A 54,499-nucleotide genomic window follows, 5' to 3' on the forward strand; every position below is an offset into this window, starting at 1 on the left:
GAGGGGGAACAGCGGCGCAGCTACGCCGGCCGGCTGCGCGGCCGCAGCGACCAGCAGATCGCCGAGGACTTCGTCGCCCACGTCCGGGCCGGGCGTGGCCCCGACGCGCGGGAACGCGCCGTCCTGCGCGGCGCGTTCGACAGCGTCCGCGTCACCGACGCCGAGAACGAGAAGGACCCGATCCGTTGAGGCTGCACCGGCTCACCCTCACCGCCTTCGGCCCGTTCGCCGGTACCCACGTCGTCGACTTCGACGCCCTCTCCGGAGCCGGCCTGTTCCTCCTGCACGGAGCCACGGGAGCGGGCAAGACCTCGGTCCTGGACGCCGTCTGCTACGCCCTGTACGGCGGCGTCCCCGGGGCCCGTCAGAGCCAGGGGCACACCGGCCTGCGCAGCAGCCACGCCCCCGAGGCCGTCCCCACCGAGGTCTCCCTGGACTTCACCGTGGGGGAGCGGCGGCTGCGGCTGGCCCGCCGCCCCGAACACCGCCGGCCCAAGCAGCGCGGCCACGGCCATACGACGGACAAGGCCCGCTCCCTGCTGCACGAGTACGATCCCGCAACCGGCGAGTGGCGGCCCCTCAGCCGCTCCCACCAGGAGATCGGCCGGGAGGTCGGCGAGCTGATCGGCATGAGCCGCGAGCAGTTCTGCCAGGTCGTGCTCCTGCCCCAGGGCGACTTCGCGCACTTCCTGCGCGCCCGCTCCGACGAACGCGCCGCCCTGCTCGGCCGGCTGTTCGACACCGGTCGGTTCCGTGCCGTCGAAGCGCACCTCGCCGAGCGGCGGACGGCCGCCCAGCAGCGGCTGCGCGAGGCGGACGAGGCGCTGCTCGCCCTCGCCCACCGCATGCAGCAGGCCGTGGAGGAGAGCGGCACCGACGCCGCCCTGCCCGAGCTCTCCCCCGGGGACGCCGGGCTGAGCGACACGGTCCTCGCCTTCGCCGCCCTGGCCCGGACCACCGCACGCGAACGCGTCACCAGCACCGTGCTGGCTGTCCGGGCCGCCGAGGAACACCACACGGCCGCGCTGGAGCGGCTGGCGGCCGCCGAGGAGCTGGCCCGGCTCCAGCACCGGCACCGCCAGGCGTCCCAGCGGGCCGGGGACCTCGCGGCCCGGGCCCCCGAGCGCACCGCCCTGCGCCGGCGCCTGGAGCGCGCCCGGGCCGCCGATACCGTCGTCCCCGCGCTCACCGCCCGCCGCTCGGCGGAGGCCGAGCACCGCGAGGCCGCCGACGCCGAGGCGCAGGCGCGGGCCACCCTGCCCGGCCACCTCGCCCAGGCCCCCGTCGAGCGGCTCACCGAGGCGGAGCGGCAGACCTCCCAGGAACTGGGGGCCCTGGACGCGGCCCGCCGAGCGGAAGCCCGCGCCGAGGCCCTGGGCCGCGAACTGACCGCCCTGGAGCACGACGCCGCGGACGACGAGGCCGTGCTGCGCGAGGCGGACGAGTGGCTGAGCGGCTGGCCCGCCGAACAGGCCGCCCACCGGGGCCGTGTCGACGCGGCGCAGGCCGCGGCCACCCGGGCCGAACAGCTCGCGGGCCGCCTCGACCCCGCCCGCCGCCGGCTCGCCGCCGCCCAGGACCGGGACCGGCTCGTCGTCCGGCTGGCCGACGCCAGCGAGGCGGCACGCCGGGCCGCCGACCGCTCGGCGGCCGCCCGCGAGGCCTGGCTCGACCTCAGGGAGCGGCGGCTCGCCGGGATCGCCGCCGAGCTCGCGTCCGGGCTGCGTCCGGGGGCGCCCTGCGCCGTCTGCGGCTCCGAGCGGCACCCGGCCCCCGCGCGGCCGATCGAGGGCCAGGCGGACGCCGCCGCCGAGGACGCGGCGCTGACGGCCTATCAGGAGGCCGACACCCGCCGGGAGGCGGCCGAGCGTGCCCGGGAGGCGGTGCGGGAGGCGCGGGAGGCCGCGCGGACGGAGGCCGGTCGGGACACCGTGGCGGACTGCGCGCGGCTCGTGTCCGGCCTGGAGTCCGAGCTCGCCGCGGCCCGGAGGGAGGCCGCCGGCGCGCACGCGCACCGCGAGCGGCTCGCCCAGGCCGAGCGGGAGCACGAACGCCGCCTGGTCGAACGCCACGAGGCGGGGCGGCGCACCGCGGCCCGCACCTCGCGCCGGGAGGCGCTCCAGAGCGAACTGGCGGTCCAGTGGGCGGAGCTGACCCAGGCGCGGGGGGAGGACGCGGACGTCGCCGTCCGCGCCGGGCGCCTGCGCCGTCTCGCGGGGGAGCTGGCGGCGGCGGCCGAGGCCGCCCGCCGCGCGGAGGCCGCCGCCCGGCACCTCAAGCAGGCCGACGCGGCGGAGGCCGACGCCGTCTGGCGGGCCGCTTTCGACACCCCGCGGGACGCGGCCGACGCCGTGCTGGACCCGGCGCGCGCGCGGGAGCTGCAGTGCCGGCTGGACGACTGGCAGACGGAGGAGGCGGCCCTGGCCGCCGAGCTGGCCGACGCCGGGATCAGCGCGGCGGCCGAACGGCCGCCCGCGGACGTGGAGGCCGCGCGGTGGCAGGCGGGGAAGGCCGCCGAGCTCCGCCGGGCCGCCGACGCGGCGGCAGCGGCGGCCCACTCCCGGCTCGCCGCGCTGGACCGGCTCTCGGCGCAGGCCGCCGAGGCCGTGCGGGCCGTCGGGCCGCGGCGGGCCGAACACGACCGCGTCACCCGTCTCGCCCACCTGGCGGCCGGCACCTCGGCGGAGAACGAGCGCAAGATGCGGCTGGAGACGTATGTGCTGGCGGCCCGGCTGGAACAGGTCGCCGCGGCCGCCAGCACCCGGCTGCAGCGGATGTCCGGTGGGCGGTACACCCTGCTGCACTCCGACGACCGGGCGGGCCGCGGGGCCAGGTCCGGCCTGGGCCTGCACGTGATCGACGCGTGGACGGGGCGGGAGCGCGACACGGCGAGCCTCTCCGGCGGCGAGACGTTCTTCGCCTCGCTCGCCCTGGCCCTGGGCCTCGCCGACGTGGTGGGCGACGAGGCGGGCGGCACCCGGCTGGACACGCTCTTCATCGACGAGGGCTTCGGCAGCCTGGACGAACAGACGCTGGACGAGGTGCTGGAGGTCCTGGACTCGCTGCGCGAACGGGACCGCTGCGTGGGCATCGTCAGCCACGTCTCCGATCTGCGCCTGCGCGTCCCGGCCCAGCTGGAGGTCGTCAAGCGCCGGACCGGCTCGGCCGTCCGGCACCACGTGGAGGGCGTCGGCGGCCCGGGCTGAGGCCGGGGCCGCCGGTGGTCCGGGTCCCGGCCTCATGGCGGACCGGGCCCCGGCGTCGGGTCACAGCGCGGCCAGCTCCACCGCCAGGTCGTCCAGCCCCAGCGAGCCCTGCGAGAGTGCCGCCATGTGCCAGCGCTTGGCGTCGAAGGCCGCGCCGTGCCGTGCGCGGGCCGCCTCCCGGCCCCGCAGCCACACCCGTTCGCCCAGCTTGTAGCCGATGGCCTGCCCGGGCATGCCGAGGTAGCGCACGATCTCGCTCTCCACGGTCCCGGCCTCCACCCCGGAGTGCCGGCCGAAGAACTCCTGCGCCAGCCGAGGGGTCCACCGCTCACCGGGGTGGAAGGGGGCGTCGTCCGGAATCCGCAGGCCCAGGTGCATCCCGATGTCGATGATCACCCGGATCGACCGCATCATCTGGGCGTCCAGATACCCGATCCGGCGCTCGGGATCGGAGAGGAAACCCAGTTCGTCCATCAGGCGCTCGGCGTACAGCGCCCAGCCCTCAGCGTTGGCACTGACCATGCCGACCGTCGTCTGGTACCGGGAGAGGCTGTCCGCCTTGTACACCCATTGAGCGAGCTGCAGATGGTGCCCGGGTACACCCTCGTGGTACCAGGTGCTGACCAGGTCGTACACGGGGAAGCGCTCGTTGCCCATGGTGGGCAGCCAGGTACGGCCCGGGCGGGAGAAGTCGAGCGACGGTGTCGTGTAGTACGGGGCCGCGGCGCCGCCCGGGGGAGCGATCATGGACTCGACCCGGCGGACGGGCTCGGCCAGTTCGAAGTGGGTGCCGTCCAGGGCCGCGATGGCCTCGTCCATGAGCCCCTGAAGCCATGCCCGGGTCGTCTCCACCCCCTCGACGACCTGCCCGTGGTCACGCAGGTGGCGCAACACCGCCCACGGGTCGGAGGCGCCGGGAAGGATGCGCGCGGCCTCGTGCCGCATCTCCGCGGCCAGGCGGTGGAACTCGGACCAGCCGTAGGCGTAGGCCTCCTCCAGATCCGGCTCGGCGCCGTTCCAGTACCGCACCCACCGGGCGTACCGCTCCCGGCCGACCGGGTCCGGGGACCCGGCGACCCCGGGCGCGTAGACGTCCCCGAGCCACGCCCGCAGCTCGTCCACCCCGGTGGCGGCCGCGACGGCCGCCGCGTCCAGCTCCCCGCGCAGCGACGGCGGGGCCGCCGCCGTGAAGTCCCTGAACCAGCCGCCGGAACCGGGCTTTCCGGCCCACTGGACGAGCTGGCCGATGACGGTCTCGGCCTGCCGGGGCCCGCCGTGCAGCCCCTTGTCCAGCCCGGCCGCCAGCGTCTGCCGGTAGCCCGCCACCGCGTCCGGGACGGCCCGCAGCCGCCGCGCCACGGTCGCCCAGTCCTCGGCGGTCTCGGTGGGCATCATGGTGAACGCCATGCGCATCTCGTGCACGGGCGAGGAGAGGTTGTTGACGGCCCGCAGGTGCTCGCCCGCGTCGTGGACGGCGAGGTGCGCCTCCAGCCGCTCGCGGAGCAGACGGGCACAGCGCTGTTCCCGGGGATCGGCGGCCTCGGGCCGGGCGGCGGAAAAGGCGAGATCCGCGAGCGTCGAGCGGTGGAGGTCGGCCAGGGCCTGAGAGCCGTCGGGCGAGAGGTCGGGCAGCAGCGCGTCGGCCCCGGGGACGCCCAGCTCGGTGCCGAGCACGGGGTCGAGACGGACGAGGGAGTCGACGTAGCCGTCGGCGAGCTGTCGGGGGAGCGGAGGTACCTGCGTGGTCTCGGACATGGGGGCCATCCTCATACGGAAGATCGCACACGTCACGGGAGTTGCGCTCAGGCCTTCGGCCCGGGCGGCTGCTGCCCGGCGCCGCCGCCCGGCTTCTCCGGCGGCAGCAGGGGCCCGCACGACCAGTGCTGGAAGATCAGGCGCGTCTCCACGCGGGCCACCTCCTTGCGGGCGGTGAACTCGTCCAGCACGAGCCGCTGGAGGTCGGCGGTTCCGGTGACGGCCACGTGCACGAGGTAGTCGTCCGGGCCGGTCAGATGGAACAGGGACCGGGACTCGGGCAGCGCCCGGACCCGTTCGACGAACGGCCCGATCAGCTCCCGGCGGTGCGGTCTCACCTGCACGAGCAGCAGGGCCTCCAGCGAGCGGCCGAGCTTGGCCGGGTCCAGCCGGAGCTCGTGTCCGAGGATGACCCCGCTGCGGCGCAGCCTCGTCACCCGGTCCAGACAGGTCGAGGGAGCCAGCCCCACGGCTGCGGCGAGGTCGCGGTAGGTCGTCCGGGCATCGTTCTGAAGGAGCCGTAGGATCTCCAGATCGACCGGATCAAGACGGACGGAATCGGCCATCGGCCGAACGTAGCACGGTCATCACCCACTACGGGCCGGTAGGTGTTCAGCATGCACGCATGGACACGACACCTCTGACGGGTACGCCCGGCAGCCCGGAACCATCTCCCTTCCCGGGTGCGCTGGCCACCCACGCCGTACACGCCGGGCGTGAGGACCTCGCCGCCCTCGGCCTGCACGCCGCTCCGCTGGACCTGTCCACCACCTACCCGAGCTCCGACAGCCGGGGCGAAGGTCTGCGCCTGGACGAGTTCGCGGCGACGGGCGCCCAGCTCCAGGGGCCGCCCGTCTACGCGCGGCTGGACAACCCCACCGTCGCGCGCTTCGAGCGGGCGCTGGCCAGGCTCGAGGGCACGGAGTCCGCCGTCGCGTTCGCCAGCGGCATGGCCGCGCTGACCGCCGTCCTGCTGGCCCGGTCGGCGGCCGGGCTGCGGCACGTCGTGGCCGTGCGGCCGCTGTACGGCTGCAGTGACCACCTGCTGACCAGCGGCTTGCTGGGCACGGAGGTCACCTGGACGGACCCGGACGGGATCGCCGACGCCGTCCGCGCCGACACCGCCCTGGTCATGGTGGAGACGCCCGCCAACCCGACCCTGGCCGAGGTGGACCTCGCGGGCGTCGCCCGGGCCTGCGGCGAGGTGCCGCTGCTCGTGGACAACACCTTCGCCACCCCCGTCCTCCAGCGCCCCCGGGAGTACGGCGCCCGGTTCGTCCTGCACAGCGCGACGAAGTACCTCGGCGGCCACGGGGACGTGCTGGGCGGCGTGGTGGCCTGCGACGAGGCCTTCGCCCGCGATCTGCGCCGCATCCGGTTCGCCACCGGCGGTGTGCTGCACCCGCTGGCGGGGTATCTCCTGCTGCGCGGCCTCTCCACGCTGCCGGTCCGGATGAGGGCGCAGTCGGCCACCGCGGCCGAGCTGGCCCGCCGGCTCGCCGCCGACCCCAGGATCACGGACGTGCACTACCCGCGGCTGGGCGGCGCCATGGTGGCCTTCGAGGTCGCCGACGACCCGCACGAGGTGATCGCCGGGGTGCGGCTGATCACGCCGGCGGTCAGCCTCGGCAGCGTGGATACCCTCATCCAGCACCCGGGGTCGATCAGCCACCGGATCGTGGACGAGAACGACCGCACGGCCGGAGGCATCAGCGAGAAGCTGCTGCGCATGTCCGTGGGGCTGGAGGACGTCGAGGACCTGTGGCAGGACCTGGACGCGGCCCTCAGCGGCCTTCGGCAGCCGGAGCGGCGGCGACCGGAGCCAGCGGCGCGCTGAGCACCATGGTGCCCTCCTCGATCTGGTAGTCCAGTGGCAGCCCGAGGCCGCGCATGGTGGCGATCATGCCGGTGTTGGCGGCGCGGGTGACGGCGTAGACGTTCTCGAAGCCGGCCTCCACCGCCATGTCCACCAGGCGGCCGAGCAGCTCGCTGCCGATGCCGCGGTGCTGCCAGTCGTCCTCCACGAGGAGGGCCACCTCGGCCTCGTCCCCGTCCCACAGCAGGTGGCCGAGGGCGACGAGCCGGCCCGAGGCCGTCTCCACCGCCAGCGTGCGGCCGAACCGCGGCGACAGCAGGTGCGCCAGATAGCGGTCGGCGTCGTGCACGGGGCCGTGGTAACGCTGCGTCAGCGTGGCTTCGGAGCAGCGGTCGTGCATGGCCCGGGCGTCTTCCAGGTCGTCCGGGTCCGCACGGCGGACCGTGATCGCGTTGCCCTCCGGCAGGGTCAGCAGATCCCGGCTGCGCGGCACACGCTGCCCCAGCCGGGTGTCCAGCTGCACCAGCGCGCGGGCCCTGGCGAACTCGGCCGGGGTGAACGGAAGCTGGGGACGCTCCACCACGATCGTGCCGCCCGAGGCGTCCGGCAGGCGCAGCACCGTCTCCTCCAGCACCCCTTCCAGGGGCACCGGGTCGCCCATGGGCCGGCCCGTCAGTGAGACGGCGGGGATCGAGCGGATCGTGCAGCGCCCCAGCAAGGACCTTAGCGCCAGAGGCAGTTCAGCGGTGTCCAACGCCGTCCGGGTCGCGATGGACAGCACCCGCGTCGGGACGTCGACGAGCTCGTGTGCGTCCGCCCGCTCCAGCCAGGTGTCCCGGCCTCCGCCGGCCGACGCCATCGCCACCAGCCGGTCCTTCGCCAGCCCGGCGGGGGCGCGGAGCATGAACTCGTCCACGGTCGTCGACTCGCCCAGGGGGTGGGTCTGCAGCGTGAGGATGTCCACGGCGCCGTCCGCCAGCGCCGCGCACAGCGCGGCGAGGGCCCCGGGGCGCTCGTCCACCGTCGTCCGCATCCGCCACAGCCCGGTGGCCGCTTGGGCACGCGAGCCCGCGGCGGCTTCGGCCGCGACGCCCGCCCCGGTATCGGGTGGCGGTGCCTCGTGCCTGCCACGGCGTGGCCACCACACCATGCGCCGGCGGTTCCCGCGGCCCGTCGCGGCGGGCGTGGCGGAGGCGGTGGGGACGTTCGACGGTTCAGCCATGCGTACATCCTTGGGCACGGGTGTTGCCTGGTCACGAACGGTCTGTGACCGACGGGTTAAGGATGGTTCTGTCGGTTTGGAAGCCATTTCCGCCATATCAAGCCGTTCCGAGATGGACGTTCGGGTGGCCGGTCGTGCCGCCCGACGCGGGTCGGCGCGGGCTGCCGCGACTCCGCCCTCCCAACGTCCCGCGCGGCCCGGATGTTCCGCCGGCCGCCGGGCCGGGCGGCCGTGGCGGAACGCGCGGCGGTGGCGCGGCGCGAGCGGTGACGTCGGGTACCGGCGTCCGACCCGTTTCCGGATCGTAATGCTCCGCCAGCCGGTGCGGAACAGGGCCCTCGGCCAAGCCCGTGGCCGAGCCGCCGGAGCCGCTCGGCGGAACGCCGGGCCGATCATCCCTCCTTCGGATGAATCTCGGGCCCGGCGCAGGCCCGCAACCGGGTCCCGGCACCGGAACCACCGATCCTCGGCAGTGGTTCACCGGCCCGCTTACCCCGCCGTCACCGGCCACCGCGGGACCCCGGCAGAGCCAGCCAGCCAAGCCACAGAAGAAGGAGACCCCACCATGCGACGCATGGCGAAGACCGCGGCGATGCTCGCGGCAGCCACCGCCGTCATCCTCACCGGCGCGGGCACCGCCTCGGCCGACGCGGAGGCCGAGGGCGCGGCCGTCGGCTCCCCGGGCGTGCTCTCGGGCAACGTCGTCCAGATCCCCATCCACACGCAGTTCAACATCTGCGGGAACAGCGCGAACCTCATCGGGGCGGTCAACCCCGCGATCGGCAACCTCTGCGTCAACGACTGACAGTGAGGATTGGCCATGGCACCGCTCGGGGGTCTGACTCTTCGACTGACTGGCGCTTCGGCTGTCCTTCTGCGGAATCGTCGGCCTGCCGGGCGGTGCCACCTGGCGTGTGGCCGGTCGGGCTTCTGTGACTTCATAGGAGCCCGGCCAAAGGTCCCATCACTGTCTTGTCCGTCTGCCCGACCGGCCCGCGCCCTCCCATCGGCGCGCGTTGGAAGGGCAGCACACAACAGCATGGCAGCACAGGACATAGCGGTGGTCGGCGGGATCGACACCCACACCGACCTCCACCAGGCCGCGGTCATCGACAGCATCGGCCGGCACCTGGCCACCGAGCAGTTCGAGACCACCCCAACCGGCTACCGCAGGCTGCTGGACTGGCTGCGCTCGCACGGCGAGGTCCTGGCCGTCGGGATCGAGGGGACAGGCGCCTACGGTGCCGAGATCGCCCGGTTCCTCACCGCGAACGAGATCACCGTGGTCGAGGTGGACCGGCCCGACCGCAAGGCCAGGCGTGACAACGGCAAGTCCGACGCCATCGACGCCTACGCGGCCGCGACCGCGGTCCTGTCGGGGCGGGCCGCGGGCACGCCCAAGGCCCGTAACGGGATCGTAGAGGCGATCCGGGCCCTACGGGTGGTCCGCAAGAGCGCCGTCAAGGCCCGCACCCAGACCATCAACCAGGTCCGCACCCTCATCGTCACCGCGCCCTCCAGCGTCCGGGACAAGCTGCGCGGGCTGTCCCCGAAGGAGCTGATCGATACCCTGGCCCGCTCCCGCCCCACGGGCGAACTCGCCGACCCGGCCTGCGCGGTGAAGACCGCACTACGCAGGCTCGCCCGCCGCTACCAGGCACTCGACGAGGAGATCAAGGAGGCCGACCGGGAGATCGGTCCGCTGGTCACCCAGGCCGCTCCCAGGCTCATCGCCCTGCCCGGCGTCGGCCCGGAAACCGCTGGCCAGCTGCTGGCCAGCGCGGGCGATAACCCCGACCGACTTCGCTCCGAAGCCGCTTTCGCCCACCTCTGCGGGGCCGCTCCGGTCCCGGCCTCCTCCGGCCGCACCAACCGCCACCGCCTCAACCGCGGCGGCGACCGCGCGGCCAACAACGCGCTGCACACCATCGTCCTGGTCCGCATGAAGTACGACCAGCGCACCCAGGAGTACGTCGCCCGCCGCACCGCCGAAGGCATGACCAAGAAGGACATCGTCCGCTGCTTGAAACGGTTCGTCGCCCGCGAGGTCTACCGCCATCTACCCCACACGGCCCGAAACCGCGAACAGCTCCCGCAGACCGCTTGACGATCTATAGGAGCTTCCGTCGAGGACGTCGGGGCACCGGCCCGCCGCGCACCGTCCCGGCGCCGTGCCCCGACCCACCGCGAGGCCGGGCCGCCGACACCCTCGGGGCCCGGCCTCGGCGGCCGTCACAGGCCTCCGGCCACCCGCAGGATCGCGCCCGTGGTGTAGGAGGCCTCGGGAGACAGCAGCCACGCCACGGCACCCGCGACCTCCTCCGGCTGGCCCGGCCGGCGCATCGGGACCCGCTCCGGCCGCCGCCACGGCCGCTCCGGGTCGCCCATCGCGGCGTGGATGTCGGTGACGATCATCCCCGGCTGCACGGCGTTCACCCGGACCCCGTCCTCGGCCTGCTCCTTGGCCAGCCCGACCGTCAGCGCGTCGAGCGCCGCCTTGCTCGCGGCGTAGTGGACGTACTCGCCCGGCCCGCCCAACGTGGCCGCGCCGGAGGAGATGTTGACGATCGCGCCGCCCGGACCGCCGTACCGCCGCGACATCACCGACACCGCTCGCCGCGCGCAGTACAGCGCGCCCAGCACGTTGACCTCGACGACCCGGCGCATCGCCTCGGTGGACGTCTCGGTCACCCGGCCGAGGGGGCCGGTGACGCCGGCGTTGTTCACCAGCCCCGTGACGGGCCCGAGCCGTTCGGCCACCGTGTCGAACAGGGTGTCCACCTCGGCCTCCACCGTGGTGTCCACCCGCACCGCGACGGCCCGCCCGCCCGCCTCCCGCACGGCCGCGACCGTCTGTTCGGCCGCCTCCCGCGCGTGGACGAACCCGACCCCCACGTGGTGCCCGGAGGAGGCCAGCCGCCGGGCGACGGCCGCCCCGATCCCCCGGCTGCCGCCGGTGACCACGGTGACCTGCTGTGTCATGCCGCTCCCCTCACCCGTCGGCGCCCCCGCGCCGCCCGGCCACGACGCTATCCCACCGGCCCCGGAGCACCGGGCGGCGCACCACCCGGGGGGATTGGTCTTGACCAACAGGGTGCCGCGTCCTAGTGTCACCAGGCATACGAAACAAGCTTTAAAAAAGAACCGGATGAAAAACCGGCGGAGACGCGGCGATTGGGGAGGCCAGGGTGGGGACCACACAGGTGGAAGCGGTGCCGGAACCGAAGTACTGGCACCTGAAGACGGTGCTGTCCGAGGCGCTCGACTCCGAGTTCGCCGTGGGGCAGGTCCTTCCCAACGAGCGCGAACTGGCAGCCCGTTACGGAGTCGCCAGGGCCACGCTCCGCCAGGCCCTGGAGCAACTGGAGCTGGAGGGGCGCCTGCAGCGGCGGCGCGGTGTGGGCACCACGGTGGCACCGCCCCGCATGGGAGTGGACATCGCGCCGGACGCCGACACCTGGGCGGGCCGGTCCGGCGACGCGTGGCGGACGGAGGGCTGCACGTTCACCGCGCCCCCCGCAGCCGTCACCGCGCTGCTCGGCGAGCACGGGGCCGGCCCCTGCCACACCCTGCGCCGGGTGCGCACCGAGCACGGCCAGCCCGTGGCGACGGAGATCCTGTACGTCACGCCCGCCCTCACCGGTGAGCTTCCCGAGGAGGGCGCGGAGCGGGGTGCCGCCGTCCTGGCAGCCCTCCACGGCCGGCAGGTGGAGCGGTCCGAGCGTTCGGTGGAGCTGGGCTCGGCCCGGGCGGACGACGCCCGCCGCCTCGACCGGCTCCCCGGCGCCCCCGTCCTCGTCGTCACCACCCGCTACCTCGTGCGGGGCACGACCGTCGCGGTCGCCGTGGCCATCTACCGGGCCGACACCTGCCGCCTGGTCTTCGGCGAGCTCCCCGGCGGCGATCTCCTGGCGGGCTGAGGGCCGGCCCCCGCCCCGCGGGCCGGGCGCCTAGGCGGGACCGGCCTGCACCGAGAACAGCTGCTCCTCGACGTGGTCGAGCGCCAGCCGCAGCGCCCCGACGGGGACGGCACCCTCACCCAGCACCGACAACTCGACCCTCGGCGGCCGCAGGCAGTAGCGGTCCAGCTCCGCCCGCAGCGGCGCGAGGACGCCGTCGAGCCCGGCCGCCCAGCCGCCGATCACCACCAGCTCCGGATCCAGCGCCAGCACCAGGGCCGCCACGTCGTGCACCAACCGCCGGACGAACCGGTCGACGGCCAGCCGCGCCTGCTCGTCGCCGCCGCCGGCCCGCCGGAACACCCGGGCAACCGCCGCATCGTCCAGCGGGTGCAGCGGTTCCTCGCCCGTGGACAGCAGCCGCTCCGGAGCCGCCTCCCGGCCCAGCAGGTGCAGGGCACCGATCTCGCCAGCCGCACCCCCGTACCCCCGGTGCAGCCGCCCGCCGATGAGTGACCCGGCCCCGGGGCTGAGGCCGGCCAGTACCATCACGACGTCCTCGCAGCCCTCGGCGACCCCTTGCCAGCGCTCGGCGAGCACGGCCGCGTTGGCGTCGTTCTCCACCAGCACCGGGCACCGGAACGACCGCCGCAGCCGCTCGGCCAGCGGCAGACCCGTCCAGCCCGGCAGCGCGGTGCACAGCCGCACACTGCCGTCGGCCCGGACGATCCCGGGCGTGCCCACCCCCACCGCGCGCAGCGTCGAGCGGGCCACCTCGCTGCGGCGCAGCAGCTCCGACACGACGGAGCGGACCCGTTCCAGCCGCTCGTCGGCGTCGGAGGTCTCGTGCACCGGCCGCTCCGCGCGGCCCACGATCTTGCCGGTGAGGTCGGACAGCACCGCGGACACCCGGTGCGGGCCGATCTCCACGCCCAGCAGATGCCCCGCTTCGGCCCGGAAACGGTAACGGCGGGCCGGCCGGCCCTGCCGCCGCGCGGTCGCGACGTCCGCGGCCTCGGCTACGAGGCCGGCGGTCACCAGGCCGTCGACGACGCCCTCGACCGTGGGCCGCGACAGCCCCGTCTCGCCGACCAGCTCGGTCAGCGTCGGAGGGCCCTCAGCGCCGCGCAGCGCGCGCAGCACGACGGCGGAGTTGATCCTGCGCAGCAGCGACGGGTCTCCGCCGGTCAGCCTGGCCACAGTCGCCTCCCCGCACCGAGCGTGTGGCCCGGATGGTATCCGTTGCCGCACGTCACGACGAAGCCGCCGCGGTGCGGCGACGGACGCGGGCCGAGCTCAGAGGATGTCCCCCGGGGCGTAGGCGGCGGCCTCCGGGTGCTTGCGCGTGATGTCCTCGATCTGCGCGACGACGGCCGCGACCTGGTCCTCCGCGGCGCCGGTGAACGCCAGCCGGTCGGCCATCAGCTCCTCCAGCCCCGGCCGCCCGAGCGGGATGCGCGGGTCGGCCGCGAGCCGGTCCAGGAGCTCGTTGCGCTCCCCGCCGGCCCGCAGGGCCAGGGCGGAGGCGACGGCGTGCTCCTTGATGGCCTCGTGCGCCGTCTCGCGGCCCACACCGGCCCGGACGGCGGCCATGAGCACCTTGGTCGTCGCGAGGAACGGCAGGTAGCGGTCCAGCTCCCGGGCCACGACGGCCGGGAAGGCGCCGAACTCGTCCAGGACCGTCAGGAACGTCTCCAGCATGCCGTCGAAGGCGAAGAACGCGTCCGGCAGCGCGACCCGGCGCACCACCGAGCAGGAGACGTCACCCTCGTTCCACTGGTCGCCGGCCAGCTCCCCGGCCATCGAGGCGTAGCCGCGCAGGATCACGGCCAGCCCGTTCACCCGCTCGCACGAGCGCGTGTTCATCTTGTGCGGCATCGCCGAGGACCCGACCTGGCCCTCCTTGAAGCCCTCCGTCACCAGCTCCTGCCCGGCCATGAGCCGGATCGTCCTGGCGAGGGAGGACGGCGCCGCGGCGAGCTGCACCAGCGCGCTGACGACGTCGTAGTCCAGCGAGCGCGGGTAGACCTGCCCCACCGAGGTGAAGTTTTGTCCGAAGCCCAGGTGGACGGCGATCCGCCGCTCCAGCTCCGCCAGCTTGGCGGTGTCCCCGCCCAGCAGGTCCAGCATGTCCTGGGAGGTGCCGACCGGGCCCTTCACGCCGCGCAGCGGGTAACGGCCGAGGAGGTCCTCCAGCCGCGCGTGGGCCACCAGCAGCTCGTCGGCCGCCGTCGCGAACCGCTTGCCGAGCGTCGTGGCCTGCGCGGCCACGTTGTGCGAACGGCCCGCCATCACCAGGGCGGCGTGCTCACCGGCAAGCTTGCCGAGCCGGGCCAGCAGGGCCACCGTGCGGTCGCGCACCAGCTCCAGCGAGAGCCGGATCTGGAGCTGCTCGACGTTCTCCGTCAGGTCGCGGGACGTCATGCCCTTGTGGACCTGCTCGTGCCCGGCCAGCGCGTTGAACTCCTCGATGCGCGCCTTCACGTCGTGCCGGGTGACCTGCTCCCGGCGGGCGATCGAGGCGAGGTCGACGTCCTCCAGGACGCGTTCGTAGTCGGCCAGCGCCGCGTCCGGCACCTCGACGCCCAGGTCCCGCTGGGCCCGCAGCACGGCCAGCCACAGCCGGCGCTCCAGGGTCACCTTGTACTCCGGAGACCACAGGAGCGCCAACCCCGCGGACGCGTAGCGGTTGGCGAGAACGTTCGGGATGCGCGGCTTGTCAGTCACGCTCCCGCATTCTACGGGGTGTCCTCGCAGGCCAGCGGCGTGAGGTCGGGACGCTTGGGCAGCAGCCCGTCGCCGGAGGAGCGGCCGGTCAGCCGCCGTCCGATCCAGGGCACCAAATGCTCCCGGGCGAACCGCAGGTCGGCGCGGCGGCGCAGGTGCCAGGCCAGCGGCGCCGGGGGAGGCAGCGGCTCGTCCCAATCGGACTCGGCCGGGTGACCCAGCCGCTGCCAGACGGCCTCCGCCACCCGGCGGTGGCCCTCTGCCGTCAGATGCAGCCGGTCGTCGGCCCACAGCCGGGGATCGCCGAGCGAGCGGGCGGCGTAGAGGTCCACCACCAGCGCGCCGTGTCGCTCGGCCAGGTCGTCGATGAAGGCGAACAGTGCCTCCATCCGTGTCCGGTAGCGCTCCAGCACCGGCCCCTGCCGCCCGGGGCTGCGCATCAGCACCAGCCGCCCGCACGCCGGGGCGAGCCGTTCCACCGACTGCTCCAGCAGCCCGCACACCCGTTCCATGTCGCACGAGGGCCGCAGGACGTCGTTCAGGCCGCCGACGAGCGTGACGAGGTCGGCCTCCATCGCGGCCGCCCGGGTCACCTGGTCCTCGGCGATCTGGCCGATGAGCTTGCCCCGCACGGCCAGGTTGGCGTACCGGAAGCCGTCGGTGCGCGCGGCCAACCGGTCCGCGAGCCGGTCCGCCCACCCCCGGTACGCCCCGCCGGAGCCGTGGTCGGACATGCCCTCGGTGAACGAGTCCCCCAGGGCGACGAAGCTGCTGATCTGCGGTGCGGTCTCCATGGCCGCGTCATCGTATCCGGCCCTCCCGAAGCGCCCCGGACCCGCCTCCGCCGCCCCCGGACCCGCCTCCGCCGCCCCCGGACTTGCCTCCGCCGTGACGGACCCGGCTCACCGGGCCGGGTGGCGGCCCATCAGCTCCCGCAGCACGCCCCCGAGGGTGACCAGCCCGGCGGTGCGCCCGTCGCCGTCGACGACCACCGCCAGGTGGGTGCCCCGGCCGCGCAGGGCGGCGAGCACGTCGTCCAGCGGCGTCCCCGCTCCCACGCGGGCGATGGGCCGCAGGGCCGAGCGGGGGAAGGGCGCGTCCGGAGCCGGCGCGTCCAGCGCGTCCTTCACGTGCAGATAGCCCAGCGTGCGCCCCGCGGCGTCGAGGACCGGGAACCGCGAGTAGCCGGAGGTCGCGCTGAGCCGCTCCAGCTCCTCGGCGGTGACGCCCATCGGGGCTGACACCACCCGCGCGCCCGGTCGCACCACCTCCGACACCGGACGCCGGCCCAGCTCGAGAGCGTCCCGCAGCCGGGCCGTGGCCCGGTCGTCCAGCAGCCCGGCCGCCCCGGAGTCCGTCACGATGCGTGCCAGGTCGTCGTCCGAGAACGTCGACTCCACCTCGCTGCGCGGCTCCACGCGCAGCCGCCGCAGCAACGCGTTGGCCAGGGCGTTGATGCCGAAGATCACCGGACGCAGCGCCCGGGTCAGGGCCACCAGCGGCGGGCCCAGCAGCAGCGCCGTGCGCTCCGGCTCGGCGAGCGCGATGTTCTTCGGCACCATCTCCCCGAACAGCATGTGCAGATAGGTGGCCGCGGTCAGCGCGACCACGAAGGAGATCGTGCGGCTCGCCCCCTCCGGAACCCCGGCGGCGTGGAAGACCGGGGCGAGCAGATGCTCGATGGCCGGTTCGGCCACGATGCCCAGCACCAGGGTCGTCAGCGTGATGCCGAGCTGGGCCGTGGCCATCAGCTGGGCCACGTGCTCAAGCCCCCACAGCACGCGCCGGGCCCGGCGGTCGCCCGCGTGCGCACGCGGTTCGATCTGGCTGCGGCGCACCGAGATGAGCGAGAACTCGCCGCCGACGAAGAAGGCGTTCGCCGTGATCATCAGCAGCCCGACGCACAGTTGCAGGAACGTCATCCGCCGGCCTCCCCGTCGCCGTTCCCGGGCAGGTCCGGGCGGCGGCGGAGCGCGCCCGAGGGGGCCCGCAGGCGCACCCGGTCCGCCCGGCGGCCGGCCGCGTCCACCACCTCGACGCGCCAGCCCGCCACCTCGATCGCGTCACCGACGGACGGAATGTGCCCGAGCTCCGTGGCGATCAGTCCCGCCAGGGTCTCGAACGGCCCTTCGGGCAGCAGCAGCCCGATCTCCTCGAGTTCGTCGGCCCGCGTCGAGCCGCCGGCCTCGTAGAGCGCGCGTCCGGCGGCGTCACGGCCGGCGGGCGCGAGCTCGGGCGCGGCCTGCGGATCGTGCTCGTCCCGCACCTCGCCCACGACCTCCTCCAGGATGTCCTCCACCGTGAGGACGCCAGCCGTGCCCCCGTACTCGTCGATGACGACGGCGAGGCTGCGCCGCTCGGAGAGCCGGTCGAGCACCCGGTCGGCGGGCAGCGACTCCGGCACCAGCAGCGGCTCGCGGGCGAGCCCCGCCACCGTCCGCCCGGGCCGCTCGGCGGCGGGCACGGCCAGGACGTCCTTGACGTGGACGACCCCCACCACGGTGTCCAGGCTCTCCCGGTAGACCGGGAAGCGGGACAGCCCGGTGGCCCGGGTGGCGGTGGCCACGTCCAGTGCGGTGGCCCGCTCCTCCAGGGCGTGCACCCGTACCCGGGGGGTCATCACGTTCTCCGCCGTGAGCTCGGCCAGCCGCAGACTGCGGACGAACAGCTCGGCGGTGTCGGCCTCCAGCACGCCCTCCTCGGCCGAGTGCCGGGCCAGCGCCACCAACTCCTGCGGGGAACGCGCGGAGGCCAGCTCCTCGGTCGGCCGCAGGCCCATGGCGTGCAGCGTGCGGTTCGCGGTGTTGTTCAGGTGCCGGATGAACGGCCGGAACGCCGCGGAGAACGCGCGTTGCGGCGGGCCGACCCGCCGGGCCATCGCCAGCGGACGCGAGATCGCCCAGTTCTTCGGCACCAGCTCGCCGACCACCATCAGAACGACGGTCGAGACGGCCGTGCCCAGGGCCAGGGCCGTGGAGGACGCGGCCCGCGCGGGCAGCCCGGCGGCTTCGACGGGGCCGCGCAGCAGGGTGGCGACCGAGGGCTCCGCGAGCATGCCGATGAGCAGGCTCGTCAGGGTGATGCCGAGCTGCGCGCCGGAGAGCTGGAAGGTCAGCGACCGGACGGCGGCCAGTGCCCCGGCCGCGCCGGGCTCGCGCTCCGCCGCGGCCCGCTCCAGCAGCCCGCGCTCCACCGTCGTCAGGGAGAACTCGGCGGCCACGAAGACGCCGCAGGCGAGCGTCAACAGCAGCGCCACCCCGAGCAGCAGGACCTCGGTCATCGCCTCGGCCCCGGCGGGTTGACCCGGCCGGCCGCACGGCGGGCTCGGCACCGCGGACCCGGAGGTTCGTCCATGACGGGACGCCGCCCCCCTTCCTCACGGTCGTGGGCAGGTGGTCCCAGCGTACGAGCGAAAGGGTGAGCGCACCTCCTCAACGGCGCCCGGCCCGGCGAGCGCGCGCCCCGCTCCCCCTTCCCCCACTAGTGCGAAAGCGCTAGCGTGGCGGTATGGCCAAGACACAGCTCAACGTCCGGGTGGACGAGGCGACGGCCGAGACGGCGCGCCGCCAGGCCCTGCAACGCGGGGTGAGCGTCAACCGCTACATCGAGGAGCTCGTCCAGCGGGACGCCGGGGAGGTGGGCCACACCTTCGTCGACGCCGCGGCCGACTTCATGAAGCAGTACGAGACCGTCTTCGCCGACGAGTTCCCCGAACCGGCGGACCCGCGCCGGGAGCGGGGGAGCCGGCCGCGTACGTGAGCCTGCACATCGAACTCTCGTGGCTGCTCATCGTCGCCGAGGAACAGACGCCGGGGGACCCGCGGATCACCGACTACGGCGCCCTGGTCGCCGCCGTCAGCCGGCACGGCGCCAGCATCTTCGGCCGCCCCGTCTACGCCGACGCCGCCGACCGGGCGGCGGCCCTCCTGCAGCTCCTGCTGCACGTACCGGCGCTGGAGCGGTACAACGCCATGTACGCCAGCGCGGTCGCGTACGCCTACCTCGTCGCCAGCGGGCTGAAGGTCACGACGTCCCCCGAACAGATACGGGACCTCGCCCGCCTGGTGAAGGACGGCACGGCCGACGTCGCCGAGATCGCCGAGGAGCTGCGCGGCTGGACCCGCTGAGCCCGCTGCCCCGCCCGGCGCCTCCCCGGCTGCCTCAGCCGTCCCCGTGCGGAAGGCTGAACCCGCCCCCGCCGAGCTCCGGCGCCAGCCAGCCGGGCGCTGCGGCCCGGAACCCGGGGCCCGTCAGCGCGCCCGCTCCCTGCGGCACCAGACCCAGCAGCGGCGCCCCGGCCGATACGGGCAGGTCCGCCAGGTTGCAGTACGCCGCCAGGTCCGGCGCCGCCGGCCAGGAGCCGACGACCACGCCCGGGCAGGCCAGCCCCCGGGCCCGCAGCGCCTCGGCCGTGAGGGCCGTCGCGTTCAGCGTGCCCAGCCCCGCCGCCGCCACCAGCAGCACCGGAGCCTTGAGGAGCCGCGCGGCGTCGGCCAGCGTCGCTCCCGCCGCGTCGAACCGGACGAGCAGTCCGCCGGCGCCCTCCACCAGCACCAGGTCGTGTTCGGCCGCCAGCTTCCCGGCCGCCTCGGCGATCTCGGGCGGGGAGAGGTACGGCAGCCCGGCCCGCCGGGCCGCCGTCTCGGGGGCCAGCGGTTCGGGATAGCGGGCGAGCTCGACGCCCCTGACCGTGTCCCCGGCCAGCCGCCGGACGTCGGCCACGTCCCCGGGCTCCCCGGGGGCCACACCCGTCTGCGCGGGCTTGAGCACGGCGACGCTGCGGCCCGCGCCCACCGCGCAGGCCGCCAGCGCCGCCACGGTCACCGTCTTGCCGATCTCCGTCCCGGTGCCGGACACGAACCAGACCGTCATCGGCCACTCCCCGCGGCGGCGGCGGCGCACACGGCCGCGCAGATCCGGGAGACGTCCTCGTCCCCGGTCACGTACGGCGGCATCGTGTAGACCATGTCCCTGAAGGGCCGCAGCCACACGCCGTGGTCCACCGCGGCCCGGGTCGCCGCCGCCACGTCCGCCTCCCGGTCGAGCTGGACGACGCCGATCGCCCCCAGCACGCGGACCTCCCGCACACCCGGGGTCCCCGCGGCGTGCGCCAGCCCCTCGCGCAGGCCCGACTCGACGCGCGCCACCTCACCGGCCCAGTCCTGGGCCAGCAGCAGCTCCACGGAGGCGTCCGCCACGGCGGCGGCCAGCGGGTTGGCCATGAACGTCGGACCGTGTGCCAGCACCGGAACCTCGCCCTCGGAGATCCCGCGGGCCACCTCACTCGTGCACAGCGTCGCCGCCATCGTCAGATAGCCGCCGGTCAGCGCCTTGCCCACGCACAGCACGTCCGGGCTGATCCCGGCGTGGTCCGCCGCGAAGAAGGCACCGGTCCGGCCGAAGCCGGTGGCGATCTCGTCCAGGATGAGCAGCACCCCGTGCTCGTCGCAGGCCTCACGCAGCACCCGCAGGTACGCCGGGGAGTGGAAGCGCATGCCTCCCGCGCCCTGCACCACCGGCTCGACGATCACGGCGGCCAGCTCGTCCGCGTGCTCGGCGATCATCGTGCGCAGCCGCCGGACGTACCCCTCGTCCGGCTCGGCCTCGAAGCCCGGCGGCGGCGCCGGAGCGAAGACCTGCCGCGGCAGGATCCCCGACCACAGGTGGTGCATTCCGCCGTCCGGGTCGCACACGGACATCGGTGTCCAGGTGTCGCCGTGGTATCCGCCACGCCAGGTCAGCAGCCGCTGCTTGCGCGGCCGGCCGAGCGAACGCCAGTACTGCAAGCACATCTTGACGGCCACCTCGACCGACACGGAGCCCGAGTCGGCGAGGAAGACGTGCTCCAGGCCCTCCGGCGACACGTCGACGAGCCGCTTGGCCAGCCGGACCCCGGGCTCGTGGGTGAGCCCGCCGAACATCACGTGGCTCACGCGGTCCAGCTGGGCCCGCGCCGCCTCGTTGAGCACCGGGTGGTTGTAGCCGTGGACCGCCGACCACCACGAGGACATGCCGTCCACGAGCTCGCGGTGTCCGGCGACGGGCTCCATCAGCCGAAGGCGCACCCCGGCCGCCGACTCGACGGCCAGGGGCGCCTCGCGCCCGGGCATGGGCCCGTACGGGTGCCACACGTGCTGCCGGTCCAGGGCCAGCAGCCGGTCCTGGGGGAGCGGATCAGGCATTGGGCGGCAGGTCGGTACCGGCTCCCCGACGCCGCACGGCGACCAGGTCCGTGCGCGCGCCCCCGGCCTCGGCCGCGGCCTCCTCGCCCGCCGCGGCACCCGCGGGGACGGTCTCGGTGTCCACGGCCTCCGGCCCGGCCCCGGCGTCGCCGCAGGGGGCGCAGCCGCCACCGCCACCGCCGCCCGAACCGCAGCCGCCGGCCGCGAGCGCGTCGGCCCGGTGCTCGGGCAGGGTCGTGGTGTCGGAGCCCTCCACCTCGAAGCCGGCGTCCTCGATCATCTCCAGGTCCGCCTTGCCGGCCTGGCCCTCACTGGTCAGGTAGTCGCCGAGGAAGATCGAGTTCGCCAGGTGCAGCGCGAGCGGCTGCATCGACCGCAGGTGCACCTCGCGGCCCGCGGCCAGCCGCACCTCGACGTCCGGGCAGACGAAGCGGACCATGGCGAGGATGCGCAGCACCCGCTGCGGCGTCAGGTGCCACTCCTTGGCCAGCGGCGTGCCCTCGAACGGGATCAGGAAGTTGACCGGCACGGAGTCCGGGTCGAGCTCGCGCAGGGAGAAGACCACGTCCACCAGGTCGGCGTCCGTCTCACCCATCCCGGCGATCAGCCCCGAGCACGCGGACATGCCCGCGGCCTGGGCCTGCTGGACGGTCTCCACGCGGTCGGCGTAGGTGTGGGTCGTCGTGATGTCGGCGTAGGTGGCCTCGGAGGTGTTGAGGTTGTGGTTGTAGGCGTCCGCGCCGGCCTCGCGCAGCCGGTCCGCCTGGCCGTCCGAGAGCAGCCCCAGGCAGGCGCACACCTCGACGCCCTCGTGCTGCTCCTTGATGGCCGCGATCGTCTCCGACACCCGGTCCACGTCGCGGTCGGTCGGCCCGCGGCCACTGGCCACCAGACAGACCCGCTTGGCGCCACCGGCCAGCCCCGCCTGGGCCGCCTCGGCGGCCTGATCGGGCTTGAGCCAGGTGTACTTGAGGATCTCGGCCTTCGAGCCCAGCCGTTGCGAGCAGTACGAGCAGTCCTCCGGGCACAGGCCCGACTTGAGGTTCACCAGGTAGTTGAGCTTCACCCGCCGCCCGAACCAGTGGCGGCGTACCTTGCCCGCCGCGGCCACCACATCGAGCAGTTCGTCATCTGAGGTCGCCAGCACCGCGAGCGCTTCCTCGCGCGTCGGCAGCTCGCGCCGCAGCCCCTTGTCCACCAGCGTGTTCAGCAGGTCCATGGCGCGCATCCTCGCTCACGGACAAGCCCCGGGCCAAGGAGAGGTGACACAAGACGGGCCGATCGGGGTGTGTGGATTACCACACGACGTACCCGCGGCCCTCCCGTTAGGTTCGGGGGAACCGACGAGCGAGGAGCATCCGGCGCATGTCCGACGACCCCTTCGCGTGGCTCGAAGCGGCCCGCGAGCAGCGCAGGAGTGCCGGGCTGGTCCGCATCCTGCGGCCCCGCCCCGCGGAAGGCCCGCTCCTGGACCTGGCCGGAAACGACTATCTGGGCTTCGCCCGCGACCCCCGGGTGACCACCGCCGCGGGCGAGGCGGCACGCGTCTGGGGCGCGGGCGCCACCGGGTCCCGGCTCGTCAGCGGCTCGACCGAGCTGCACGCCGAGCTGGAGGCCGAACTCGCCGCCTTCTGCGGCTTCGAGGCCGCGCTCGTGTTCTCCTCCGGCTACGCCGCCAACCTCGCGGCCGTCACCGCCCTCGCGCCGCCCGGGGGCCTGCTCGTCTCGGACGCAGCCAACCACGCTTCCCTCATCGACGGCTGCCGGCTGGCCCGCGCCGAGACCGTCGTCGTCCCGCACGCGGACCCGCAGGCCGTCGCCAAGGTGCTCGCCGGCCGCACCGGGCCGGGCCTCGCCGTCACCGACGCCGTGTTCTCGGTCGACGGGGACGCCGCTCCCCTCGCCGGGCTGCACCGCGTGTGCCGCGAGGCCGGCGCCGGGCTCCTCGTCGACGACGCGCACGGGCTCGGCGTCCTGGGCGAGGGAGGCCGCGGCACGCTCGACGCCGCCGGGCTGTCCGGGGCGCCGGGGACCGTCGCGACGCTCACCCTCTCCAAGTCCCTGGGCAGCCAGGGCGGCGCCGTCCTGGGCCCGGCCGCGGTGATCGAGCATCTGACGAACGCGGCGCGCACGTTCATCTTCGACACCGGACTCGCACCGGCTGCGGCCGGGGCGGCGCTGGCGGCGCTGCGCCTCCTGCGCGCCGAACCGGGGCGGGCGCGGCGCGTGCGCGAGGTCGCCCTCGCGCTGTACGAGGGGTTCACCGCGGCGGGTCTGACCGCCAGGCGGCCGGAGGCCGCCGTCGTCTCCGTGCGTGCCCCGTCGCCGCAGGCAGCGCTCCGGTGGGCCGCCGACTGCCGCGCGGCCGGGCTCTCGGTGGGCTGTTTCCGGCCCCCCTCGGTGCCGGACGGCGTCTCACGGCTGCGCCTCACCGCCCGGGCCGACCTCAGCGACGCGCAGGTCGCTCAGGCCTTGCGCTCCGTCGTGTCCTGCGCGCCCGAGGGCGCCTGAGCCGGATCCCGGGCCAGGCCGGCCCGCGTCCGCGTGTGGGCCGACCGCACGCGCCAGGGCAGCAGCAGCCACAGGCCGGCGCAGGCCAGCAGCGTGGCGCCGGCCGCGGTGAGTCCCGCGGCCCGGCCGAGCACGAAGTCCACCACCAGCAACACCGCCCCGGTGAGCGCGAGGCCGAGCACCGCGAGACCGGCCGCCGCCAGCCGGGCGGAGACGTCCACGACGCGGCGCTTGGCGCCGCGCCGGAAGAGCCGCCGGTGGACGACGGCGGGCGCGGTGAAGAGCAGCACGGTCAGGGCGGCCAGCAGCAGCGTGGTGATGTAGGTGCCGCGCTGGAAGTCGTCGAGTTCCGGGAAGCGCGGCGTGAAGGCCAGGGTGAGCAGGAAGGCGAACAGGATCTGAACGCCGGTCTGGATCACCCGCAGCTCCTGGAGGAGCTCCCCGAAGTTGCGGTCGTCACGTTCCAGCGGTGTCTCGTTGCGGGCTCCGTGGTGGACTTCCATGCTCAACGCCTGACCGCTGAGCCCGGAAGTAGTCCTCCCGGTGCTTCTCGGGGCGCCCGGGCAGCGACGGCGGTCATCGCGGTGAACGAGCCCCCTCGGCGCCGGTGCTTCGGCGTCGCCGCACACCACAGCGGCCCGGCCGCCGGGATTCGGCGTCCGGGCCGCGAGCGGGAACCGCGGGGGAGGGTGAGGCTCAGGCGGTTCGGGCCGTCTCCCGGCCCCGCGTGAGGTGGCCGCCGAGCATCATGGCCGTGAGGCCCAGCACCGCCCACACCGTCAGGACGAGGGCCGGCCCGGCCGCCCCGCCCCCGTCGAAGTAGGCCACGGAGCGCAGCAGCGAGCCGCCGGCGCCCGGCGGCAGCAGCTGGCCGGTCCAGGCGGCGGCGCCGGGCAGGAGCTCGGGGGCGGAGGTGACGCCGGAGAAGGGGTTGCCGATGAGCACGATCAGCAGGGCGGCGAGCCCGACACCCCGCGCGCCGAGCAGGGCCGCGGCGCCGGCGACCGTCGCGCCCACCGCGAGGATCGTCAGCCCCAGCACCCCGGCCTCGACCCACCAGTTGCCCGTCAGGATGCCCAGCCAGCTGTGCTCGATCGCGGCCGCGGTGAGGCCGACCAGGGCGGCGGCGCCGGTCAGCGCGGCGGCGGCGACGGTGCCGCGCAGCCCCATGACGAAGGTGATCGCGCCGGCGGCCACCCCGGCGAGGGCGAGTGGCAGGGCCCCGGCGGCGAAGCCGGTTCCGCGCGGGTCGTCCTCGGGCAGGGCGACCACGTCCGTGGTGGTGACCTCCGCCCCGGGCGGCGCCTGGGCGGCGACGGCCTGGTTCAGCAGCTGGGCGACGGCGGGGCTCGCCGCCGACGCGGTCAGGAGCTGGATGCCCTCGGGGGAGGCGACCAGGGCCCCGTAGATCTCGCGGTCCTCGATGGCCGCCTTCGCGGCCGCGGCGTCGTCGTAGCGCTGGACGTCGAACGTGTCCTCGCCCGGGCCGCCGGTGAGCTCCTCCGCGATCGGCGCGCCGGCGGGGGCGACGAGGCCGATCGGCAGGTCCCGCGGGGCGATCCGGCTGGCCGGCCAGGCGAACGCCCACAGGGCCAGCGCCGCGATCAGCGGGGTGACGACCAGGACTGCGACGAGCCGACGGCGGTCGAGGGGGATTCCGTCGCCGGACCGGTCGGGAGCGGCGTCCGGCGCGGCGGGGGGAGAGCTGGTGGTGTGCGCCGTGGACATCGTCGGCCTCCAAAAAGAAGGATCGTTCGTTTTGGGCTGGCCTCCAGCGTCTCTCCTTCAGCCGCTCCTTGTCAAGAATGAACGTTCGTTTTAACTTTGCTCCATGGCCCGCGTATCCCAGGAACACCTCGCCGCCCGTCGCCGCCAGATCCTCGACGGCGCCCGCCGCTGCTTCACGCGCAACGGTTTCCACGCCACGTCCATGCAGGACGTCCTCCAGGAGACCGGCCTGTCCGCCGGGGCCGTCTACCGGTACTTCCGCAGCAAGGACGACCTGATCACGGCGATCGCCATGGAGGTGTTCGACGACGTGGGCTCGGCCTTCGCCGACGCCGCCCGCGCCGAGGACCCGGCCCTGCCCGACGTGCTGCTTCCGGCCGTCCTGTGCCGGGTGCTCGGCCGCCGCTCCGACACCACGCCCGCCCTCGCCCTCCAGGTGTGGGCCGAGACCCTCCGCAACGAGGAGCTGGCCGCCCGGATGCGCGAGGGCTACGCACGCGTGCTCCACTCGTGGATCAAGATCGTGCACACCTACCAGGAGCGCGGCCTGATGCCGAAGGACGCCACCGCCGAGGACGTCGCCCGGGCCCTGATCGGGGCCGCTCAGGGATTCCTCGTCCAACAGGCGCTCTTCGGCCCGCTCGACCCCCACGTGCTGCGCACCGGCCTGCGGGGCCTGATGGCCATGGACGTTCCCGAGCCCACCCACTGATCACCTGACGCCGCGCCGCACCGCGGGGCGCGGCGTCAGGCGATCAGTGCCCGACCGCCGTCACCAGGCCCAGCGTCGCCAGCCCCAGGACCAGCCAGGCGAACCAGACCCAGCCGCTGCCGCCCAGGCCCACCGTGTACGCCGTCGCCAGCACCAATCCGCTCGCCGTGGCCACCGTCATGGCCTTCGTCGCCGTCGGCATCGTGCCCCACCTCCTCGCCCGGCCGGCCAGGAGGCGGGCCGGCCGCGGGCTCGACCCCACCATCGTCTCGCCGGGCCCGTACGGCCGCCACCGGCCGCGGGGTGCCGTCTTCGGCAGGGGAGGGGCGATCAGCTCCGCGAGGCGGCGCCCCGCGACTGGAGCGAGCTCAGGTAGGCGTTGTAGGCCGCCAGTTCGGCGTCCCCGTCGCGGGCGGCGGCCCGGTCCTGACGCCGTGCCTGGCGCTGGTCGGAGACGTACCACTGGTAGACGAGCGCGAGCAGCACCAGCACCGAGGGGATCTCGCTGAACGCCCAGGCGATCCCCCCGGCGGCGTGCTGGTCCCCGAGCGCCGTCACGCCCAGTGAGGGGGCCGGGTCGGCGTACGTCTTCACCATCGGCTCGCTGCCCATCATCAGGGCGATGCCGAAGAAGGCGTGGAACGGCATGCCGGCGAACAGCTCCAGCATGCGCATCAGGTATCCCGGCCGGTGCGGTCCCGGGTCCACCCCCATGATCGGCCAGAAGAAGGCCAGTCCGACCGCCAGGAAGTGCAGCATCATCGCGATGTGCCCGGGCCTCGAGGCCATGAGGTGGTCGAACAGCGGGGTGAAGTACAGGCCGTACAGGCTGGCGATGAACAGCGGGATGGTGAACACCGGGTGCGAGATGACGCGCACATAGCGGCTGTGCAGCACGCGGACGAGCAGCTCACGCGGACCCGTGCGGCCCCGGGCCGCCGTGGGCAGGGCCCGCAGCGCCAGCGTCACCGGGGCCCCCAGCAGCAGCAGGATCGGCGAGAGCATGCTGATCACCATGTGCTGGACCATGTGCACGCTGAACAGCACCATGCCGTACTCGTTCAGCGCGGTGCACATCGTCAGCGCGATCGTCAGGACCCCGGCGGTGAACGCGACGGTCCGCCCCGTCCGCCAGGCGTCCCCGCGCCGCCGCAGCCGCAGCACACCCCAGCCGTAGAGCGCCAGGGCGAGCAGGCAGCCGGTCAGGAAGAACGGCTCACCGGTGAACGCCAGACCCCGCCCCAACGTGAACGGCGCCAGATCGGTCATCCCGCCGTGGCCGCTGTGATCCATCCCTGTAGCTCCTGATTCGCTCCGGTCGCCCGGATCAGAATAGGGCGGGCCCCGCCCGCAGCCGTGACCGGGGCCCGCCCGCAGCCGTCAGGCCGGCTGGGTCGCCGCCGCGATGCGCTCGGCCCGCAGCGCCTCGTACCAGCGGTCGTCGGCCGGCGGGAGGGCGTTGACGTCGAGGGCCAGCTTGACCAGCAGGTCGGCGATCTGCGGATTGCGGGCGAGGACCGGCCCGTGCATGTAGGTGCCGAAGACGGTGTCGTTCCACGCGCCCTCGGTGCCGTCGCCGGTGCCGTTGCCCCGTCCGAACCGCACCCGGGCCAGCGGCCGGGCCCCGGGCCCCACGTGGGTGACGCCCTGGTGGTTCTCGAAGCCGGTGAGCTGCGGGAGCCGCAGCCTCTCGTCCATGTCGGCCAGCACGTCACCCACGCAGCGTTCGCCGGTGCCGCGCACCGAGGTGACGTCGAGCAGACCGAGACCGGCCTGCCGCTCTCCGAGGTCGTTGACGAACTCGTGCCCGATGATCTGGTACCCGGCACACACCGAGAAGACGATGGCGCCGTTGTCCACGGCCCGCTGCAGGCCGCCGTCGCGCACCAGCCGCTCGGCCGCCAGCCGCTGCGGACGGTCCTCGCCGCCGCCGATCAGATAGATGTCGCCGGAGGTGGGCACCGGCTGGTCGGAGCGCACGTCGACGCGCTGGACGTGCAGGCCGCGCTGCCGGGCCCGGCGCTCCACCACCAGGACGTTCCCCTGGTCCCCGTACGTGCTCAGCAGGTCCGGGTACACCCACACGACGCGCAGGCTGCTGTCACTCATGCTCGTACTCCTCGACTGGACCGGGTCAGTTGCCCACGGCGCGCCGCAGGTCCTGGAAGGCGGTGTAGTTGGCGATGGCCTCGATCCGGCCGGGCGGGCAGCGCCGGACGGCCTCCTCGGCGCTCTGGCACACCTGGAAGTCGACGCCCGCGACCTCCAGCCGCACGGCGAGGTCGAGCTTGCGGTCGCCGATGACGCAGATCGGGTGGCCGGCGAGCCGTCCGTAGTCGACGTCCCACAGCCAGGAGGTGTCCGTGCCGTCGGCGCCGCGGGCGTTGACGGACAGGATCACCGGCGCCGGGGGAGCGTCGATCAGGGAGAACGTCTCCAGCCAGCCGGCCGGGTTCTTGGCCAGCAGCAGCCGCACCTCGCGTCCCTGGTAGGAGACGACGTCGTAGCGCCCGGCGACGGCCGTCACCGCGAACATGCGCTCGAGGGCGGTCTGCGGCGGCACGCCGAAGGCCGCGGCCACGGCGGCCGAGGTCGTGGCGTTGGCCCGGTTGGCCCGGCCCGGCAGCTGCAGCCGGATCGGCCACGCCGAGCCGTGCGGGTCCAGCACGTGGTCGCCCGACAGCGCCCAGGTCGGCGTGGGACGGCGGAAGCCGCAGTCGGCGCACACCCAGTCGTCCCCGGGGCGCTGCAGCACACCGCCGCAGGAGGGGCAGGACCAGGCGTCGTCCTTCCACTCCTGGCCCGCGGCCACCCACACCACGTTGGGGGAGGAGGAGGCGGCCCACACCACCAGCGGGTCGTCGGCGTTCGCCACGATCAGCGCCTTGTTCCCGGCCAGCCCCTCGCGCCAGTGTTCGGCCAGCATCCGGGTCTCGGCCGCGCGGTCCAGCTGGTCCCGGGAGAGGTTGAGCAGGGCGATGGCCTTCGGCGTCACGTCCCGCGCGACGGTGGACAGGTACTTCTCGTCCACCTCGATGACGCCGACGCGGGCCCGGGAGCCGCCGGCCAGGGCGGAGGTGATGCCGGCCGGCATGTTGGCGCCGAGCGCGTTGGATACGACGTCCTCCGGCTCCGCCCGCAGGGCCTCGGCGATCAGCCGCGTCGTCGTCGTCTTGCCGTTCGTGGCGGAGATGAGGATGACGTCCAGGTGCGAGGCCAGCCGTGCGAGCAGATCGGGATCGAGTTTCAGGGCCACCCGGCCGCCGATGACTGATCCGCTGCCACGGCCCGCCGCTCGTGACACCGCCGCCGCGGCTTTGCCGGCCGTCACGGCCAGTTTGGCGCGCGGTGACAGCGGCTCCGGGTTGCCCGACATCGTCGTTGATCCTCCTTGCGCTTCGGTCATGGTGCAGCCTACCGAGATCCGGCCTGGCTCCCGAACGCACCACGGGGTCCTTCGGCGGGGCGCCGTAGGCTGACGGACATGCAACGCGGCGCCATCCCCGGCAGTTCCGGACGAATCCGCCCCCTCAGCCTCTACGGTGCCGAGGTGTTGCACCAACCGTGTGCCGAGGTGACACGGTTCGGGCCGGCCCTGGCGGAGCTGGTCGAGGACATGTTCGCCTCCATGTACGCGGCCCGCGGGGTGGGACTGGCCGCGAACCAGATCGGAGAGGGGGTGCGCGTCTTCGTCTACGACTGCCCGGACGACGAGGACCGGCGGCACGTGGGGCACCTCGTCAACCCGCGGCTCGTCGAGGCCGGCGGCGTGCGGGTGCGCGGGCCCGAGGGGTGCCTGTCGCTGCCCGGCCTGGAGGCGCCCACGCCGCGCGCCGACCGGGCCGTGGTGGAGGGCCGGCTCGCTGACGGAAGCCCGGTCCGGGTGACGGGCACGGGCTTCTTCGCGCGCTGCCTTCAGCACGAGTGCGACCACCTGGACGGCGCCGTCTACGCCGACCGGCTCGGCGGACTGCGACGACGGCGCCTCCTGCGCGCGGTGCGCCGCAGCGACTGGGGCCGGGCGCTGCCGGCCGCCGGGCCCCAGAGCGGCTGAGGCGTCAGAAGGGGCGGCCGCCGACCTTGTCGCCGGCGGCGGCGAGCCGTCCCCACAGCAGGTCGGCCAGGTGGCGCACCAGTTGGGCGCGTGAGCAGGGCCGGTCCGACAGCCACCAGTCCCCGGCGGCGTGCATCATGCCGACGATGCCGTGCCCCCACACGCGGGCCAGTTCGACGCCGTTCGGACCCAGGTCCACCCGGTCGGCGATGACCTGCGCCAGTTCCTCGCCGAGCCTGCGCAGGACGGGCGCCGTCTGCTGTCCGGCGGCGAAGCCCTGCTCCCCGCGCGAGTCGCTCTCGGCCGGGTGCATGAGGAAGCGGTAGACCTGCGGGCGGGCCTCGATGGCGGCCAGGTAGGTGTCCAACGTGGCTTCGACCCGTTCCCGGCGGTCGGCGGGGGCGTCCAGCGCGGCGCGCAGCGAGTCCAGCAGGGCGTCGGTGTGCCGGACGGCGAGGGCGCGGTAGAGGCCGCCCTTGTCGCCGAAGTGCCGGTAGAGGATGGGCTTGGTGATGCCCGCCTCGGCGGCGATCGCGTTCATGGAGGCCTCCGGCCCTTCCCGCATCACCACGCGGTTGGCGGCCTCCAGCAGCTCCTCCCGTCTGCGTCCGGTGGCGGCGGCCCGCCGGTCGTCCTGGCCTCTGGTCTCCATGGCGTCACTCCCCGCCCGTGCTGTGCGCTGCCTGCGCAAAGTAACACCCGTGCAGCGGGGGGTACCGGACAGCGAGGGGAGTTGACACACCTTACCGATCGGTAACAGACTGCCGTTACTTCAAGTAACAGGCAGTGCTGGAGGGCCCGCCATGACGGAGTTCGCATTCGACCTCAACGACGACCAGAAGGCCGTGAAGGAATGGATCCACGGCTTCGCCGCCGACGTCATGCGCCCGGCCGCCGCCGAGTGGGACGAGCGCGAGGAAACCCCCTGGCCGGTCATCCAGGAAGCCGCCAAGATCGGACTCTACTCCCTCGACTTCTACGCCCAGCAGTTCTTCGACCCCACCGGCCTCGGCATCCCCATGGCCATGGAGGAGCTGTTCTGGGGTGACGCCGGCATAGCCCTGTCCATCGTCGGCACCGGCCTCGCCGCCGTCGGGGTGCTCACCAACGGAACCGAGGAGCAGATCGGCACCTGGATCCCGCAGATGTACGGCGACGCCGACGACGTCAAGGTCGCCGCCTTCTGCTCCTCCGAGCCCGACGCCGGCTCCGACGTGGCCTCCATGCGTACCCGCGCCGTCTACGACGAGGCCAAGGACGAATGGGTCCTCAACGGCACCAAGACCTGGGCGACCAACGGCGGCATCGCGAGCGTGCACGTCGTCGTCGCCGTCGTCGACCCGGAGCTCGGCTCCAAGGGACATGCCTCCTTCATCATCCCGCCCGGCACGCCCGGCCTCTCCCAGGGGCAGAAGTTCCAGAAGCACGGCATCCGGGCCTCCCACACCGCCGAGGTCGTCCTCGAGGACGTCCGCGTCCCCGGCAGCTGCCTGCTCGGCGGCAAGGAGAAACTCGACGAGCGCCTCGCCCGGGCCCGCGAGCGCGCCAGGAACGGGGGCGAGAGGGTGAAGAACGCCGCCATGGCCACCTTCGAGGCCTCCCGCCCTGCCGTCGGCGCCATGGCCGTGGGCACCGCGCGCGCCGCCTACGAGGTCGCCCTCGACTACGCCATGACCCGGGAGCAGTTCGGCCGTCCGATCATCGACAACCAGGGCGTCGCCTTCCAGCTCGCCGACATGCGCACCCAGATCGACGCGGCCCGGCTCCTGGTGTGGCGCGCGTCGTGGATGGCCACCACAGGGAAGCCCTTCGAGGCGGCCGAGGGCTCGATGTCCAAGCTGTACGCGAGCGAGGTCGCCAAGACGGTCACGGCCCAGGCCATCCAGATCCTCGGGGGCAACGGCTACACCCGCGAGTACCCCGTCGAGCGCATGCACCGTGACGCCGCGATCTACACCATCTTCGAGGGCACCAGCGAGATCCAGCGCCTGGTCATCTCCCGGACGGTCTCCGGCACGTCCATCCGCTGACGCCGCGGCGGGCCGCCGTCCACGCCGGGCAGCCCCGAGGGCCCCGGGCTCCGCGCGAGCCCGGGGGTCCCTCAGGCCGCACGCCGCGCCGTCACCCGCCGGGCCCCCAGTGCACCACCGCGCTGCAAGGCCGCCTTCACCAGCGCCAGCAGCGCCCCGTGCAGGGCCGCGGCCAGCAGCACCTCCCGCCAGCTGCGCTCGACGTCCCGCGCGTCGGGAGCCTCGTCCTCGCCCGCCACGGCCCGCCACACCCGCCTGAACACCGCACCCGTCACGGCGCCGCCGACCACCGTCACGGCCAGGCCGCCCACGCGGCTCGCCATCGTGGACACCCCGCTCACCTCCGCCCGGACAGTCTGCGCAGCACCCACGCGGCCGCCAGCACGCCCACCACGCTCGCCGCGGCGAGCGGAACGACCGCGCGCCGGCCGCCCTCCCGCGCCGCCGAAGCGGCGTGCCGGGCCTGGCCGCGGGCACCCGTCGCCCGGCGCCGTGCCCGCGCCCGCACGTCGGTCTTCGCCACCAGCGCCGCGACGGTGTCACCCAGCTCCGCCCGTGTGTCCTTGACCTGCTCCCGCAGCACCCGCGGATCGCGCGCCGCCGCCTCCGTGTCCCGGCTCATCGGTGCATCCTCCCCCGGATCTCGGCGATATCGGCCCTGACGCTGCCCAGCGCCTGCTGCGGCGTGGGGGGCGTGGCGCTGCGCAGCTCCTTCTTCCCCACCAGCGCCAGCACCCCCGTGACCAGGAGCAGCGCACCGCCGATGATCAACGCGGACGCCCACACCGGCAGCACCAGCGCCAGCGCCGCGACGGCACCGGCGACCAGGGCCTGCAGCGCCAGGAACCCCGTCAGCGCGGCGCCGCCGAACATGCCGCCGCCGATGCCCGCGCGCTTGCCCTTCTGCACCAGCTCCGCCTGAGCCAGCCGCATCTCACGGCGCACCAGTTCCGAGAGCTGCGCGGAGGCACGCTCCACCAGCTCACCCACCGATGCCTCGTGCGCGTCGACCGGCCGGCGGCGCACAGATCCGATCATGCCGTCACCTCGCTTTCTCCTTGGCCGCACCCGGTTCCCCCGGACGCGGGCGATTACGCCCGCCCCCGCGCACAGGACGCCCACGCGCCCCGGGAAGCACCCGAACGGCCGTCAGTCACGCAGCCGGACGTGCACCACGCCGTCCTCGACCCGCGTCTCGAAGGCCGGCTGCGCCGACGTCGCCGGCCCGTGGACGTTCCAGCCGTCCGACAGGCGGAACAGACTGCCGTGCCAGGGGCACTTCACACAGCCGTCCGTCAGGTGCCCCTGGGACAGCGGGCCACCCAGGTGGCTGCACTGCTCGACCAGCGCGTACACCCGCTCGTCGGCCCGGCGCACCGCGACCACCGGCACCGCCTCGACGCTGCGCCGCACCAGCACGTCCACCGGGAACTCCTCCAGTCGGCCCAGCTCGTACCACTGCGAGCCGATCCGCGCCGCCATCCCCTCGGCATGGTTGGCTCCCACGGCCTGCCGGTAGGCCAGATGACCGCCCAGCGCCCCGCCCGCCGAGATCAGGGACAGCCCGGCGAAACCCAGCAGCCGCCCCTTCGCGTGCCGGCCTCGCAGCCGCATCACGAGCGAGCCGGCGTACAGCCCGACGGCGCCGATGTTGCAGGCTGCGTGAACCAAGCCCACGCGCTGCTGCCCGGGCCGCAGTTCCGCCCAGTCCACCCAGCCCGCCACCGCGGCCGGCCCGGCTCCCGCGAGTCCCAGCGCCACCAGCACGCCGGCGCCGCGCCGCTGACCGGGTACCAGGTCCAGTGCCGCCGCGGACAGCCACGAACCCACCGGCACCTGGACCATCAGCGGATGCACCGGGTGGCCGAGCCACTTCCCGTGCAGCGCGTCCCGGCCGCGCCCCAGCGGCAGGCCCTTCACCCACGACCGGATCCGGGTCGCGGTGCTGTCCAGGGCGGACAGGCGCTCCACCGCGTCGAGGGCCGCCATCGTGCGCCCCGGCCCCGAGGGCGACGGCTCCTGCCGCGTGGCCCGCGTGCCGCTCACGTCCGTGTATCGCATTGCCATGGGCCGCCGGGTTCCCCGCACCGGCGGCCGCGAAACGATGCCGGTACACCCCCCGATTCCCGTCGCGGGCGCTGTGACATACTCGGCCGCGCTCGTCGCAGTGCCGGATCTCGGGGGTTGTCGTGAAACTGCTGATGGCGGTGCTTGCTGTCGTGCTCCTCGCGATCGTGATCGCCGTGCTGCTGCGCAGACGGCGCACGGCGACCACCACGGCGGCGCCGGCACCCCGGGACCCGTTCGCCCCCGAGGACAGCGCTGCCGGAGACCCTCGCACGCTCAAGGCCGGCGACATGGTCGAGTACCTCGGCGAACGCCTGTTCGTGCGCGGCTCCCTGCGGCTCACCGAAGGCGGTTACACCTGGTCCGAGCACTTCCTCGACCCGATGGAGGCCACCGGCGAGGGGCGCCGCTGGCTCTCCGTCGAAGAGGACCCGACGCTCGAGGTCGTGCTGTGGACGGAACACGCCGACACCGACCTCACGCCGAGCCGCGCCACCGTCACCGTCGACGGCGTCACCTACCACCGCACCGAGCACGGCACCGCCTCCTACCGCTCCGAGGGCACCACGGGCCTCGGAGCCACCGGCCGCATGGAGTACGCCGACTACGACGGCCCCCGCCGACGCAGCCTCGCCTTCGAACGGTTCCTCGGCGACCGGGGGCGCGGCACCTGGGAGTCCTCCCTGGGCGAGCACGTGCCCGAGGGCACCCTGACGATCTACCCCGGCAGCGGCGCGTGAGCGACATAGCCCTCGCCGCCCCCTACCTCGACACCGACGCGGACCAGCTCTCCTTCGCCCTCGACCTCCCCGCCCGCGAGGCCCTCGCCGTCTCCGAGGTGACGGCCGGCGCCCTCACCGTCCAACTCCGGCTCCTCGGCGCCTCCCACCAGGTCTTCGCGGGCCCGGTGCGGGAGACCGTCGCCTGCCTGCCCGACGCGGCCGGCGGGCTGCCCGCGACGGTGACGCACTCCTTCGACGCCTGGCACTACCACTTCACCGCTCGCGTCCTCGACTTCTCCGCGCGGAGCCGCTCCGCGCGCCCCCACTCCCCACGCGACTCCTCCGCGGCGGGCTTCACGCCCTACGTGGCCCGCCTGCGCGACCGGCTCTCCGGGCGTCCGGAGGCGCTGTGCGGCGTCTTCCCCGGGTCCCCCGACGCCGTCACCGCGCTGACCGTCGAGGAGGAGGGCTCGGGCGTGGGCTGGAGGACCTGGCACACCTACCCGCAGAGCCGCCGGATCGTGGCGACGCACACCTGGCTGGAGGCCCGATGAAACCCGCCCGACTCGCCTGCGCGGCGCTCACCGCGACGCTGCTGCTCGCCGGCTGCTCGGACGACAACAACGCCAACGAAGTCCCCCGCAGCTGGATCGCGAAGGAGTACGGCCGCGACGGCTTCGACTACCGCGACCCCAGCGACCGTCCGGCCGAGGTGGCCGGCGAGATCGACTCCCACCGCGATGCCTTCGGCCGCCTCAACACGGGAGGTAAGTACTACCTCCGCTACCGCGACGACATCGTCGCCGTCTTCCCCGACCGGGGCGGCAGCCGCATAGAGATCGAGGACTACCGCGACGGTCACCGCCGCTGGCACCGCGACGTCGGCTACGCGTGGCCCTCGCCGGGCAGCAGCGGCAACGGCTTCCGCGGCGGCGGCCCCGGCTCCGGCAAGTAGACCCCCGCCCCCAACCGTCCTCGACACGTCCCCGAAAGGCACCCCCGTGGCAGAGATCTTCGAGTCGGCAGGCTACGCCCTGCTCTACGGACTGGTCGGCTTCGTCGTCATGGCCTGCGGCTTCGTCGCCCTCGACGTCGTCACCCCCGGCAAGCTCGTCCACGTCGTGTGGCGCGAACGCAACCGCGGAGCCGCGGTCCTGCTCGGCGGCCAGACCCTCGCCATCGGCCTGATCATCGCCGACGCCATACGCTCCAGTGAGTCCGAACAGGGCCTGGCCGACGGCCTGTTCAGCACCCTGCTCTACGGCCTGGCCGGCGTGCTCGTCATGACTCTCGTCGCGGTCGTCGTCAGCCTCATGACGCCTGGCAGGATGGGCCACGCCGTCCTCGAAGACGACGGTGACCGGCCCCACCCCGCCGCCTGGGTACAGGCGGCCATGTACGTCGGCACGGCCTTCATGGTCGGCGCCGCACTGTCCTGAGGCCGATGAGCACCACCCGCCCCTCCGCGCCCACGGCGCGGCTGCCACGGTTCCTCCTGCTGCTCGCCGTCTTCCTGTGCGCCGCCTGCGGACTCGTCTACGAACTGGCCCTGACCGCACTCGGCAGCTACCTCATCGGCAACTCGGTCCTGCAGACCTCCGTGGTCCTGTCCGTCATGGTCTTCGCGATGGGGGTGGGCTCCCTGGCCGCCAAGCCCCTACGGCACCGAGCCGTGGGGGCCTTCGCGCTCGTGGAGGGCACCCTCGCGCTCGTCGGCGGGCTCTCCGTCCTGGCGCTCTACGCCGCGTTCGCCTGGCTGCAGATCTACACCCCGGCCATGGTCGTCATCGCCTTCGTCGTCGGGGTGCTGATCGGCGCCGAGATCCCGCTGCTCATGACGCTGCTGCAACGGATCCGCCGTCAGGAGGCCGGCGGCGCGGTCGCGGACATGTTCGCCGTCGACTACATCGGGGCCCTCGTCGGGGGGCTGTGCTTCCCCTTCCTGCTGCTTCCGACGTTCGGCCAGCTCAGGGGCGCGCTCGTGGTGGGCGCCGTCAACGCCGTCGCCGGGGTCATCGTCGTCCTGTGGATCTTCCGGCGGCAGACCCGCCGTGTCGTGCGCACCGCCCTCCTCGTGGGCGTGGCGGGCGTCCTCGCCGTCCTGGGCGGCGCCTACGCCCTGGCCGACCAGATCGAGGTCAACGCCCGTCAGCAGCTCTACCGCGACCCCATCCTCCACGCCGAGACCACGCCCTACCAGGAGATCGTCGTCACCCGCTCGCCGGCCTTCACCGGTGAGCCCGATCTCCGGCTCTTCCTCAACGGAGACCTGCAGTTCTCCTCCGTCGACGAGTACCGGTACCACGAGGCCCTCGTCCACCCGGCCCTGACCGCGGAGCACGACTCGGTGCTCGTCCTCGGCGGCGGGGACGGGCTCGCCCTGCGCGAGATCCTGCGCTACGACGACGTCACCGAGGTCACCCTCGTCGACCTGGACCCGGCCATGACCGAACTCGCCAGCTCCCTCCCCCCGCTGCGGGAGCTCAACGGCGAGGCCCTCGACGACCCCCGCGTCACCGTCGTCAACCGGGACGCGTTCAACTGGCTGCGCGACGCCGGACAGCGGTACGACGCCGTCGTCATCGACTTCCCCGACCCCGACACCGCGGCCCTGGCCAAGCTCTACTCGGTGGAGTTCTACCACCTCCTCGGCCGGGTCCTGGCCCCCGAGGCCCGCGTCGTCGTGCAGGGCGGCTCGCCCTTCTTCGCGCCCAAGAGCTACTGGTCCATCGCCACCACGCTGCGCGAGGCGGGCTACGCCACCGCCCCGTACCAGATCGACGTCCCCAGCTTCGGCAACTGGGGCTTCCTCCTGGCCACCCGCGGCGGGGGCGAGCCTCCGGCGCTGCGGCTGCCCGAGGACGCGCCGCCGCTGCGCTTCCTGGACGACGCCGTGCTGGAGGCGGCCGCCGTCTTCCCGGTGGACCGCCGGCCGCAGAACGTGCGGGCCAGCACCCTCATGGACCCGGCCATACTGGAGTACGCCCGCCACGAGTGGCAGGCCTACTGATCCCGCGTTTGGCGCCGCCCGGCCTCACCGGGCGCCGTACCAGACCGTGGTGGCGTTGCAGAACTCGCGCAGCCCGTGCCCGGCCAGCTCGCGCCCGTAGCCGGACCGTTTCGTGCCGCCGAAGGGCATACCCGGGTGCGAGGCCGTCATCCCGTTGAAGTAGACGCCGCCAGCCTCCAGGTCCGCCACCAGCCGCTCCTGCTCGGCCTCGTCCCGCGTCCAGGCGTTCGAACTCAGCCCGAACGCGGTGTCGTTGGCCACCTTGATCGCCTCGTCCAGCCCGGAGACCCGGTACAGGGTCGCCACCGGGCCGAAGGCCTCCTCGCGGTGGATGCGCATCGTGGGCGTGATGTCGGCCAGCACGGTCGGCTCGTAGTACCAGCCGGCCTCCAGACGCACGGGCCGCCGCCCGCCGCACAGCGTCCGCGCGCCCAGCGAGACGGCGTCCTCGACGAGCTCCTCCAGGTCCGCACGGCCCTGCTCGCTGGCCAGCGGCCCGACGTCGGTGCCCTCGGCGAGCGGATCGCCCACCGTGAGCGCGGCCATCTCCTGGGTGAAGCGTGCGGCGAAGTCGTCGTAGACGTCGCTGTGGACGATGAACCGCTTGGCGGCGATGCAGGACTGACCGGTGTTCTGCACCCGTGCGGTGACCGCGGTGCTCACCGCGCCGTCCAGATCGGCCGAGGGGAGCACGAGGAACGGGTCGCTGCCGCCCAGCTCCAGGACGGTCTTCATGATCTCGTCGCCCGCGATGGAGGCCACCGACCGCCCGGCCGGCTCGCTGCCGGTCAGGGTCGCCGCCGCGATCCTGGGGTCGCGCAGCACGCCCTCGATCCGCCGGGCACCGATGAGCAGGGTCTGGAAGCACCCGTCGGGATACCCCGCCCGCCGGAAGACGTCCTCCAGGTAGAGGGCGGTCTGCGGAACGTTGGAGGCGTGCTTCAGCAGCCCCACGTTCCCCGCCATCAGCGCGGGCGCGGCGAACCGCACCACCTGCCACAGCGGGAAGTTCCACGGCATGACGGCGAGCACCGGGCCCAGGGGCCGGTACCGGACGAAGGCCCGGGAGGCGCCGGAGTCCTCGACGTCGGCGGGTCGCGGCTCCTCGTCGGCGAGCTCGTCCTCCGCGTGCCGCGCGTACCAGCGCATGGCCTTGACGCACTTCGCCGCCTCGGCGCGCGCGGCGCCCAGGGGCTTGCCCATCTCCATGGTGATCATGCGGGCCGCCGCGTCCTGCTCCGCCTCCAGCACCTCGGCGGCCCGCTCCAGGAGGGCGGCCCGCTCGCCGAAGCCCGTGCGCCGGTGGACGCCGAAGGCCGCGGCGGCCCTGGCGAGACGCTCCTCGACCTCCTCGTCGCTCAGCTCGTCGAACGTCCTGAGCGTCTCGCCGGTGGCCGGATTCACGGTGGCGATGCCCATGGTCACTGCCTCCTCGATACGGTGACGTCCCGGGGTCCGCCCCGGCTGCCCACCCGCGTACCCACTCTCGTCCCGACCGTGCACGGCCGTGCGTCCGGGCTGGACGGAGACGTTCCGGGTGAGGCTCCCGTCACCCCCCGTCGCCGCGCTATGGGCACCCAACCGCTACAGGACGTTCACGTTCCGGAGACGAGGTCCATGCCACCCTCGGGTGACCGGTTCACGTCAATCTGTCGTGTCGTGGGGCCCAAAGGCCACCGGCACGCGGACGTCTGGAAGGGACTCACCCATGCCCGTCCTCCACACGGCGCGGCGGCGGTTCGGCGCCGCCCTGATCGCCGGGGCAGCACTCACCGCCGTGGCCCTCGGCTCCCACGCCACCGCCACCGCCACCGCCACCCCCGCCCCGTCCACGTCGTCGACGGCGTCGTACGCAGCCCCCGCGGGCTACTACGACGCCGCCGAGGGCAAGAGCGGACAGCAGCTGAGGCAGGCGCTGCACGACATCGTCGACGACCACGACACGCTGTCCTACAGCGAGGTCTGGGGCGCCCTGCGCGAGACCGACGAAGACCCCTACGACGCCTCCAGCGTCATCCTGCTCTACTCGGGCTACTCCAAGAGCGAGTACGACAACGGCGGCGACGTCGACGACTGGAACCGCGAGCACGTGTGGGCCAAGTCCCACGGCGACTTCGGCACCTCACGCGGGCCGGGCACCGACCTCCACCACCTGCGGCCCACCGACGTGACCGTCAACGGCGCCCGCGGCAACAAGGACTTCGACCACGGCGGCAGCCCGGTCCACCAGGCCCCCGAGAGCTACACCGACCACGACTCCTTCGAGCCCCGGGACGCGGTCAAGGGCGACGTCGCCCGGATGATCTTCTACATGGCCATCCGCTACGAGGGCGACGACTCCTTCGCGGACCTGGAGCTCAACGACCTGGTCGGCAACGGCTCCGCCCCGTACATGGGACGCCTCTCCGTCCTCAAGCAGTGGCACGAGCAGGACCCGCCGGACACCTTCGAACAGCGCCGCAACGACGTCATCTACGAGCGCTACCAGCACAACCGCAACCCGTTCGTCGACCGCCCCGAGTGGGTCGGGAGCATCTGGCCGTAACGATTCAGCGCGGCCCGAGCCGCCGCCCCGGGCCCCTCGCGCGCCCGGGGCGGCCGGCCTCGCGGACACGCCCCGGGCCGCTACGAGGGCTTGCGCGTCCCGTTCGGCACGTACCCGAGCTCGACCGCCCGGCACACCCCGTCCGCCGCCCCGACCTGGCCCAGCAGCAGAGGCAGCTGCGGCGGCCACAGCGGCTCCGGCGCGCGTCCCAGCTCCGCGGGAGACCACCAGCGCCAGGTCAGGATGCCGTCCTCCGCGTGCGCCGCGGCCACCCCCTGTGCCGGGTCCCGCCGGGGGCCCCGGGCGAGGTAGATGTGCTCGTGCTGCCGCACCGGTACGCCGGAGCGGGTGTAGTCGTGCTCCCACGTGCACAGCAGCGGCCCGGGCTCGACATCCCGCCAGCCGGTCTCCTCCCTCAGCTCCCGTCGCGCGCCCTGCCGCAGCGTCTCACCGGCGTCGAGCCCCCCGCCCGGCATCGCCCAGTGGACACCGACCTCCTCGTTGTCGTAGCGGAACATGAACACCGCGCCGTCCGGATCGAGGACCGCGATGCGCGCCGCGCGCCGGGGAATTCGCATGCCGTCAGCCTAGGGGGCGCCTCGGACGACAGCTCCGGAAGGCGGGTGGGCGCGGTCAGCCGCCGGCCTCCACCCGGGGCGCGGCGGCCAGCAGCGCCTCGGCCGCACGCCGGGCGTGACCCGCGGCCGCCGGGTCGCCGCTGATCGCCGCCGTGGTGATCGCTCCGTCCAGCAACAGCAGCAACTGCTGGGCCAGCGCGGACGCATCGCCACGTCCCAGGTCGCGGGTGAGGCCGGTCAGATACGCCCCGACGGCCTGCTTGTGGTCCCGGACGGCGTGCACCACGCCGTCGGACACGGCTCCCGCCTCGCCGAACGCGTTGATGAAGGCGCAGCCCCGGAACCCGTCGCCGGAGAACCAGCGGGCCAGCCAGTCGAAGACCGCGAGCACCCGGTCGTGCGGGGTCGCCCCGTGCTCGTCGATGTAAGAGGACAGGGCCGCCCGCCAGCGCGCGGCGCGCCGTCGCAGGTAGGCCTCGACGAGATCGGCCTTGGCGGGGAAGCACCGGTAGAGCCGCTTGAGCGAGAGCCCGGAGGCCGTGCGGAGCGTGTCCATTCGCGAGAGGACCCCGTCATGGCACGTCCCCCCCTCCCGCCCTTCGACGCGGAGACGGGGCGCAGGATGGTCCAGGCGGCGGAGGACGCGTGGAGCACGCGCGAACCCGAACGCGTGGTGCTCGCTTACACCGAGGACTCGGTCTGGCGCAATCGGGACCGGTTCCTCACGGGCCGGGAGGAGATCGCGGCCTTCCTGCGCGGCAAGTGGGCCCGTGAACACGACTACGCCCTGCGCAAGGACCTGTGGGGCTTCCACGAGAACCGCATCGCCGTGCGCTTCCAGTACGAGTGCCGCGATGCCGACGGCCGGTGGTGGCGCAGCCACGGCAACGAGATGTGGGAGTTCGCGGAGGACGGACTGATGCGCCGCCGGGAGGCGAGCATCAACGACGTCGCCATCAGTGTGGCCGAACGCCGCCTGTTCGGGCCGCGCCCCGCGACGGAACGCGGGGCCCGGCTGCCCCTGCGGTGACCGGTGGGAGCCGCGGGCCACGGCGCGACCCCGCGGCTCCCACCGCCCTCCGTCACGGCTGGTCGTCGGTGAGCGTGATGGCACGCAGTGGGCAGGAGGCGGCCGCGCGTTCGACGTCGACGTGGAGCTCCGCCGCGGGTACGGCGTCGTGGACGAGGCGCTCGTCGTCGTCGAAGGCGAAGACTTCGGGTGCGGCGAAGACACACGGTCCGTGGTTGTCGCAGAGGTCCCTGTCCACGGTGATCCGCAGGCTGTGCTCCGTTGCTGTCAGAGGTGGAAGAGGGCGGCCCGGCACCGGCCGGGCGGTGCGCCGCGGCTCAGGCGACGGGAGGGGTGAAGCGCGAGTGGTCGGGCACTTCTACGCCGTCTCCAAGAACGGCACCCACCGCTGGTGCTCCATGGCCGGGTGCGGCAACCGGGCCAAGGCGCAGCGCCACTACACCCGCCATCGCCGCGCGTGAGCACGCCCCGCGAGCCATGCCGGGCCGCAGCGCGGGCACCCGCGGATCGGCGCGGGCGAGTCACCCCTCCGCGGCCTGCTTGAGCCGCTTCAGGGTCCTGCGCATGCCCAGGCGGTTGACCTCGGCCCGTGTGTGGGCGGGCGTCCCCACGGCCGGCGCCGCTCGGGGCGAGCGCCGCCGGCCGTCGTCCGCCGTCCGGTCAGGGGAGGGTGAGGCGGGCGATCAGGGGGTCGTGGTCGGTCGTCTGGACGGAGAACTCGGCGTTGGCGTGCACCGCGTCGACGGCGAAGCCCGCGTTCGCCAGGGAGGGCGAGATCATCAGGTGGTCCAGCACCTGGGAGTTGCCCTCGTAGAGGTAGGTGTAGCGGTCGGAGTCGGGCAGGAGGGCGGGCAGGTTGGTCAGCCCCGCGTCTTCGAGGATGTCGATGGTCGTGGAGAACTCGAAGTCGTTGAGGTCGCCCGCGACCACCACCGCCGCGTTCGGGTCGATCGCCAGGATGTCGCCGGCGAAGTCCGCGACGACGCCGGCCTGAGCGTGCCGCTGGGTCTCGCTGTCCCGCGCCGGCGGCTGATGGCGGCCGAACAGCGGGTCGTCCCCGCCCTTGGAGTTGAAGTGGTTGGCGATGACGTACAGCGGCTCGCCTTCCACGAGGAACTTGCCCACGAGCGGCTTGCGGCTGTTGTCCCAGGCGGCGTTGCCGGGGTCGATGCGACCGGGGTTGAGGCTGAGCGAGACCGGGTCGTCCGCGTCGCCGGAGGCGGAGACCTGCACGGCCGCGGTGGCGTCGCCGTGGGTGCCGGCGGCGAAGCTCACCTGGTCGGTGCGGAAGAGGAAGCCGACCCGGATGTTGCCGCCCGGCTGTCCGCCGTCGGCGCCGTTCTGCGGGTCGATCTGCCGGTAGTCGTAGGACGGGCCGCCGGCCGCCGTGACGGCGTCGATCAGCTCCAGCCAGGTCTGGTCACCGGTGGACTGGCCGCTCTCGGGGCCGTTGTCGTCCTGGGCCTCCTGGACGGCCACGATGTCGGGCGCGCCGAGGTTGGTCACGATCTGGTCCGCCAGCGCGTCGAACGTGCTCCGCGGGGCCTTGGGGCTGAGGTTCTCGACGTTGAAGGACGCGACGGTGACCTCGCCGGTGCCGGAGGCCAGCGTGGTCGTCTCGGCGGTCGCCGAGCCGGGGCCGGCGGTCAGCGTCTCGGTGAGGAGCAGCTTGAAGTTGCCGAAGGAGTAGTCGAGCACTCCGGTGGCCGGGCCGGTGAAGCCGGTGCCGGTGTCCACGGCCGGGGTGGGCAGGAGGCCGTCGTCGACGATGACGCGCTCGGGGTTGGCGTCGTCCTCCCGCAGCAGCAGTCCGCCGCGCCCGGTGGCGACACCGGCGTTCGCTCCGCCGTCGCCGACCACGGGTATCTCGCCGTACGTGCTGGTCGGCCCCACGGCCAGCGGGTCGGGCACCTCGATGCGCATGCTTTCCAGAGACTCGTAGAAGTCGATGCCGTCCGTGCCGGCGTCGAAGCTCCCGGACGTCTCCACGGAGCCGGTGGCGTCGTCGTCGATCACGGCCGACGGCGGGACGCGCCCGCCGGAGCCGACGACCGTGGCGGCGGGGAGCGCGGCGGTGCCCAGCACCGTCACGCTGGGGCCGCTGAGCTGGGTGAGGGTCAGGTTGGCGGTGGAGGAGCCGCCCGGGCGGTACTCGCTGACCGTGCCGTCGACCGAGACCTCGTCGCCCTCCTGCACGCCCGGTGCCGAGGAGGTGTAGACGAACAGGCCCTCGGAGGTGGCCGGATCGGCGTCGGGGCACGGGTCCTGGAACCAGAAGCCGTTGGACTTCACGGCGGTGACGACGCCGCGGACGTCGTCGACGGTCGAGCCGTTGAGGGGGGAGAGGTGGGCGGAGCCCTGGACGTCGCGGATGAGGGTGGAGGGGTAGCCACATTCACCGCCACCGCCACCGCCGCCCCCGGAGGAGGCCGAGTTCTCCGGCGCCGGCGCCGCCTCGGTGAAGTCGGCGCTGTTGTCGTCGCTGTCGGCGGCCGACTCGGCGCGCTGTGCCGAGGTGCTGTTGGAGAGCTTGGGCGCCGCCGCCGTCTCGTAGTCGTTCGCGTCCCCGTAGCCGACGAAGTCGCGCACGCCGGAGGCGCTGTCGCAGTCACCGCCGCATCCCAGCGCCGCGTTGCCGGTGACGAGGGCGACCTTGCCGGAGCTCAGCGACATGTTGGTCGAGCCGGTGGCGTCCGGCGCGGGCGGCGCGGCCCCGTCGCCGCTGGTCCCGGCGTGGAGTTGGACGAGATAGTGGTCACCGGGCTCGATGCTGCCGCTGAGCTCGGTGACCTGGTAGCTGGTGCCGGAGCGGGAGGCGTACTGCACCGACCAGCCGCTCACGTCGACGGCGGCGCTGCCCCGGTTGTGGAGCTCGATGAAGTCGTTGGTGTACGCGGCACCGCTGTTGCCGCCTCCGCCGTAGACCTCGCTGATGACGATGTCGGGGGAGGCGGCCGGGGAGGCGGGCGCGGCAAGCAGGGTCAGGGACGCGGCGAGGGCGAGACAGCCGGCCACGGAGAGGGGGACTCGCGGGGAGCGGCCCATTATGGACTCCTGGGTGGTGGGGACGAGGCCAGTCGAGGGGACACTCCCTGTGTATGGGATGAACATGACAATGAGAAGCCCCCGCGGGTGAACGCGCGTAGACGTATGCGTGGCCCGGGCCCCAAACCCCTGCCCCGAAGGGCCGGAACTCCCGAGTCCGCTATGTCTCGACGCGTCGGCCCCGGCCGTCCTGTGCGTCTCCGGCCGCCGTGCCCAGGCCCTGGGAGTCCGGCAGCCGGGCCAGCCGCCGGTCCAGGTCCCGGGACCGGTCCGCGGCGACGTCGGTGTCCATCGTCTCGAGCCGGGAGCGCAGGGGGCCGAGCTGCTCCGGGGCGCAGACCTCGGCGACGGTCGTGTCCAGCGCCCGCAGCCGTCGCTGCACCTGCATCGAGGAACTGCCGAAGTGTCTGATCTCGTCGGTGGCGAGGCAGACGTAGTCGGCCCAGGAGCGGGTCCGGTGCCGGAACGCGGCGCTCGCGCCCGCGGACTGCTGGGTGCCGAGGCGGGGCGCGATCCGCACCAGCAGGTCCTCGATGTGGTCGAGGCACTGCACCGCGCGAACGGGGTCGTTGATGGACGCGGAGAACGCCTTGAGCGCGATGTCCACGAACGCGCCCAGCGCGCCGGCCGGGTCAGTGGCCGCGCTGTAGGTGGTGTCGAACAGCGGATGGCGCGTCAGCTCCCGGCGCTTCGGGGGCCTCGTGCCCGGCCGCACCACGAACCGGGCCGGCCGCGACGAGGACGCCCGCCGCGCCCGGTTCACCGCCGCTCCGCCCGCCCGTCACCCGGGGCCGAACGCCGCCAGCGCCTCCGCGTCGCTCGCCCGCGTGGACAGGAAGGAGCCGGCCCACTCGGCCACCCCGGGATACGTCGAGTCCGCCACGACCTGTGCCGTGGCGGACTCGACGTCGAAGAGCGTGCTCCGCAGCTCGACCCCCGGCCCCAGCAGCGCCCAGTGCGCCCCGGCCCTGCCGTACGGCATGCCGACGCTGCCCGGATTGACGACGAGCCGGCCGTGGGCCAGTCGGACGAACGGCATGTGCGTATGGCCGCACACGACGGTGCGCACCTCACCGTCGAGCCCCTCGAAGACCTCCGCCCAGCGATCGAGCCCGGAGTCGACCAGGACGACCTCCTCGTCGTCCCTGGGCGTCGCGTGGCAGAAGAGCACCTGCCCCAGCCCGCCGACGGACAGGTCGAGCGAGCGCGGCAGCGCGGCGAGGAGGCTCACGTGTTCCTCGTCGAGCTGCTCCGCGGCCCACGGGGCGATGGGGTCGGGCAGCGTCGCACGCAGTCCCCGGCGGAACTCCACCAGCTCCCGGTCGGCGTTTCCGCCGACCCACAGGGCGCGGTCCCCCAGACCGGTCAGCACGTCGAGAACCCGCGACGGCTGCGGACCCGCCGCGAGGTCGCCCGTCAGCACGACACGGTCCGCGGAACGCACGTCGGGCTCGGCCAGCACGGCCTCCAGCGCCGGAAGGACACCGTGCACGTCGGACAGGACGGCGATGCGGTTCGTCATGACGCCCACTGTCACCTGGGACCGGCGGCGAGGAGCCCCCTTTCGCCCCGGGCGCAACCAGCCGCGCCTGGGTGCCATGATGCCTCCCGTGCCGCAACCCCCGCCGGAGGCCCGGCTGCTGGACGTCCCCGCCCCGGGCGGAGCCGGCCAGCTCGGCCCGCGAGCGTGCTGGACGACGCCGAGCACTCGCCGCCCGGCTGGTGGTTCACCGACCTCCCGGCCGCCCCCGGCCACGCCGCGGCCCTCGCCGCCCGGCAAGCCGAGCCCCACCGCTCCACCGCGCCCTTCCCTAAGGCGCCGTCGGCGGGTAGCGGACGCGGACCGCCGACGGGGGCGTGTACCGGCCCCTCACCCGGACGCCCTCACCGGGCCGACGTCGACGGGCCCAGCTGCAGGCCGTTCTCCCAGATCTTGTTGAGCGTCTGCACGAGCTGCTCGAACGGGAAGCCACACCCGAGGACGAAGTGCATGTAGGCCAGGCGGCTCACCATGGCGCCCAGGGCGTAGGCGGTCAGCAGCGGGTCGAGCGTGAGGTCCGCTTCCCCGGCCTCCTGCAGGGCGCGGATCATCTTGGCGTTGCGGTGGGCGAAGGCTTCGTTGCGCCTGATCCGCAGATCGCGGAACTTCTCGTTGATCTGGGCCACCTGCTCGAACAGCGCCATCAGGCGGGCATTGCGTTCGTACGCCTGCAGGTACTCGCGGTTGGCCGCGTCGATGAGACGGCGTGCGTCGGTGATGCCGGTACGTGCGCGGAGGCGCGGCTGCAGCATCTCGTCCTGCACCATGGCGACGAGTGCTTCGAAGACCTCTTCCTTGCTGTTGAAGTAGGTGTAGAACGACCCCGTGGCAACGTTGGCGGCCTTGGCGATGTCCGCGGTCCGGGCGTCGAGGTAGCCGTCGCGCTCGAAGACTTCGCGGGCGGCGAGGACGAGTGCGTTGCGGGTCCTGAGGCCGCGCTGGCTTCGTGGAGTGAGCCGGGCCCTCTGGCGCTCTTCGGCTGCGACCTGGGAAGCCAATGATCCATCCACTTCGTACGAACCGGTGCCGGGGGCGCCCATGCTAACCGCGATCGTCTGACGTCGCCGTCGGCGGGCCGAGTCCGCCGACCACACCCACCGCTCCGCCAACGCGCTTCTCCACAAGGGCGTTTGGGGTGTGTCTCTTGAATATGACGTCGGACTCAACTATACAGGTTCCCGCGAGGACCGAGGTGCGAAGCCCGGCCTGTGGGGAAGCCAACTCCTCCTGGGCGCCCGGCGCTTCAGTCACAGGGGGGTGTCGTGGAACTGTTCGCGGTCTCCGGCCGTGCCAGGCGCTTAGGCGACGCCCCGGCACCGTCCGCTGCGTGTCCACCGGGTGCGAGGAGTGCGTCACCGTCCGCGAACACGGGCCCGTCGGCGGGACGGAGCTGACGGCGTGGACGAGACGGCTGACGCCCGGGGCGGAGCGCCCGAGGTGCCGCGAGGGGTGCTCACCGACTTCGGCGGCGTGCTGACCACCAGCGTGCTGGCTTCGTTCCGTGCCTTCTCCGCACGCGTCAGCGGTGCGCCACTCCTCCTGGAACGGCTGTTCCGCGAGGACCGGGAAGCGGGCGAGCTGCTGGTGGAACACGAGTGCGGACGGATGACGGCCGCCGAGTTCGACCGGCGGCTGGCGGACCGGCTGCGCGCCAAGGGCGTGACCGTCGAATCCTCGGGCCTCATCGACGCCGTGGCCTCGGGCATGCGGCCCGACACGACGATGCTCCGTGCCCTGCGCGAACTTCGCGCCCGCGGCGTGCCCGTGGCGATCGTCTCGAACACGCTGGGCGACAACTGCTACCAGGGATACGACCTCCACGACCTCGCGGACGTCGTCGTGCTCTCCAGCGAGACGGGCAGCCGCAAGCCGGGACGCCGCATCTACCGGACCGCCTGCGAGCGGCTCGGTCTTCCTCCTTCGGCCTGCCTCATGATCGACGATCTGGAGCAGAACCTACGCGGCGCCGCGAGGCTCGGCATCCGTGGCCTGCACCATGTGCGAACGGAGGAGACCACGCGCGCATTGGGGGAGATGTTCGGGATCGACGCCCTTGGCGGCGGAGCCCGCGGGACGCGGTGACACACCAGCCCGGAAACCCCCTGGTCGAAACCGAGGAGGACGGAGGCATCCATGCCCACCATCAGGGCCAGCGGCACGACGATCTCCTACCTGGACACCGGCGCACCGGCCGGACGGCCGGATGCCCAAACGATTCTCTTCGGGCACGGCCTGCTCTTCAGCGGCTGGGTGTTCCACCCGCAGATAGCAGCGCTGCGCCGACACTACCGGTGTGTGGCCATCGACTGGCGCGGCCAGGGCGACAGCCCCGCCACCCCGAGCGGCTACGACATGGACACCCTCACCGGCGACGCCGTGGCCCTCATCCGCGCTCTGGGCGTCGCACCGGTGCACTGGGTGGGGTTGTCCATGGGCGGCTTCGTCGGACAGCGGCTCGCGGCCCGGCACGGCGAACTCGTCCGCTCCCTGGCGCTGCTGGACACCAGCGCCGGGCCCGAGCGGCGCGATCTGGCCGCCAAGTCCAGAATGCTGGCCCTGGCACAGCTCCTGATCGGCATCCGGCCACTCCTGGGCACGCTGCGGCCGCTGCTGTTCGGCCCCGCCTTCCTCGCCGATCCCGCGGCCGAGGCGACGCTCGACGAGTGGGCCGCCCGGCTCCAGCGCAGCGGACGCACGGCGCTGCGCAAAGCGACCCTCGGCGTGGCCGACCGCGCCCCCGTCGACACGGAGATCACCGAAATCACCGCGCCCACCCTCGTCGTCGTGGGCGCCGACGACGCGACCACGCCCCTGACGGAGGCGCAGCGCATCGCCGGCCTCGTCGACGGTGCCCGGCTGGAGGTCGTCGCGGACTGCGGGCACACGAGCCCCCTGGAACAGCCGGAAGCGATCACCGACCTCCTGGCGGAATTCCTCGGCACCTCGGCCGGGCACGCCGTCCCGCCGTCCGCCGAAACGCCCTTGAAGGGAGAGACGAATTCGGGCCACACGCCATGAGAACGAAACGAACTGCCGCGTCCGCCGGCTGGTGACGGACATTCGGAATTCGCGATTCAGGGGCGATGTTCCGGGTTCCCTGCGCCAGCCTGCCGGCAACGGAATCCAGTCCGACAATGAACCGTCCCGCCGCGCTGGACCACGACTGGTTTCGGGTGCGCCGAAAACAGAGAACGCATGGACATGGCCCGTGTGAATCTGCCACTGTAGTCCTCGACGATCTCTCCACTCGGAGACCTGGGGTTGAGTATGGCTGAGGAAAGCGTACGACCCGCAACAAGCCGCTCGGATTCCCTGTCCGGAGTCGGCGCGTCCACTCCCCGCCGGAAAACGATCAGCAACGAGTACATCCACCGTCTGCAGCGCCGGCATTTCCTGCTCTTCGACATCCTCCCCATCGTGGGAACCGCCGTCGCCGTGGCCTTCCTCGCGGTGCATCCGTTCGGCTTGACCGAACTCGTCCTGTTCCTCGCGATGTGGCTCCTGACCGGCCTCGGAGTCACCGTCGGCTACCACCGCCTCTTCACGCACCGAACCTTCAAGGCGGCGCCCTCCGTCTCCGCCACCCTCGCGGTCCTCGGGTCGATGGCCGGGCAGGGCGGCCTGCTGTCCTGGGTGGCACTGCACCGGCGGCACCACGAGTGCAGTGACCGCGAGGGAGACCCGCACTCCCCGAACCTCTCCGGCGGCGGGCTCACCGGCATGCTGCGCGGCCTGCTGCACTCCCACTTCCTGTGGATGCGCCGGCACGCGTACCCGAACATCGTCCACTACGCCCCGGACCTGCTGAAGAACCGCTCGCTCGTCCGTGTCGCACGCCTCTACTACTACTGGGTGGCGCTGGGCATGCTCGCGCCCGCCCTGGCCGGCGGTATCGCCTACCAGAGCTGGACCGGCGCGGTGAGCGGCCTGCTGTGGGGCGGCCTGGTCCGGATGTTCGTCCTCGAGCACATCGTGTGGGCCATCAACTCCTTCCTCCACATGTTCGGCACCCGCCCGTACGCATCCAGGGAGAACAGCCGAAACGGCGGAATCTTCTCCCTCGTGACGCTGGGGGAATCCTGGCACAACAACCACCACGCATTCCCCGAATCCCCCTCGTTCGGGCTCGACTGGTATCGCCTGGACCCCGGCTACTGGCTCATCAGACTGCTCGCGCTCTTCGGCCTGGCCAGGGAACTCAAGGTCCCGTCCAAGGAGCGGATGCGGACGAAACGTGTCACCGACAACCCCGACGACGCCGCTCGCGGCGCCGCTGCGTAAGGGAGTACGCCCATGGACGCAAGCAAGGACGCCATCATCACGTGGTGCCAGGAATATGTCGCCGGCATCGTGGACATGCCCGTGGAAGACGTCGACCCGGCGGCGGATTTCGACCGGCTCGGAATCGACTCCGCGGTTGCCGTGTCCCTCCTCGTGGAGGTCGAGGAACGCTACGACGTCGACCTGCCGCCCGAGGCGCTGTTCGAGAACCCGAACATCAACGCCGTCGCCGAGTACCTGCATCGTCAGATCCAGCAGTCCGGGGTGTAGCGGCGGTGACCCCCGGGGAAAGCACACGCACCGCCGAAGCGGCAGCGGCCATTCGCCACCACTACGACGTCGGAAACGACTTCTACAGCCTCTGGCTCGACCCCTCCCTCACGTATTCGTGTGCGCTCCGAGAAGGCCCCGACGACACGCTGGAATCGGCCCAGCAGCGGAAGCTCGACTTCCATCTGGACGCCGTCCGAGCCCACCGGGCCAGGAGCGTCCTGGACATCGGATGCGGCTGGGGATCCGTCCTCGAACGCCTCAGCCGGGCCCCGTCCGTCGAACGTGCCGTGGGACTCACGCTCAGCACGCGGCAGGCCGACCACGTGACGTCTCGCGGCTATCCCGGCGTCGACGTGCGCACCGAGGACTGGCGGACGTACGAACCCGGCGCCCCCTTCGACGGCATCATCTCCATCGGCGCGTTCGAGCACTTCGCCACACCCGCCGACTCACCCGCCGAGAAGATCGACGTGTACCGGGAGTTCTTCACCCGTTGCCGCGGATGGCTGACCGACGACGGCATGCTGTCACTGCAGACGATCGCCTACGCCAACATGCGCCGCGACAGTGCCAGCGCCTTCATGCAGCAGGAGATCTTCCCCGACGCTGACCTGCCCACCCTCGCGGAGATCACGACAGCGGCCGAGGGCGTCTTTGAGGTCCAGTCCGTGAGCAACGGACGCCTCGACTACGCCTGGACCTGCGAACAGTGGGCACGTCGACTCCGCGCGAACCGCGAGACCGCCGCCGCGGCCGCCGGGCCCGAGACCGTAGCCCGGTACGAGCGGTACCTGAAGCTCTCCGCCCTCGGCTTCCGGATGGGAAAGATCTGCCTGTTCAGGCTGGTCCTCAGGCCCTACGGCGCCACCTACTTCAACAGCCGCGGGGGTCAGCGAGGATGACGCCGGACACGACCACCACGGCTGCACCGGGCACCTCCCGACCCACCCGAGCCCGCGTCCGCTTCAACCCCTTCACCGAGGCCTTCCGCCGCGACCCCTACCCCAGCTACCGGCGGCTCCGGGAAGAGCGGCCGGTCCACCGAACGCTGGGCATGTGGGTGATCACGCGGCACGCCGACGTCCAGGCGGTGCTGCGAGACCGCAGCTTCAGCGCCGGGCTCATCCCCCAGCTCGTCAGCGAGCAGGCGAGCCGCCTGGGACAGGACGACACGGGACGCATCGAGCGACTCGGCGAGAAGTCGCTCGTCTTCACCGACAACCCGGACCACGCCCGGCTGCGCGGACTGGTGAACCGGGTCTTCACCGCGCAGGAGACCGCCGGGCTCGGCTCCCGCGTCACCGAGACCGCGGAGCGACTCCTGCAGCGGGCCTGGGATGACGGGGGCATGGACGCCATCGCCGACTTCGCCGCTCCCTTGCCGGTCATGGTGATGTGCGACTGGATGGCACTGCCGGAGCAGCTGCGCGAGCACGTCGCCCGATGGACCCACGACATCCGATTCCTGCTCGAACCCGGGCTGATGAAGGCGGCGGACTTCACCCGCGTCCGCGAGGTCGTCGAGACCTTCGCGAACGCCCTGGAGGAGGTCCTCGCCGAGCGCCGCGCCCGGCCGGGCGCGGACCTCATCAGCCGGCTGCAAGCCACCAGGACGGCCGGCGGCGACCGGCTGAGCGACGAGGAACTCGTCTTCGTCTGCATCATGTGCTTCGTCGCGGGGAACGAGACCACGAAATCCCTCATCGGCAACGGCCTCCTGGCACAGCTCACCCACCCCGACCAGGCCGGCCGACTCCACCGCGCACCGCACCTGGCGGGCAAGGCCGTCGACGAGGCCCTGCGCTACGACAGCCCCCTGCAGCTGACCAAGCGGCTGGCCACACGCGACGTCGAGATCGGCACCGAACTCATCCGGAAGGGCGACCAGGTCCTCCTCTGCCTCGGCTCCGCGAACCGGGACCCCACCGTGTTCGACCGGCCCGACGCGTTCGACATCGACCGCGACGCCAGGGGGCACCTCGCCTTCGGCCACGGGATGCACGGCTGCCTGGGCGGCATGCTGGCCGAGCTCCAGGCGAAGATCGCCTTCGCATGCCTGTACCAGCGCGCCGAACGCCTGGAACTCCAGCCCGGGGAACTCCAGTGGCAGGACCACAGCTTCATCGTCCGCGGCCTCAAGAGCCTGCCGGTCGCGGTAAGGAGCCCCCGGTGATTCCCCGCTCCCAGCCCAAACCCTGGCTGCGGTACGACCCCCCGACCGGCGACGTCAGCCTGCTCTGCCTGCCCCACGCCGGCGGCGGCGCCTCCTCCTTCACCCGATGGCTCGGCCTGTTCCCGCCCGGCATTACACCCGTGCGGGTCCAGCTCCCCGGGCGCGAGGACGCGGCGTCCCGGCCACCGCCGCACACGGTGTCCGAGGCCGTCGCGGCCCTCCTGAGCGAGACCGCCCGGCTGACAGGCACGCCCGTGGCCCTCTACGGCCACAGCATGGGAGCGCTCATCGGCTTCGAACTCGCGCGGGCGCTCACCGCGGCGGGCACCCCGCCGGTGCACCTGTTCGTCTCCGGTCGTCGCGCACCCCACCGGACGGCGTCCAGGGCGGCCATCCACCACCTTCCCGACGAGGAGTTCATCCACGCCCTGGACACCATGGGCGGAGCCAGCGGCGCGGCCACCCAGAGCGCGGCCTTCCGCCGCTACGCGCTGCGGCTGATCAAAGCCGACCTGCGGCTCTGCGAGGAGCACACCCACCGTCCGGGCCCGCCGCTGACCTGCCCGGTCACCGTCTTCTACGGCACCGAGGACCCGGTGGTGGACCTCGGCGAAGTCGAGGCCTGGCAGTCCCAGACGACGGGGCCCTTCGCCCTGCGGACCTTCTCGGGCGACCACTTCTTCCACCAGCGCCACCGGGTGGACATCGCGGCGCACATGGCCGACGCGCTCGCGACAGCGCTCACCGGCACCGCCGCGAAAGGAGAGGACAAGCATGCGGCACCGAGCATTACTTCCTGAGATCCTGCGGAGCCGCGCCCGACGTCACCCGTCGAAGCGCGCCTACGCCTTCCTGAACGAGTACGGCGAGGAAGCCGACGAGATCACCTACGGGGGCCTGTACGCACGCGCGATGGCGGTGGCCGAGGAACTGGTGGGGCACTGCAGGCCGGGCGACCGGGCCCTGCTGCTCTTTCCGCCGGGGCTCGACTTCATCGTCGCCTACTTCGCATGCCTGTACGCCCACGTCGTCGCGGTGCCCGTCAACCGACCGCGCAAGAGCCGGGTCCACGACGCGACGCTCGGCATCGTGCGGGACTGCGAGCCGGCCGTCGCGCTCACCGCCGGCCCGATCGCCGACACCAGCAAGCCGCTCCTGGACGCGGTCTGCGGGACGCTGCGCTGGATCCGGGTGGACGAGCCGCGGCCGCCCGCGGACCCCGGCTTCGCCCCCGAACCCCCTGCCGCCGAATCCCTGGCCTTCCTGCAGTACACGTCGGGGTCCACCTCCGCGCCGAAGGGGGTGATGGTCTCCCACGGGAACCTCGCCGCCAACCAGGAAATGATCAGGAAGGCCTTCGGGCACGACGAGAACTCCACGGTCGTCGGCTGGG

General features: G+C 73.4%; 58 protein-coding genes and 1 pseudogene (2 of these 59 only partly in view). 28 read left to right on the forward strand and 31 right to left on the reverse strand.

What is annotated here, in order from left to right:
* A protein-coding gene (locus O7609_RS24030) for an exonuclease SbcCD subunit D (protein ID WP_269732806.1) crosses the window boundary here: on the forward strand, positions 1-189 show its final stretch. Its footprint begins 984 nt before the window's first position; 189 of the gene's 1,173 nt are visible here — the last part of the coding sequence; the start codon falls outside the window, past its left edge; its stop codon occupies positions 187-189.
* Entirely contained in the window at positions 186-3,206 is a 3,021-nt protein-coding gene (locus O7609_RS24035; protein ID WP_269744245.1) for an AAA family ATPase, read from the forward strand. Before O7609_RS24030 ends, O7609_RS24035 begins: the two co-directional genes overlap by 4 nt.
* Before the next feature lie 60 nt (positions 3,207-3,266).
* On the opposite strand, the gene O7609_RS24040 is transcribed toward O7609_RS24035, so the two are convergent.
* Positions 3,267-4,961: a DUF885 domain-containing protein gene (locus O7609_RS24040; RefSeq protein ID WP_269744246.1), complete on the reverse strand. Its 1,695-nt coding sequence runs from the start codon at positions 4,959-4,961 to the stop codon at positions 3,267-3,269.
* Between the two features lie 47 nt (positions 4,962-5,008).
* On the reverse strand, positions 5,009-5,527 hold the full coding sequence (locus O7609_RS24045; protein ID WP_269732803.1) for an Lrp/AsnC family transcriptional regulator: 519 nt from the start codon (positions 5,525-5,527) through the stop codon (positions 5,009-5,011).
* Between the two features lie 59 nt (positions 5,528-5,586).
* Between O7609_RS24045 and O7609_RS24050 the strand changes: the two genes are divergently transcribed.
* On the forward strand, positions 5,587-6,798 hold the full coding sequence (locus O7609_RS24050; RefSeq protein WP_269744247.1) for a trans-sulfuration enzyme family protein: 1,212 nt from the start codon (positions 5,587-5,589) through the stop codon (positions 6,796-6,798).
* Here O7609_RS24050 and O7609_RS24055 read toward each other — a convergent pair.
* Positions 6,746-7,999 carry a GNAT family N-acetyltransferase gene (locus tag O7609_RS24055; protein WP_269744248.1) on the reverse strand — a complete coding sequence of 418 codons (1,254 nt, stop codon included), beginning with the start codon at positions 7,997-7,999 and terminating at the stop codon, positions 6,746-6,748. The two genes, O7609_RS24050 and O7609_RS24055, sit on opposite strands and share 53 nt — an antisense overlap.
* A gap of 574 nt (positions 8,000-8,573) precedes the next feature.
* On the opposite strand from O7609_RS24055, the gene O7609_RS24060 reads away from it, so the two are divergent.
* Positions 8,574-8,804 (forward strand): chaplin, encoded by a 231-nt coding sequence (locus O7609_RS24060; protein ID WP_332330056.1) that lies wholly within the window; start codon positions 8,574-8,576, stop codon positions 8,802-8,804.
* Positions 8,805-9,038: 234 nt separating this feature from the next.
* On the forward strand, positions 9,039-10,106 hold the full coding sequence (locus O7609_RS24065) for an IS110 family transposase (protein WP_269733058.1): 1,068 nt from the start codon (positions 9,039-9,041) through the stop codon (positions 10,104-10,106).
* A 125-nt stretch (positions 10,107-10,231) separates the two neighbouring features.
* Here the strand turns inward: O7609_RS24065 and O7609_RS24070 are convergent, their stop codons facing one another.
* Entirely contained in the window at positions 10,232-10,981 is a 750-nt protein-coding gene (locus tag O7609_RS24070) for an SDR family oxidoreductase (RefSeq protein WP_269732799.1), read from the reverse strand.
* A 206-nt stretch (positions 10,982-11,187) separates the two neighbouring features.
* On the opposite strand from O7609_RS24070, the gene O7609_RS24075 reads away from it, so the two are divergent.
* Positions 11,188-11,919, forward strand: a complete 732-nt coding sequence (locus O7609_RS24075) for a GntR family transcriptional regulator (RefSeq protein ID WP_269732798.1) — start codon at positions 11,188-11,190, stop codon at positions 11,917-11,919.
* Between the two features lie 30 nt (positions 11,920-11,949).
* On the opposite strand, the gene O7609_RS24080 is transcribed toward O7609_RS24075, so the two are convergent.
* The 5 genes from O7609_RS24080 to O7609_RS24100 all read right to left on the reverse strand — a co-directional run bounded on the left by O7609_RS24080 (position 11,950) and on the right by O7609_RS24100 (position 17,905).
* Positions 11,950-13,098, reverse strand: a complete 1,149-nt coding sequence (locus tag O7609_RS24080; RefSeq protein WP_269744249.1) for an ROK family transcriptional regulator — start codon at positions 13,096-13,098, stop codon at positions 11,950-11,952.
* Positions 13,099-13,194: 96 nt separating this feature from the next.
* Positions 13,195-14,625, reverse strand: coding sequence for an adenylosuccinate lyase (gene purB / locus O7609_RS24085; protein ID WP_269732796.1), 1,431 nt, complete (start codon positions 14,623-14,625; stop codon positions 13,195-13,197).
* Between the two features lie 11 nt (positions 14,626-14,636).
* Positions 14,637-15,419, reverse strand: coding sequence for an SGNH/GDSL hydrolase family protein (locus O7609_RS24090; RefSeq protein WP_269732795.1), 783 nt, complete (start codon positions 15,417-15,419; stop codon positions 14,637-14,639).
* Positions 15,420-15,527: 108 nt separating this feature from the next.
* A complete protein-coding gene (locus tag O7609_RS24095; RefSeq protein WP_269732794.1) occupies positions 15,528-16,547 on the reverse strand; it encodes a hemolysin family protein in 1,020 nt (339 codons plus the stop codon).
* On the reverse strand, positions 16,544-17,905 hold the full coding sequence (locus O7609_RS24100; protein WP_269732793.1) for a hemolysin family protein: 1,362 nt from the start codon (positions 17,903-17,905) through the stop codon (positions 16,544-16,546). Before O7609_RS24100 ends, O7609_RS24095 begins: the two co-directional genes overlap by 4 nt.
* Positions 17,906-18,132: 227 nt before the next feature.
* Here O7609_RS24100 and O7609_RS24105 point away from each other — a divergent pair, with 227 nt between their 5' ends.
* Together O7609_RS24105 and O7609_RS24110 are read left to right on the forward strand one after the other, a co-directional pair.
* Complete coding sequence (locus tag O7609_RS24105) at positions 18,133-18,384, forward strand: toxin-antitoxin system HicB family antitoxin (RefSeq protein WP_269732792.1); 252 nt, start codon at positions 18,133-18,135, stop codon at positions 18,382-18,384.
* Positions 18,381-18,752 (forward strand): fic family toxin-antitoxin system, toxin component, encoded by a 372-nt coding sequence (locus O7609_RS24110; protein WP_269732791.1) that lies wholly within the window; start codon positions 18,381-18,383, stop codon positions 18,750-18,752. Before O7609_RS24105 ends, O7609_RS24110 begins: the two co-directional genes overlap by 4 nt.
* A 34-nt stretch (positions 18,753-18,786) precedes the next feature.
* On the opposite strand, the gene bioD is transcribed toward O7609_RS24110, so the two are convergent.
* From bioD to bioB, 3 genes are read right to left on the reverse strand one after another with little or no spacing between them, the layout of a single operon-like run.
* Positions 18,787-19,497: a dethiobiotin synthase gene (gene bioD, locus O7609_RS24115; protein ID WP_269732790.1), complete on the reverse strand. Its 711-nt coding sequence runs from the start codon at positions 19,495-19,497 to the stop codon at positions 18,787-18,789.
* Complete coding sequence (locus O7609_RS24120) at positions 19,494-20,807, reverse strand: adenosylmethionine--8-amino-7-oxononanoate transaminase (RefSeq protein WP_269744250.1); 1,314 nt, start codon at positions 20,805-20,807, stop codon at positions 19,494-19,496. Before O7609_RS24120 ends, bioD begins: the two co-directional genes overlap by 4 nt.
* Complete coding sequence (bioB, locus tag O7609_RS24125) at positions 20,800-22,026, reverse strand: biotin synthase BioB (RefSeq protein ID WP_269732788.1); 1,227 nt, start codon at positions 22,024-22,026, stop codon at positions 20,800-20,802. The genes O7609_RS24120 and bioB overlap by 8 nt, the downstream gene beginning before the upstream one ends.
* Positions 22,027-22,172: 146 nt before the next feature.
* On the opposite strand from bioB, the gene O7609_RS24130 reads away from it, so the two are divergent.
* On the forward strand, positions 22,173-23,318 hold the full coding sequence (locus tag O7609_RS24130) for an 8-amino-7-oxononanoate synthase (RefSeq protein ID WP_269744251.1): 1,146 nt from the start codon (positions 22,173-22,175) through the stop codon (positions 23,316-23,318).
* On the opposite strand, the gene O7609_RS24135 is transcribed toward O7609_RS24130, so the two are convergent.
* A complete protein-coding gene (locus O7609_RS24135) occupies positions 23,273-23,821 on the reverse strand; it encodes a DUF6328 family protein (protein WP_269732786.1) in 549 nt (182 codons plus the stop codon). The genes O7609_RS24130 and O7609_RS24135 overlap by 46 nt on opposite strands.
* A 193-nt stretch (positions 23,822-24,014) precedes the next feature.
* Complete coding sequence (locus O7609_RS24140; protein ID WP_269744252.1) at positions 24,015-25,046, reverse strand: ABC transporter permease; 1,032 nt, start codon at positions 25,044-25,046, stop codon at positions 24,015-24,017.
* Positions 25,047-25,149: 103 nt separating this feature from the next.
* Here O7609_RS24140 and O7609_RS24145 point away from each other — a divergent pair, with 103 nt between their 5' ends.
* The gene (locus O7609_RS24145; RefSeq protein WP_269732784.1) at positions 25,150-25,758 is read left to right on the forward strand and encodes a TetR/AcrR family transcriptional regulator; all 609 of its coding nucleotides are present in this window, start codon (positions 25,150-25,152) and stop codon (positions 25,756-25,758) included.
* A 43-nt stretch (positions 25,759-25,801) separates the two neighbouring features.
* On the opposite strand, the gene O7609_RS24150 is transcribed toward O7609_RS24145, so the two are convergent.
* The 4 genes from O7609_RS24150 to O7609_RS24165 form a co-directional block, all read right to left on the reverse strand.
* Positions 25,802-25,960, reverse strand: coding sequence for a hypothetical protein (locus tag O7609_RS24150; RefSeq protein WP_269732783.1), 159 nt, complete (start codon positions 25,958-25,960; stop codon positions 25,802-25,804).
* A gap of 128 nt (positions 25,961-26,088) precedes the next feature.
* On the reverse strand, positions 26,089-27,051 hold the full coding sequence (locus O7609_RS24155; RefSeq protein ID WP_269732782.1) for a cytochrome c oxidase assembly protein: 963 nt from the start codon (positions 27,049-27,051) through the stop codon (positions 26,089-26,091).
* A gap of 87 nt (positions 27,052-27,138) precedes the next feature.
* Positions 27,139-27,867: a type 1 glutamine amidotransferase gene (locus O7609_RS24160; protein WP_269732781.1), complete on the reverse strand. Its 729-nt coding sequence runs from the start codon at positions 27,865-27,867 to the stop codon at positions 27,139-27,141.
* Between the two features lie 25 nt (positions 27,868-27,892).
* Positions 27,893-29,134 carry a MurT ligase domain-containing protein gene (locus tag O7609_RS24165; protein WP_269744253.1) on the reverse strand — a complete coding sequence of 414 codons (1,242 nt, stop codon included), beginning with the start codon at positions 29,132-29,134 and terminating at the stop codon, positions 27,893-27,895.
* Positions 29,135-29,242: 108 nt separating this feature from the next.
* Between O7609_RS24165 and def the strand changes: the two genes are divergently transcribed.
* On the forward strand, positions 29,243-29,812 hold the full coding sequence (gene def / locus O7609_RS24170; RefSeq protein ID WP_269744254.1) for a peptide deformylase: 570 nt from the start codon (positions 29,243-29,245) through the stop codon (positions 29,810-29,812).
* 4 nt (positions 29,813-29,816) lie between these two features.
* On the opposite strand, the gene O7609_RS24175 is transcribed toward def, so the two are convergent.
* Complete coding sequence (locus O7609_RS24175) at positions 29,817-30,464, reverse strand: TetR family transcriptional regulator (protein ID WP_269732778.1); 648 nt, start codon at positions 30,462-30,464, stop codon at positions 29,817-29,819.
* A gap of 151 nt (positions 30,465-30,615) precedes the next feature.
* Between O7609_RS24175 and O7609_RS24180 the strand changes: the two genes are divergently transcribed.
* Complete coding sequence (locus tag O7609_RS24180) at positions 30,616-31,842, forward strand: acyl-CoA dehydrogenase family protein (RefSeq protein ID WP_269732777.1); 1,227 nt, start codon at positions 30,616-30,618, stop codon at positions 31,840-31,842.
* Positions 31,843-31,913: 71 nt separating this feature from the next.
* On the opposite strand, the gene O7609_RS24185 is transcribed toward O7609_RS24180, so the two are convergent.
* The 4 genes from O7609_RS24185 to O7609_RS24200 all read right to left on the reverse strand — a co-directional run bounded on the left by O7609_RS24185 (position 31,914) and on the right by O7609_RS24200 (position 33,903).
* Complete coding sequence (locus tag O7609_RS24185; protein ID WP_269732842.1) at positions 31,914-32,165, reverse strand: DUF4235 domain-containing protein; 252 nt, start codon at positions 32,163-32,165, stop codon at positions 31,914-31,916.
* Between the two features lie 14 nt (positions 32,166-32,179).
* Positions 32,180-32,464: a DUF3618 domain-containing protein gene (locus O7609_RS24190; protein ID WP_269732776.1), complete on the reverse strand. Its 285-nt coding sequence runs from the start codon at positions 32,462-32,464 to the stop codon at positions 32,180-32,182.
* Positions 32,461-32,880: a phage holin family protein gene (locus tag O7609_RS24195; RefSeq protein WP_269732775.1), complete on the reverse strand. Its 420-nt coding sequence runs from the start codon at positions 32,878-32,880 to the stop codon at positions 32,461-32,463. The genes O7609_RS24190 and O7609_RS24195 overlap by 4 nt, the downstream gene beginning before the upstream one ends.
* A gap of 111 nt (positions 32,881-32,991) precedes the next feature.
* Positions 32,992-33,903, reverse strand: a complete 912-nt coding sequence (locus tag O7609_RS24200) for a Rieske 2Fe-2S domain-containing protein (protein WP_443072274.1) — start codon at positions 33,901-33,903, stop codon at positions 32,992-32,994.
* A 140-nt stretch (positions 33,904-34,043) separates the two neighbouring features.
* On the opposite strand from O7609_RS24200, the gene O7609_RS24205 reads away from it, so the two are divergent.
* The 5 genes from O7609_RS24205 to O7609_RS24225 are packed head-to-tail and all read left to right on the forward strand — an operon-like array spanning position 34,044 to position 37,641.
* Positions 34,044-34,649, forward strand: coding sequence for a DUF4178 domain-containing protein (locus tag O7609_RS24205; protein WP_269744256.1), 606 nt, complete (start codon positions 34,044-34,046; stop codon positions 34,647-34,649).
* Positions 34,646-35,185: a DUF2617 family protein gene (locus O7609_RS24210; protein WP_269744257.1), complete on the forward strand. Its 540-nt coding sequence runs from the start codon at positions 34,646-34,648 to the stop codon at positions 35,183-35,185. Before O7609_RS24205 ends, O7609_RS24210 begins: the two co-directional genes overlap by 4 nt.
* Positions 35,182-35,586 (forward strand): DUF4247 domain-containing protein, encoded by a 405-nt coding sequence (locus O7609_RS24215; protein ID WP_269732771.1) that lies wholly within the window; start codon positions 35,182-35,184, stop codon positions 35,584-35,586. The genes O7609_RS24210 and O7609_RS24215 overlap by 4 nt, the downstream gene beginning before the upstream one ends.
* A gap of 46 nt (positions 35,587-35,632) precedes the next feature.
* On the forward strand, positions 35,633-36,070 hold the full coding sequence (locus O7609_RS24220) for a DUF350 domain-containing protein (RefSeq protein WP_269732770.1): 438 nt from the start codon (positions 35,633-35,635) through the stop codon (positions 36,068-36,070).
* Between the two features lie 5 nt (positions 36,071-36,075).
* A complete protein-coding gene (locus O7609_RS24225) occupies positions 36,076-37,641 on the forward strand; it encodes a polyamine aminopropyltransferase (RefSeq protein ID WP_269744258.1) in 1,566 nt (521 codons plus the stop codon).
* Between the two features lie 24 nt (positions 37,642-37,665).
* Here the strand turns inward: O7609_RS24225 and O7609_RS24230 are convergent, their stop codons facing one another.
* On the reverse strand, positions 37,666-39,060 hold the full coding sequence (locus O7609_RS24230) for an NADP-dependent succinic semialdehyde dehydrogenase (protein WP_269744259.1): 1,395 nt from the start codon (positions 39,058-39,060) through the stop codon (positions 37,666-37,668).
* 289 nt (positions 39,061-39,349) lie between these two features.
* Here O7609_RS24230 and O7609_RS24235 point away from each other — a divergent pair, with 289 nt between their 5' ends.
* Complete coding sequence (locus tag O7609_RS24235; RefSeq protein ID WP_269744260.1) at positions 39,350-40,186, forward strand: endonuclease I family protein; 837 nt, start codon at positions 39,350-39,352, stop codon at positions 40,184-40,186.
* Between the two features lie 80 nt (positions 40,187-40,266).
* On the opposite strand, the gene O7609_RS24240 is transcribed toward O7609_RS24235, so the two are convergent.
* Both O7609_RS24240 and O7609_RS24245 read right to left on the reverse strand, forming a co-directional pair.
* Positions 40,267-40,764 (reverse strand): NUDIX hydrolase, encoded by a 498-nt coding sequence (locus O7609_RS24240; RefSeq protein WP_269732766.1) that lies wholly within the window; start codon positions 40,762-40,764, stop codon positions 40,267-40,269.
* A gap of 55 nt (positions 40,765-40,819) precedes the next feature.
* The gene (locus tag O7609_RS24245) at positions 40,820-41,320 is read right to left on the reverse strand and encodes a TetR/AcrR family transcriptional regulator (protein ID WP_269744261.1); all 501 of its coding nucleotides are present in this window, start codon (positions 41,318-41,320) and stop codon (positions 40,820-40,822) included.
* 18 nt (positions 41,321-41,338) lie between these two features.
* On the opposite strand from O7609_RS24245, the gene O7609_RS24250 reads away from it, so the two are divergent.
* Positions 41,339-41,794, forward strand: coding sequence for a nuclear transport factor 2 family protein (locus tag O7609_RS24250; RefSeq protein ID WP_269744262.1), 456 nt, complete (start codon positions 41,339-41,341; stop codon positions 41,792-41,794).
* Between the two features lie 52 nt (positions 41,795-41,846).
* On the opposite strand, the gene O7609_RS24255 is transcribed toward O7609_RS24250, so the two are convergent.
* Positions 41,847-42,032 (reverse strand): ferredoxin, encoded by a 186-nt coding sequence (locus tag O7609_RS24255; protein ID WP_332328001.1) that lies wholly within the window; start codon positions 42,030-42,032, stop codon positions 41,847-41,849.
* Between the two features lie 115 nt (positions 42,033-42,147).
* Between O7609_RS24255 and O7609_RS24260 the strand changes: the two are divergent.
* Positions 42,148-42,255 (forward strand): annotated as a pseudogene (locus tag O7609_RS24260) (CGNR zinc finger domain-containing protein); the annotation flags it as partial.
* A gap of 199 nt (positions 42,256-42,454) precedes the next feature.
* Here O7609_RS24260 and O7609_RS24265 read toward each other — a convergent pair.
* The 4 genes from O7609_RS24265 to O7609_RS24280 form a co-directional block, all read right to left on the reverse strand.
* A complete protein-coding gene (locus O7609_RS24265) occupies positions 42,455-44,839 on the reverse strand; it encodes a lamin tail domain-containing protein (RefSeq protein WP_269744263.1) in 2,385 nt (794 codons plus the stop codon).
* A gap of 160 nt (positions 44,840-44,999) precedes the next feature.
* Entirely contained in the window at positions 45,000-45,602 is a 603-nt protein-coding gene (locus O7609_RS24270; protein WP_269744264.1) for a DUF2254 family protein, read from the reverse strand.
* Positions 45,603-45,620: 18 nt separating this feature from the next.
* A complete protein-coding gene (locus tag O7609_RS24275) occupies positions 45,621-46,361 on the reverse strand; it encodes a metallophosphoesterase family protein (RefSeq protein WP_269744265.1) in 741 nt (246 codons plus the stop codon).
* 362 nt (positions 46,362-46,723) lie between these two features.
* Entirely contained in the window at positions 46,724-47,377 is a 654-nt protein-coding gene (locus tag O7609_RS24280; protein WP_269732760.1) for a TetR/AcrR family transcriptional regulator, read from the reverse strand.
* A gap of 400 nt (positions 47,378-47,777) precedes the next feature.
* Here O7609_RS24280 and O7609_RS24285 point away from each other — a divergent pair, with 400 nt between their 5' ends.
* The 8 genes from O7609_RS24285 to O7609_RS24320 form a co-directional block, all read left to right on the forward strand.
* On the forward strand, positions 47,778-48,461 hold the full coding sequence (locus O7609_RS24285) for an HAD family hydrolase (protein ID WP_269744266.1): 684 nt from the start codon (positions 47,778-47,780) through the stop codon (positions 48,459-48,461).
* 51 nt (positions 48,462-48,512) lie between these two features.
* Positions 48,513-49,397 (forward strand): alpha/beta fold hydrolase, encoded by an 885-nt coding sequence (locus O7609_RS24290; RefSeq protein ID WP_269744267.1) that lies wholly within the window; start codon positions 48,513-48,515, stop codon positions 49,395-49,397.
* Positions 49,398-49,796: 399 nt separating this feature from the next.
* Positions 49,797-50,660: an acyl-CoA desaturase gene (locus O7609_RS24295; RefSeq protein ID WP_269744268.1), complete on the forward strand. Its 864-nt coding sequence runs from the start codon at positions 49,797-49,799 to the stop codon at positions 50,658-50,660.
* Between the two features lie 12 nt (positions 50,661-50,672).
* Positions 50,673-50,930, forward strand: coding sequence for an acyl carrier protein (locus O7609_RS24300; RefSeq protein WP_269732756.1), 258 nt, complete (start codon positions 50,673-50,675; stop codon positions 50,928-50,930).
* A 5-nt stretch (positions 50,931-50,935) separates the two neighbouring features.
* Positions 50,936-51,835 (forward strand): SAM-dependent methyltransferase, encoded by a 900-nt coding sequence (locus O7609_RS24305; RefSeq protein WP_269744269.1) that lies wholly within the window; start codon positions 50,936-50,938, stop codon positions 51,833-51,835.
* The gene (locus O7609_RS24310; RefSeq protein ID WP_269744270.1) at positions 51,832-53,106 is read left to right on the forward strand and encodes a cytochrome P450; all 1,275 of its coding nucleotides are present in this window, start codon (positions 51,832-51,834) and stop codon (positions 53,104-53,106) included. The genes O7609_RS24305 and O7609_RS24310 overlap by 4 nt, the downstream gene beginning before the upstream one ends.
* Entirely contained in the window at positions 53,103-53,906 is an 804-nt protein-coding gene (locus O7609_RS24315) for a thioesterase II family protein (RefSeq protein ID WP_269744271.1), read from the forward strand. Before O7609_RS24310 ends, O7609_RS24315 begins: the two co-directional genes overlap by 4 nt.
* Positions 53,881-54,499: the 5' portion of a fatty acyl-AMP ligase gene (locus O7609_RS24320; protein ID WP_269732752.1), read on the forward strand. 1,124 nt of this gene lie beyond the right edge of the window; the window shows 619 of its 1,743 coding nt (coding positions 1-619); it begins with the start codon at positions 53,881-53,883; its stop codon lies off the right edge, out of view. The genes O7609_RS24315 and O7609_RS24320 overlap by 26 nt, the downstream gene beginning before the upstream one ends.

The organism is Streptomyces sp. WMMC1477 (genome assembly GCF_027460245.1).
Classification (GTDB): domain Bacteria; phylum Actinomycetota; class Actinomycetes; order Streptomycetales; family Streptomycetaceae; genus Streptomyces.

Excerpts from the sequence above, each read along its gene's own strand:
- O7609_RS24070 (WP_269732799.1), bottom strand. The coding sequence starts at position 10,981 with ATGACACAGCAGGTCACCGTGGTCACCGGCGGCAGCCGGGGGATCGGG.
- O7609_RS24095 (WP_269732794.1), bottom strand. The coding sequence starts at position 16,547 with ATGACGTTCCTGCAACTGTGCGTCGGGCTGCTGATGATCACGGCGAAC.
- O7609_RS24160 (WP_269732781.1), bottom strand. The coding sequence starts at position 27,867 with ATGAGTGACAGCAGCCTGCGCGTCGTGTGGGTGTACCCGGACCTGCTG.
- O7609_RS24230 (WP_269744259.1), bottom strand. The coding sequence starts at position 39,060 with ATGGGCATCGCCACCGTGAATCCGGCCACCGGCGAGACGCTCAGGACG.
- O7609_RS24225 (WP_269744258.1), top strand. The coding sequence starts at position 36,076 with ATGAGCACCACCCGCCCCTCCGCGCCCACGGCGCGGCTGCCACGGTTC.
- O7609_RS24215 (WP_269732771.1), top strand. The coding sequence starts at position 35,182 with ATGAAACCCGCCCGACTCGCCTGCGCGGCGCTCACCGCGACGCTGCTG.
- O7609_RS24175 (WP_269732778.1), bottom strand. The coding sequence starts at position 30,464 with ATGGAGACCAGAGGCCAGGACGACCGGCGGGCCGCCGCCACCGGACGC.
- bioB (WP_269732788.1), bottom strand. The coding sequence starts at position 22,026 with ATGGACCTGCTGAACACGCTGGTGGACAAGGGGCTGCGGCGCGAGCTG.
- O7609_RS24145 (WP_269732784.1), top strand. The coding sequence starts at position 25,150 with ATGGCCCGCGTATCCCAGGAACACCTCGCCGCCCGTCGCCGCCAGATC.
- O7609_RS24195 (WP_269732775.1), bottom strand. The coding sequence starts at position 32,880 with ATGATCGGATCTGTGCGCCGCCGGCCGGTCGACGCGCACGAGGCATCG.
- O7609_RS24240 (WP_269732766.1), bottom strand. The coding sequence starts at position 40,764 with ATGCGAATTCCCCGGCGCGCGGCGCGCATCGCGGTCCTCGATCCGGAC.
- O7609_RS24060 (WP_332330056.1), top strand. The coding sequence starts at position 8,574 with ATGGCGAAGACCGCGGCGATGCTCGCGGCAGCCACCGCCGTCATCCTC.
- O7609_RS24155 (WP_269732782.1), bottom strand. The coding sequence starts at position 27,051 with ATGGATCACAGCGGCCACGGCGGGATGACCGATCTGGCGCCGTTCACG.
- bioD (WP_269732790.1), bottom strand. The coding sequence starts at position 19,497 with ATGACGGTCTGGTTCGTGTCCGGCACCGGGACGGAGATCGGCAAGACG.
- O7609_RS24105 (WP_269732792.1), top strand. The coding sequence starts at position 18,133 with ATGGCCAAGACACAGCTCAACGTCCGGGTGGACGAGGCGACGGCCGAG.
- O7609_RS24140 (WP_269744252.1), bottom strand. The coding sequence starts at position 25,046 with ATGTCCACGGCGCACACCACCAGCTCTCCCCCCGCCGCGCCGGACGCC.
- O7609_RS24100 (WP_269732793.1), bottom strand. The coding sequence starts at position 17,905 with ATGACCGAGGTCCTGCTGCTCGGGGTGGCGCTGCTGTTGACGCTCGCC.
- O7609_RS24290 (WP_269744267.1), top strand. The coding sequence starts at position 48,513 with ATGCCCACCATCAGGGCCAGCGGCACGACGATCTCCTACCTGGACACC.
- O7609_RS24120 (WP_269744250.1), bottom strand. The coding sequence starts at position 20,807 with ATGCCTGATCCGCTCCCCCAGGACCGGCTGCTGGCCCTGGACCGGCAG.
- O7609_RS24130 (WP_269744251.1), top strand. The coding sequence starts at position 22,173 with ATGTCCGACGACCCCTTCGCGTGGCTCGAAGCGGCCCGCGAGCAGCGC.
- O7609_RS24040 (WP_269744246.1), bottom strand. The coding sequence starts at position 4,961 with ATGTCCGAGACCACGCAGGTACCTCCGCTCCCCCGACAGCTCGCCGAC.
- O7609_RS24250 (WP_269744262.1), top strand. The coding sequence starts at position 41,339 with ATGGCACGTCCCCCCCTCCCGCCCTTCGACGCGGAGACGGGGCGCAGG.
- O7609_RS24045 (WP_269732803.1), bottom strand. The coding sequence starts at position 5,527 with ATGGCCGATTCCGTCCGTCTTGATCCGGTCGATCTGGAGATCCTACGG.
- O7609_RS24235 (WP_269744260.1), top strand. The coding sequence starts at position 39,350 with ATGCCCGTCCTCCACACGGCGCGGCGGCGGTTCGGCGCCGCCCTGATC.
- def (WP_269744254.1), top strand. The coding sequence starts at position 29,243 with ATGCAACGCGGCGCCATCCCCGGCAGTTCCGGACGAATCCGCCCCCTC.
- O7609_RS24165 (WP_269744253.1), bottom strand. The coding sequence starts at position 29,134 with ATGTCGGGCAACCCGGAGCCGCTGTCACCGCGCGCCAAACTGGCCGTG.
- O7609_RS24065 (WP_269733058.1), top strand. The coding sequence starts at position 9,039 with ATGGCAGCACAGGACATAGCGGTGGTCGGCGGGATCGACACCCACACC.
- O7609_RS24190 (WP_269732776.1), bottom strand. The coding sequence starts at position 32,464 with ATGAGCCGGGACACGGAGGCGGCGGCGCGCGATCCGCGGGTGCTGCGG.
- O7609_RS24205 (WP_269744256.1), top strand. The coding sequence starts at position 34,044 with ATGGCGGTGCTTGCTGTCGTGCTCCTCGCGATCGTGATCGCCGTGCTG.
- O7609_RS24310 (WP_269744270.1), top strand. The coding sequence starts at position 51,832 with ATGACGCCGGACACGACCACCACGGCTGCACCGGGCACCTCCCGACCC.
- O7609_RS24265 (WP_269744263.1), bottom strand. The coding sequence starts at position 44,839 with ATGGGCCGCTCCCCGCGAGTCCCCCTCTCCGTGGCCGGCTGTCTCGCC.
- O7609_RS24050 (WP_269744247.1), top strand. The coding sequence starts at position 5,587 with ATGGACACGACACCTCTGACGGGTACGCCCGGCAGCCCGGAACCATCT.
- O7609_RS24180 (WP_269732777.1), top strand. The coding sequence starts at position 30,616 with ATGACGGAGTTCGCATTCGACCTCAACGACGACCAGAAGGCCGTGAAG.
- O7609_RS24135 (WP_269732786.1), bottom strand. The coding sequence starts at position 23,821 with ATGGAAGTCCACCACGGAGCCCGCAACGAGACACCGCTGGAACGTGAC.
- O7609_RS24055 (WP_269744248.1), bottom strand. The coding sequence starts at position 7,999 with ATGGCTGAACCGTCGAACGTCCCCACCGCCTCCGCCACGCCCGCCGCG.
- O7609_RS24245 (WP_269744261.1), bottom strand. The coding sequence starts at position 41,320 with ATGGACACGCTCCGCACGGCCTCCGGGCTCTCGCTCAAGCGGCTCTAC.
- O7609_RS24150 (WP_269732783.1), bottom strand. The coding sequence starts at position 25,960 with ATGCCGACGGCGACGAAGGCCATGACGGTGGCCACGGCGAGCGGATTG.
- O7609_RS24090 (WP_269732795.1), bottom strand. The coding sequence starts at position 15,419 with ATGGAGACCGCACCGCAGATCAGCAGCTTCGTCGCCCTGGGGGACTCG.
- O7609_RS24300 (WP_269732756.1), top strand. The coding sequence starts at position 50,673 with ATGGACGCAAGCAAGGACGCCATCATCACGTGGTGCCAGGAATATGTC.
- O7609_RS24185 (WP_269732842.1), bottom strand. The coding sequence starts at position 32,165 with ATGGCGAGCCGCGTGGGCGGCCTGGCCGTGACGGTGGTCGGCGGCGCC.
- O7609_RS24200 (WP_443072274.1), bottom strand. The coding sequence starts at position 33,903 with ATGCGATACACGGACGTGAGCGGCACGCGGGCCACGCGGCAGGAGCCG.
- O7609_RS24275 (WP_269744265.1), bottom strand. The coding sequence starts at position 46,361 with ATGACGAACCGCATCGCCGTCCTGTCCGACGTGCACGGTGTCCTTCCG.